Origin of the sequence: Nocardioides sp. CPCC 205120, from assembly GCF_048654585.1 — a bacterium.
In the GTDB taxonomy this organism is placed as follows: domain Bacteria; phylum Actinomycetota; class Actinomycetes; order Propionibacteriales; family Nocardioidaceae; genus Nocardioides.
In genome coordinates, this window is sequence record NZ_JBMCYY010000002.1 from 456,170 (window position 1) to 512,555 (window position 56,386).

The following is a 56,386-nucleotide window of genomic DNA, read 5'->3' on the forward strand; positions in this document are numbered from 1 at the left end:
GCGGTAGAACTCGCCGAAGACGAGCGCGAGCTCGTCGGTGGCGTCGTCGATGTCGTAGACGAGCAGGTCGGCCGCGTCGGAGGTGCGTTGCAGCCGGAGCCGTACGCCGGCCGCGTCACCGAACGTCGTACCGCTCGCGGGATCGAGGCTCGCGGCGACCACGATCCGCTCGATCTCCTGCGGCACGTCGTCGAGCTCGATGGTCACCACGTCCGAGGACCAGCCCTGGTGGGCCTCGTCCGTGCCCGGCTCCGGGCGCACCTTGTCCCGCAGGTGCACCGCGCCGTTGAGGGCCACCGGCTGGTTGTAGAAGACGAAGTCGCGGCCGGAGCGCACCTTGCCGGTGCTGTCGAGGAGCAGGACGCTCACGTCGGCGTCGACGGGCTCGTCGTCCCGGCCCCGGCTGTCGAGGAACACCGTCAGGCCGCCGAGCTCGGCACCCAGGTCGTCGAGGGCTGCGTTGGCTCCCCTGCGCAGCTCGCGGGGAGCGGGGTTCGCGTCGTTCACGGTCCGAGCCTCACACGCCCTCCCGGTCCTGCGCCGCGGAATCGACCGAACGAGAACCACGCCAATGCGCCCGGCCTGCGGCTCGCCGCGACGCCGCCAGGTCGCGGTTGCAGCGGTGGTCATCCACTACCGCTCCTACCGCGACTCACCACAAGAGGTCGCCCCCCACGACCTCGCTGTGGGCGTGGACGACCTCAACGGGGGCGCCCTCGACCGCTTGCAGCGGTCGATCCAGCTCGGCGTCGTCCCCCCGACGCTGGGCCTCCGGCGGGCCCGCGGAGGGCACCGTAGCCGGGTACGACGTGGCGCGCGCCACCCTTTTCCGCCCTCCCCGCCCCCATCCTCGTTAGGGTGAGCGCCGGGCGAACAGCGTTCGCACGCCGGGTGTCACGCCGCGCTACGCGCAGATGGCCCGGCGGTCCGCCCGCCGGAGGGACTCCTCCCTGCGGCGGTTCCGTGCACGAACCGGCCGGAAAGGGGCGTTGCCGATGGGTGAGTTCATCGCCGAGCGTCGACAACAGATCGCCTACGACATGCTCCAGCACGCGAACCTCGTGTTCCAGTGCGTCCTCGTCGCCACCCTCATCGCGGTGCTCCTGGCGGTGGTGATCAACCGCTTCCGGGTGCTCGAGCCGATCGCGAACGCCATCTCGGCCATCGGGCTGACGCTGCCGGCGTTCGCCCTCGTCGGGCTGCTGCTCCCCCTGACGAGCCTCGGCACCGTGACGGCCTTCACCTGCGTCGTCTTCTACGCCGTGCTGCCCGTGCTCCGCAACGCCGTCGTCGGCCTCGCCGGCGTCGACTCCACCCTCCTCGAGTCGGCCCGCGGCATGGGCATGAGCCCCGTCGGCGTGCTCGTGAAGGTGCAGCTCCCGCTCGCCTGGCCCGTGATCCTGGCCGGCGTCCGCACCTCCATGCAGATGTCGATGGGCATCGCGGCGATCGCCGCGTACGTCCTCGGCCCCGGCCTCGGCTCCTACATCTGGCGCGGCCTCACCCAGACGGGCGGCGCGAACGCCCTCAACTACGCGCTCGTGGGCACGATCGGCATCATCGTCGTCGCCCTCGTCGCCGACCTCCTGCTGCTCGTCCTCGGGCGGCTCACCATCTCGAAGGGAGTCCGGGTCGCATGACCGAGAGCATCGAGAAGCCGACCGGCACCAGCAACGGCTCGGACCGCCACATCAGCGGTGTCGAGATCGACCTGCGCGACGTCGTGAAGAAGTACCCCGGGCAGAAGACCGCCGCCGTCGAGAGCCTGTCGCTCACGGTCCCCGCCGGCGAGGTCGTCATGTTCATCGGCCCCTCGGGCTGCGGCAAGACGACGTCGCTGAAGATGATCAACCGGCTCATCGAGCCCACCTCCGGCACCATCACGATCGGCGGCGAGGACGTGCGCGGCCGCGACGCCGACGAGCTGCGGCGCACCATCGGCTACGTCATCCAGGGCGGCAGCCTGTTCCCGCACCTGACGGTGGCCGACAACATCGCGGTCGTGCCCAAGCTGCTGAAGTGGTCCAAGCAGCGCACCGCCGACCGCGTCGAGGAGCTGCTCGACCTCGTCGGCCTGGAGCCCGGGCGCTACCGCGACCGCTACCCCCGCGAGCTCTCCGGCGGCCAGCAGCAGCGGGTCGGCGTGGCCCGCGGGCTCGCGGCGGACCCGCCGGTCGTGCTGATGGACGAGCCGTTCGGCGCGGTCGACCCCATCACCCGGCAGCGGCTGCAGGACGAGATGCTCGGCATCCAGCGCGAGCTCGGCAAGACCATCGTCTGCGTCACCCACGACATCGACGAGGCCATCAAGCTGGGTGACCGCATCCTCATCCTGTCCGAGGGCGCGCACGTGGAGCAGTACGACACCCCCGAGAACGTGCTGGCCGCCCCGGCCAACGACTTCGTGGCCGACTTCGTGGGCGCGGGATCCACGCTCAAGCAGCTCAGCCTGTCCCGCGTGGACGAGCTGCAGATGCTGCCGTGGACGACCGCGCGGGTGGGTGACGACGCCGCCGAGGCCGTCCGCCGCGCCGAGGCCGCCGGCCACGACTGCGTCGTGGTGCTCGACGCCCGCAACCGCCCCATCGCGTGGCCCTGGCTGCGCAACCTGCGCCGCGGCGGGGCGATCGACATCGCCCGCCGCGACGAGCTCATCACCCTCGACCAGCGGGCCACCCTCAACGACGCCCTCGACACCATGCTCAGCTCGTCGCACGCCGGCGCGATCGTCACCGACGCCCGCGACAACTACGTCGGCGTCGTCGACTTCGAGTCGGTCACCACGCACATCCGCTCCCAGGAGGCCTCCGCCAAGGAGGCCCAGCAGGCGCGCGCCGACGGGACGGCCTCGTGACGGCGACGACCGGCACGGCCCTCGACGGGCGCGACACCGCCGCCACGCCCCCCACGGGCCTGCGCGGCTGGATGGCCAGCAAGACGGTGACGCGCGAGGCCGTGACGATGCTCATCCTGCCCCCGCTGCTCATCGCCATCGCGTTCGGCGGCTTCGTCGTCTGGCGCCAGACCGCCGAGCTCGACTCCGTCGAGGCCCAGCAGCTGCGGTGGAGCACGCTCACCCGCCTGCTGGTCGACCACGTCCAGCTCACCGTCGTCGCGGCCGTGATCGTGGTGGCCGTCGCCCTCCCGCTGGGCATCGCGCTCACCCGCGGCCGGGCACGGCGCGCCGCACCGCTGGTGGTCGGCATCGCCAACGGCGGCCAGGCGGCCCCGGCCGTCGGCCTGATCGTGCTGCTGTTCCTGTGGCTCGGCGGCGGCTTCTGGACCGCCATCCTGGGTCTCAGCCTCTACGGCCTCCTGCCGGTGCTGCGCAACACCATCACCGGCATCCAGGCCGTCGACCCGACGCTGGTCGAGGCCGCGCGCGGCGTCGGCATGACGTCGTTCGAGACGCTGCGCAAGATCGAGCTGCCGCTCGCGGTCCCGGTGATCATGGCCGGCGTCCGCACCGCGCTCGTGCTCATCGCGGGCACCGCCTCGCTGGCGTGCTTCATCAACGCCGGCGGCCTGGGCGAGGTGCTGCAGACGGGCATCTCGCTGTTCCGGTTCTCCCTGATGATCACGGGGGCGCTGCTCATCGCGCTGCTGGCCCTGCTCATCGAGTGGGTCGGCCGCCTGCTCGAGCTCGCCTACCGACCGAAGGGGCTCTGACATGGCTCGCACGACCGACGCACGACGGCGGGGCGCACGACGTACCGGCGTGGCCGCCACGGCGCTGGCCGCGGTCGGCGCGCTGCTGTCCGGCTGCGGGCTCGGGACGGCCGGCGGCTACGTGCCCGAGGGCCGGCTCGCCGGCGACCTGGAAGGGGTCGCCTCGCTGGAGGGGGCCTCCATCGCGGTGGGCTCCAAGAACTTCAACGAGAACGTGATCCTCGGCAAGATGGCGATCATCCTGCTGCGCGCGGCGGGCGCCGACGTGGCGGACCTGACCAACGTGCCCGGCAGCGCCGCGGCCCGCCAGGCCCACCTCGTCGGGCAGATCGACGCGATGTGGGAGTACACGGGCACGGGGTGGATCACCTACCTCGGCGAGAGCGAGCCCATCCCCGACGAGCAGGAGCAGTACGAGGCCGTCCGCGACGCCGACCTCGAGCAGAACCAGCTCGTCTGGCTCCCGCCGGCGCCGATGAACAACACCTACGCGTTCGCGATGAACCCCGAGGTGACGCAGCGGCTCGGCATCACGAGCATGTCCCAGCTCGCCGAGCTCCCCGTCGAGGAGCGCACGTTCTGCGTCGAGTCGGAGTTCACCAACCGCCCCGACGGGCTGCCCGGGATGCTCGAGACCTACGGCATCCCGCTCGGCGACCCGCAGGGCACGCCGGAGTCGAACCTGCGCACCTACCAGACCGGCGCGATCTACGACGCGACGGCGCGGGGCGAGTGCAACTTCGGCGAGGTGTTCACGACGGACGGTCGCATCCTGGCCCTCGACCTGACGGTGCTGGAGGACGACCAGCAGTACTTCCCGAAGTACAACGTCTCCCTGGTGGTGCGCCAGGAGGTCGCGGAGGAGCACCCCGAGATCGAGGACCTCATGGCCCCGGTCACCGAGGCGCTCACCGACGAGGTGCTCATCGAGCTGAACGCCCGGGTCGACGTCGACGGCGAGGAGCCGGCCGACGTGGCCTACGACTGGCTCCTCGAGGAGGGCTTCATCTCCTGACCCCGCTCGTGCTGCGCGGCCTCCCGCGCAGCACGACGGGTCGCTCCCAGCGCGGTGCCGACCGTCTCCCTATGCTCCCCGCATGGCCGAGACCACCGCCGACCGCCTGCTGGACGCGCACACCCGCTGGGTCGTGGACCGCCTCACCACCGGCGGGCCCGTCGGCACGCGGGACGAGGCGATCGCCGAGGACGTCGACCTGCTGCTCGACCTCGGGTCCGAGCTGACCCTGTGGGACGTGCTGAGCCCCGACGAGGTCTCCGACGCCCTCGAGCGCGTGCTGGTGACCGTGCCGCCGAGCGAGGGAGCGGCGCGCTTCGCGGCGGCCGTGGCCGACGCCCTGCTCGACGGGAACATCGAGCGCTTCGCGCTCTCCGACGTGGTCGGCCGCGACCTCGTCGAGGCGTGGGTGCGCCGCGTGCTCGACGGGGTGGACGGGATCGAGGCGGCGCTCGACCGCCTCACCAGCAGCCCCCGGGTCGCGACCCTCGCCGGCGGCTTCGTCGGGCGCATCGTCAGCGAGGTCGTGCAGGCGAACCGGGCCGCGGCGGAGAAGATCCCCGGCGTCGGCTCGCTGGTCTCGTTCGGCGCGAACGCCGCCGGACGGGTCAGCGGCGCCGCCAACAAGCAGCTGGAGGGCCTCCTGGGCGACACGGCCGGCAAGGGTGCCGTGTTCGCGATGCGCCGCCTCAACAAGGTGCTCGTCGACACCCTGCGCGACCCCTCCATGCCGGACGCCCTCATGGAGGTCTTCGACCTGTACGGCGACGAGCCGCTCCCCCGCGTCGGCGACGTCGCTTCCCGCGAGGGGGTGCACGAGGTCGCCGCGCTCGTCCACGAGGTCGTCGCCGGCGCCGCGCCGTCGCTCCCGGTGCACCAGATCGCCACCGCGGTCGTGACGCAGGTGTGGGCCGACCACGGCGACCGACCCGTCACCACCCTGCTCGAGGAGCTGGGCCTGACCCGCGACGAGCTGGTCGTGCACGCCATCTCGCTGGCGCCGCGGCTCCTCGACGCCGCCCACGCGGACGGCCGTCTCGAGGCCCTGGTGCGCAGCCGGCTCGCCCCGTTCTACGCCTCTGACGAGGTCGCGGGGATCCTCGAGGGCTGAGCCCCGACGGGCCGACGCCCCGTTCCGCCGAGGTGCCGACGCGCCGACGGGCCCGGTCCCCGTGGTCGCGGGGGCCGGGCCCGTCGGGCCTGCCGTGCAGGTGGTTCAGGCGGTCCCGCCGAGGACCGACTGCGCGTCGACCTCGCCGTGCTCGTCCTGGATGGCGTCGGCCAGCTTGGCGCGGTCGGCCTCGCTCACCTCGACACCGACCTCCTCGAACCCCTTGTGGAGCTCGGTGTCGACGGTGCTCTCGGTCGCGCCGTCCTGCCAGGAGGTGACGCGGTCGACGACGGCCTGGATGGCTTCGAACTGCTCGGAGGTGTAGTCGCTCATGCTGTGACGGTACCCACGCGGTGATGACGCGACCGCTGCGCGAGCGGCGGGCCGAGGAGCGCGGCGTGGGTACCGTCACGGCATGGACGTGGACCTGACCCTGACCGTCGACGGCACGGAGCGGACCGTCGCCGTCGACACCCGCACGACCCTCCTCGACGCCCTCCGTGAGCGGCTCGGGGTCACGAACCCCAAGAAGGGCTGCGACCACGGCCAGTGCGGCTCCTGCACGGTCCTCCTCGACGGTCGGCGCCACCTCACCTGCCTGACCCTCGCCGTGGCCCACGAGGGCGCCGAGGTCGTCACGGCGGGCGGGCTGCGCGGCGCCGACGGCGGCCTCCACCCCGTCCAGCAGGCGTTCCTCGACCACGACGGCTTCCAGTGCGGCTACTGCACCCCGGGGCAGGTCTGCTCGGCGGTGGGCGTGCTCGACGAGGTCCGCGCCGGTCACCGCAGCCACGTCACCGAGGACCTCGAGGCCGACCCCGAGCTCACCGACGACGAGATCCGGGAGCGCATGAGCGGCAACCTGTGCCGCTGCGGCGCCTACCCCGGCATCCTCGCGGCCGTGCGCCAGGCCGGGGGCGCGGCGTGAGGGACTTCGCCTACCACCGCGCCGACGACGCCGCGGGGGCCGTCGCCCTCGTCGCGGCCGACCCCGACGCCCGCTTCCTGGGCGGCGGCACCAACCTCGTCGACCACCTCAAGCTGGGCATCACGTCCCCCGGCACCCTCGTCGACGTCAGCCGGCTCCCCCTCGACCAGGTCGAGGAGCTGCCCGACGGCGGGCTGCGGGTCGGCACGAACGTCCGCAACAGCGACCTCGCCGCCCACCCCGCGGTACGGCGGGACTTCCCCGGCGTGGCGCGTGCGCTCCTGGCCGGTGCGTCGGGCCAGATCCGCCACCAGGCCACCACCGGGGGCAACCTGCTGCAGCGCACCCGGTGCGTCTACTTCCAGGACGTCACGACGCCGTGCAACAAGCGGGAGCCCGGCTCCGGCTGCTCGGCCCTCGAGGGCTACGGCCGCTACAACGCGGTGCTGGGCCTCAGCGAGGCCTGCGTGACCACCCACCCGTCCGACCTCGCCGTCGCCCTCGCCGCGGTCGACGCCACCGTCGTCGTGCTGGGCCCCGACGGCGAGCGGCGCATCCCGCTCATCGACCTGCACCGCCTCCCGGGCCACCACCCGGAGCGCGACACGGTGCTCGAGCACGGCGACCTCATCACCGCCGTCGAGCTGCCGGCCGCCGCCGTGGCGCGGAACGCGACGTACCGCAAGGCGCGCGACCGCGCGTCGTACGCGTTCGCCCTCGTGTCCGTGGCCGCCGGGCTGGAGCTCGAGGGGGACGTCGTGACCGACGTCCGGATCGCCTGGGGCGGCGTCGCCCACAAGCCGTGGCGCGCCCTCCTCGCCGAGGAGACGCTGCGCGGGCAGGTCCTGACCGAGGACGCGGTGCGCGAGGCCGCAGCCGCCGAGCTGGCGACGGCGGCCGTCACGGCGCAGACGGCCTACAAGGTCGACATGGTGCGGAACCTGACCGCGCTGGCCCTCACCCGTCTCGCGGAAGGAACCGGCCGATGAGCGAGCAGTCCCCCGACGAGGTCGTGCCCGAGGTCGTCGCACCGCAGGTGATGGGCCGCCACCTCGACCGCCAGGACGGGGTGGAGAAGGTGACCGGGGAGGCGACGTACGCCGTCGAGCACCCCGTCGAGGGCGACCTGCTGCACGCCTGGCTCGTCACCTCGACCGTGGCCCGCGGCCGCGTGCTGCGCGTCGACGCCTCCGCGGCCCTCGCCCACCCCGGCGTCGAGGCCGTGCTGGACCACGAGAGCGCACCCCGGCTGGCCGACACCGAGGACCGCGAGCTCGCGGTGCTGCAGGACGACCGCATCGGCTTCCGCGGCCAGATCGTGGCGCTCGTCCTCGCGACCAGCTCGGAGTCGGCCCGCGAGGGCGCCGCACTGGTGCGGGTGCACCAGGACGCCGAGCCCCACGAGGCCGCGTTCACGCCGGGCAGCGCGACGTACGCGCCCGAGGAGGTCAACGCCGGCGCCGAGACCGACACCGCCGAGGGGGACCCCACCGCGGCCCTGGCCGCGGCCCCCGTCGTGGTGGACGCGGTCTACGAGACGCCCCACGAGTACAACAGCCCGATGGAGCCGCACGCGGCGACGGCGCTGTGGGACGGCGAGCGGCTCACGCTCCACGACTCCACCCAAGGCGTGCACCCGGTGCGGGCCACGCTGGCGCCCGTGCTCGGTCTCGAGCCGGAGCAGGTGCGGGTGCTCGCGCCGTACGTCGGCGGCGGCTTCGGCAGCAAGGGCCTCCCCCACGCCCCCGAGGTGGCGGTCGCGCTGGCGGCGCTCAGCGCGCCGGGACGCCCCGTGCGGCTCGCCGTGACGCGGCAGCAGATGTTCGCGCTCGCCGGCTACCGCACCGCGACCCGCTCGCGGGTGCGGCTGGGCGCGGAGCCCGACGGCCGGCTCCTCGCGCTGCGCCACGACGCCGAGTCGCAGACGTCGCGCATCAAGGAGTTCGCGGAGCAGACGGCGACCGCGGCGCGGATGATGTACGCCGCGCCCCACCGCGCCACGACGCACCGGGTGGCCGAGCTGGACGTGGCCGTGCCGTCGTGGATGCGTGCCCCGGGCGAGATGCCCGGCATGTACGCCCACGAGGTCGCCATGGACGAGCTCGCCGTCGCGACCGGCGTCGACCCGATCGACCTGCGGGTGCGCAACGAGCCGGAGATCGACCCCGAGACCAAGAACCCGTACAACGACCGCCGCCTCGTCGAGTGCCTGCACCGGGGCGCCGAGCTGTTCGGCTGGGCCGAGCGGCCCGAGGGCGTGCGGGCGCGGGCCGAGGGCGACTGGTGGGTCGGCACCGGCGTCGCGTCCGCGACGTACCCCATGCTGTGGATGCCCGGCAACGGCGCGCGGGTGCGCTCGATCGAGGGCGGTCGCTACGAGGTCGCCATCGGGGCCGTCGACATCGGCACCGGGGCGCGCACCGTGCTCCTGCAGGTCGCCAGCGACGCGCTGGGCTGCCCGCCCGAGGCGATCGACCTGCTCGTCGCCGACTCCGAGCTGCCGTTCGCGACCGTGGCGGGCGGGTCGTCGGGCACCTCGTCGTGGGGCACGGCGATCGCCGCCGCCGCGCAGCAGTTCCGCGCCGACCACGGCGAGCACCCCGACCCCGGGGTCGCCACCACCGCGACGTCGGGGCAGTACGCCGACATGTCCGGACACTCGCTGCACTCCTTCGGGGCCGTCTTCGCCGAGACCCACGTGCACCGCTGGACCGGCGAGGTGCGGGTCGAGCGGCTGCTGGGCGTCTACTCGGTGGGGCGGGTCATCAACCCGACGACGGCGCGCTCGCAGCTGCTGGGCGGGCTCGTCATGGGGCTGTCGGCGGCGCTGCACGAGGAGGGCTGGCGGGACCCGCGCTTCGGCCACACCGTGACGCAGGACCTCGCGACCTACCACGTCGCCGCCCACGCCGACGTGCGCGACCTGCGCGCCGAGTGGCTCGAGGAGGAGGACCACCTGTCCACGCCGATGGGCTCGCGCGGCATCGGCGAGATCGGCATCGTCGGCACCGCGGCCGCCATCGCCAACGCCACCCACCACGCCACGGGGGTGCGCGTGCGGTCGCTGCCCCTCACCGCCGACCACTTCCTCGACCTGCCGGCGTTCGCGTCCGAGCCCGCAGCGCAGGTCTGACGGTCGTGGTGGCGGGGCGGCGCGACCTCGTGCTCGTGCGGCACGGCAAGTCGGACTGGTCCACGTGGGTCCCCGACCGGGACCGGCCCGTCGCCCCGCGCGGCCGACGGCAGGCGACGGAGGCCGGTGCGTGGCTCGGCGCCCACGGCCCCCGCCTCGACCTCGCCGTCGTCTCCCCCGCCGTCCGCGCGGCGACGACGTGGGAGCTGGTCGCGGCCGGCCTCCCGGCGCCGCCGCCGGCGGTGCACGACGAACGGGTCTACACCTTCGACGCGGACGACCTCGTCGCCGTCGTCGCCGGGCTCGACCCGGCGCACTCCGTCGTGGCGCTCGTCGGGCACGAGCCGGGCCTCGGCGAGCTAGCGTCCTCGCTCGCGGGCACCGAGGTCGCCATGCCGACCTCCGCCGTCGCGTGGCTCGGCTGGGACGGCGCGTGGGGCGACGTCGCCGACCACGCCCGCGCCGGTACGGCGACCCTCCGCGCCGCGGGCCGTCCCCCGGCCGCGCCGGACGCGGCGGGCGTCATCGAGGGGTGAGCCGGGCGCGGCGTCGGTCGCGGTACCAGCGGTAGTCGAGGACTATCGCTCCCACCGCGACCGGGGCGGCACCGGTGGTTGAGGTGGCCGCGCCAGCGGCCCTCGAGACCCGCCCGGATCCTCGTCAGCGGTCGAACCGGTTCGGCCGCTGACGAGATGCACGGATCGCGGCGATCCGTCCCGGAGAACGCTCCGGGGCGGGGACAGCTCGACGTTCGCCGCGATCCGGGCCGGCACGCCCACGGCGGATCACCCTCACGGGCGCAGCACACGCTCCCGGGTGGCCTCGAACTTGGCGATGGTGCGCAGGTGCACCTCGTCGGGGCCGTCGAAGATGCGCATGGCGCGGTGCCAGCCGTACATCAGGGTCAGGGGCACGTCGTCGCTCACACCGGCCCCGCCGTGCACCTGGATGGCGCGGTCGATGACCTCCAACGTCACGCGCGGCACCGACACCTTCGCCATCGACACCAGCGACGCCGCCGCCTTGTTGCCGTGCGCGTCGATGACTGCGGCGGCGTGGCGGCACAGCAGCCGGGCCTGCTCGATGGCGAGGCGGGACTCGGCGATGTCGCGCTGCACCATGCCCTGCTCGGCCAGGGGCTTGCCGAACGCGATGCGGCTGCCGGCCCGTCGTACCAGCAGGTCCATGGCCCGCTCGGCCGCACCCAGCGCCCGCATGCAGTGGTGGATGCGGCCCGGGCCGAGCCGCGCCTGGGCCAGCGCGAAGCCGGCGCCCTCCTCCCCCAGCACGTTCGTGACGGGCACGCGCACGTCGGTGAGCAGCACCTCGCAGTGGCCGTGCTGGTCGTGACGGCCGAAGACGGGCAGGTCGCGCACGACCTCGACGCCCGGCGTGTCCATCGGCACCAGCACCATCGACTGCTGCCGGTGCTTCGCCGCGCCGGGGTCGGTCTTGCCCATGACGATGAGCAGCCGGCAACGCGGGTCGGCGGCGCCCGAGGTCCACCACTTGCGGCCGTTGATGACGTACTCGTCGCCGTCGCGCACGATCGAGGTCTCGATGTTGGTGGCGTCGCTGCTGGCCACCGCCATCTCCGTCATCGCGAACGCGGAGCGGATCTCCCCGTCCAGCAGCGGCCGCAGCCAGGTCTCCTGCTGCTCGGGGGTGCCGAACAGGTGCAGCAGCTCCATGTTCCCGGTGTCGGGCGCCTGTCCGTTCATGGCCTCCGGCGCCAGCTCGAGGCTCCAGCCGGTGATCTCGGCGAGCCCCGCGTAGTCGAGCTGGCTGATGCCGCCGACGTCGGGCATGAACAGGTTCCACAGCCCGCGTCGCCGGGCCTCCGCCTTGAGGGTCTCGACCACGGGCGGCAGCGTGTGGTCGTCCGGACCGGCCGCCGCGCGGTACGCCGTGTACTCCGCCTCGGCGGGGAACACGTGCTCGTTCATGAACTCCACCAGCGTGGCCCGCAGCTCCCGCGCCCGCGGCGAGGGCGTGAGGTCGAGCCCCGCCACGTCGAAGGGGTCGTCGGTGGGGGTCAGCTCGGTCATCGGGTCTCCTCGGCGGTGGGGCGGCGGTCGACGACGGTCAGGACGTCGGCCACCGGGGCTCGGTCGGTGCGGAAGGCGTTCGCCGGGTGCTCCGGGTCGGCGTGGCCGAGCGCGACGGCGCAGACGACGAGCCGGTCCTCGGGCAGGGCGAGGAACTCGTGCACCGCGCCGGAGTACATGGCGATCGCCGCCTGGGGGCACGACGCCACGCCGTGGGCGGCGGCCGCGTTGAGCAGGTTCGCGACGTACCCGCCGCAGTCGATCGCGCCGTACACGCCCTGCTGGCGGTCGGTGGTGACGACGGCGACGTGGGGCGCGCCGAAGAAGGAGAAGTTGCGGAACATCTGGAGACCCCGGGCCTCCTTGTCCTCCCGGGCGATGCCGAGGCTCTCGTAGAGCGCGAACCCCGAGGCGCGGCGGCGATCGGCGTACACCCCCGCGTAGCCCTCGGGCATCGGCAGGTCCGACACCCCGGGCCCGGTCAGCACCGCGGTCTCGAGGTGCTGCGCGAAGGCCGGCACGGCCTCACCGGTGACGAGGTGCACCTGCCACGGCTGGGTGTTGCACCACGAGGCGGTGCGCTGCGCCAGGCCGAGCACGGCGGCGATGGTCTCCGGCGCGACCGGGTCCGGCAGGAACCCGCGACAGCTGTGGCGCTGCCGGAGCAGCTCGTCGAGGGCGGCGGCTGCGGCCCCGTCCGGTCCCCCGCCGGCCCCTGCGGGTCCGCCCTCGTCCACGCGCTGCACCATGCGCCCCTCCCCGTCCGCACCCGGGCCGATCGTTCGATCGGTCCGGGGGCGAGCGTACGACAGCGCCCGGTCAGCCGGTCGTCGCGCCGTCGCGGTCCTCGGGCGGCGGGGGCCGCAGCTGCACCGGCACGAACCGCTCGAAGCCCCAGAAGGCGTCCCGGTCGACCTCCTCGTCGGGACGCTGCACGACCTCGCCGAGCGCGTCGTACGCCGACCCGCCCAGCTCGGGTCCGATGAGGACGAGCGAGCAGCCCCGGACACCGCTCGGCACCCCCGGCGTGATGCGCACGTGGCGCCCGACCCGGTGCACGGTCCAGCGCGCCGGCACGCCGGGCACGTCGATGGTCACGAAGCCCTTGACCCGGAACGCCTCGGGCACGCCCGAGCCCAGCAGGGTCGCGAGCCGGCCGGGGTGCAGCGGGCCCGGATGGGTCCAGCTCACCGACCGGTACGGCGTGTGCAGGTGTGCGTGCTCGTCGGCCCGGATGTCGCCCAGCGTCAGCTGCCGGTGCGGGTCGTGGCGCAGGTCGAAGAGCAGGGAGGGGTCGAGGGCGCCCTGGCGGGCGACGGTGACGGGACGGTCGGGGACGAGCACCCGCAGCCGCGCCCGCAGGCGGGCGAGGTGCCCGGCGTCCACGCGGTCGGCCTTGGTCAGCACGACGAGGTCGGCCGCGGCGAGCCGGCGGTGCAGGTCGCCGCCCTCCTCGACGGTGGGCGTGTGCTCGGCGTCGAGGAGGAGCACGAGGCCCCCGAAGCGCGCCCGGCGGCCGAGGTCGCCCACGACGCGCTGCACGAGCACCCCGGGGTCGGCGACACCGCTGGCCTCGACGACCACGACGTCGATGCCGGCGCGCGGGGCGGTGAGGCGGGTGATGAAGTCGGCGATCGCGCCGTCGTCGGTGGCGCAGCACAGGCAGCCACCGGTGGCGGAGAACATCATGTCGGCCTGGCCGGCGACCAGCAGACCGTCGACGTCGACGTCACCGAAGTCGTTGACGATCACGCCCACCCGCGTGTCGGCGCTGTGGCGCAGCAAGTGGTTGACGACCGTCGTCTTGCCGGCGCCGAGGCTGCCCGCCACGACGACGACCGGTACGGGCTCCACCACGAGGGGCGAGCCTACTCAGGCGGCGCGAAGCCGCCTCAGACGGCCGCGCGCTTCTTCAGCTTGCGGCGCTCGCGCTCCGACAGACCGCCCCAGATGCCGAAGCGCTCGTCGTTGAGGAGCGCGTACTCCAGGCACTCGTCCTTGACCTCGCACGTCAGGCAGACCTTCTTGGCCTCCCGCGTGGAGCCGCCCTTCTCCGGGAAGAACGACTCGGGATCGGTCTGGGCGCACAGAGCACGCTCCTGCCACCCCAGCTCCGCCGAGTCCTCGTCCACGAGATCCAGTTCGTTCACCGCACCCGACCTTTCGACCCGACTCCGACCCAGCTGACCCTGCTGCCGCACGCGACCCCCACCACGACGTCCGGGGGGTCCGCGACCAGCACTCGTGGCGTCCGGGGGTACTGCTCCACCAGCAGGTCACACCGTAACGACACTGTGGGAATTACATGCCTGTCGTACCCCGAAGTCAAGCCCGTCATCTGGTAGAGGGCCACCCGGAGGGGTGGGGCGGGACCCAGGTCCCGGGTCCGCCGGTCGGCCCCGGCGCCGGGCTGGGGTCGATCATCGGGCAGGGTGGTTCCATGAGCGCTCCCGGCACCCCCGTGCGGCGCGTCACCGTGCTCTCGGGCGGCATGGGCGGCGCACGCTTCCTCCAGGGCCTGCGGCACGGCCTCGCGAACGGGCTCGTGCCCGGCGCGTCGGCCGACACCGAGGTCACCGTCGTGGCCAACACCGCCGACGACATCTGGGTCCACGGCCTCAAGGTCTGCCCCGACCTCGACACCGTGATGTACACCCTCGGCGACGGCATCGACCTCGAGCGCGGCTGGGGCCGGCGCGACGAGACGTGGAGCGTGAAGGAGGAGCTCGCGGCGTACGGCGTGGAGCCGACGTGGTTCGGCCTCGGCGACCGCGACGTGGCCACCCACCTGGTCCGCACGCAGCTCATCGAGGCGGGCTACCCGCTCTCCGACATCACCGCGGCCCTGTGCCGGCGCTGGCAGCCCGGCGTGCGGCTGCTGCCGATGACCGACGACCGCGTCGAGACGCACGTGGCGATCGCCGACCCCGAGGCCCCCAGCGGCCGCCGCGTCGTGCACTTCCAGGAGTACTGGGTGCGCCTGCGCGCCGAGGTGCCCGCCGAGGCGCTCGTCTTCGTCGGCCTCGACGAGGCCGAGCCCGCCCCGGGCGTGGTGGAGGCCCTCACCGAGACCGACGTCGTGCTCCTGCCGCCCTCCAACCCCGTCGTCTCGGTCGGCACCATCCTCGGCGTCCCCGGGGTGCGGGCGGCGCTCGCCGCCTCCGACGCCCCGGTCGTCGGGCTCTCCCCCATCGTCGGCGGCGCCCCCGTGCGCGGCATGGCCCGGCAGGTGCTGGAGGCCGTGGGCGTCGAGGTCACCGCCGGAGCCGTGGGCGCCCACTACGGCGCCCGCTCCGCCGGCGGCGTGCTCGACGGCTGGCTGGTCGACGAGCGCGACGCGGACCAGGTCGCCGTCGCCGAGGCCGCCGGGGTGCCCACCCGCGCCGTGCCGCTCATGATGAGCGACCACGACGCGACGGCCGCCATGGCCGCGGCCGCCGTCGAGATGGCGCTGGAGCTGCGCACCGGTCGTGCCGACCGCACCGACCGGGAGGCCTGAGGTGGTCGGACGCGTCGACCTCGTCGCCCCCGACGGGGTCGGCGAGGTCGCACCGGGCACGGACCTGGCAGCCCTGGTCGCGGACCTGCTCGCCCCGGTCGACGGCGACGTCGTCGTGGTGACGAGCAAGGTGGTCGCGAAGGCCGAGGGCCGCGTGCGCACCGGCGACCGCGAGGCCCTCGTCGACGCCGAGACCGTCCGCGTCGTGGCGCGCCGCGGCCCCACCCGGATCTCGCGCACGCGCCACGGCCTGACCCTCGCGGCGGCCGGCGTGGACGCCTCCAACGTGGCGCGGGGCTCCGTCGTACCGCTCCCCCACGACCCCGACGCCTCCGCCCGCGCCCTGCGGGCCGCGCTCCACGAGCGCACCGGGGTCAACGTCGGCGTCGTCGTCACCGACACCGCCGGGCGCGCCTGGCGCGAGGGCCAGACCGACATCGCCGTGGGCGCCGCGGGCCTGCGGGTGCTCGACGACCACGCGGGCCGCGTCGACGGCTACGGCAACGAGCTCGCCGTCACCGCCCCCGCCGTCGCCGACGAGATCGCCGGCGCGGCCGAGCTGGCGCAGGGCAAGCTCTCCGGCCGCCCCCTGGTGCTGGTGCGGGGACGCGCCGACCTGGTGCTGCCCCCGGGCGAGGACGGGCCGGGCGCCCGCGGGCTGGTGCGCGACCCCGCCCGCGACATGTTCGGGTACGGCGCGCGCGAGGCCGTGGTCGCCGCGCTCGCCGCGGAGGTCGACGCCGCCGAGCTCGCCGACGGCTTCGGTGCCCCGGCGAGCGCCGGGGACCTCGCGGACGCACTGGCGCGGGTGCTCGCCGTACCCGTGCTGGTCGTCGAGGAGGAGGCCCCACAGGCCCGGGACGGCTGTGCCGGTACCCCGTTCCACCTGTCCCTGCACCTGCCCGCGGCCACCGGTCTCGAGCGCACGCTCGACGCCCTCGGCCGCGCGTTCGCGTGGCGCTGGGAGCGCACGGGCCCGGCGGAGGTCCGCTTCGTCCCGGGCACTCCGTAGACTCTCCCCTCGTGCGCCCGCCCGTGGTGCCCGTGCACGCCTGCGCGCACACCCTCCTGACCGCCGTCCACCCGTGAGGAAAGCCTGACCGTGGCGAAGACCCCCAGCAACGACCGTGCCGCCAAGGCGAAGAAGCAGCTCAAGGCGCACCAGCGCGCCGAGCGACGCGGAAGCTTCATGATCGTCGGCGTCTGCGGCGTGGTCGCGCTCCTCATCGTCGCCGCCGCGGCGTACCGCCCGGTGATGAACTGGTGGGAGCTGCGGCAGTTCAACGACATCGACCTGGCGAGCATCGGCGAGCCCGCGACCACGTGCGGCCCCGAGCAGGTGCTCGCCGCGACGGGCAACCAGGACCACCAGGACGAGGGCGACATCGCCTACGAGACCTCTCCCGCCATCTTCGGCCCGCACCGCAGCGTGCCCGCCCCGATGGAGCGGAAGTTCTACGGCTGGGACGAGGCCCCCGAGGTGGAGCAGCTGGTCCACAACCTCGAGCACGGCTACACGTTCCTCTGGTACGACCAGACGGCGTGGGAGGACGACGAGATGATGGACGAGATCCGCGGCATCGCCAGCAAGCTCAAGGGCACCGACAACTTCCGCCTGAAGTTCAAGGCCGCGCCGTGGAAGGGCGAGGAGGACGGCGGCACCGCCTTCCCCGAGGGCCAGCACATCGCCATCGCCCACTGGGCGTCCTCGGCCGAGCCCGCCGTGGGCGATGCCCCCGACGAGCTGCCCGAGGAGGGTGACAGCGGCTTCGGCGTCGTGCAGTACTGCTCCGCCCCGAGCGGCGAGGCGCTGGAGGACTTCATGCTCCGCTGGCCCTACACCAACTCGTGGGAGCCGAACGCCATGTGAGGCACCCCCCTCCACGTCGGAGGGGGCACGACGAAGGGCCCCGGTCACCGCGACCGGGGCCCTTCGTCGTGCTCGGGGGTCGTGCCCCGTCGTGCTCGGGTGTCAGTCCCCGGCGGGCACGGTGGTGCCGACGTCGACCCGCTCGTCGGTGACGTGCGCACCGGCGCTGACGACGACCTCGTCGCCGAGCGTCGCGCCCTGCAGGACGGCGTCGCGCCCGACGCGGGCCCACGGCCCGACGACCGAGTCCGTGACCCGGGCGCCCTCCTCGACGACGGCGCCGGTCATGACGATGCTGCCCTCGACGACGGCCCCCTGCTCGACGGTGGCCTCCTTCATGACGACCGATCCCCCGCCGACCTGGTCGCTGTGCACGCTCGCGCCGTCGGCGACCCGTGCGCCGGCCTCGGCCGCGCCGATGGCCGGGGTGGGCGCCACGCCGAGCACGACGTCGCGCGACGCGCCGACCAGGGCGGCCGGCGTGCCCACGTCGCGCCAGTAGGCGGTCTCGACGAAGCCGACGACGAGGCGGCCCTCGGCCACGAGGCCGGGGAACGTCTCGCGCTCGACCGAGACGACCTGGCCGGCGGGGATCGTGTCGATGACGTCGCGGCGGAAGACGTAGCACCCGGCGTTGACCTGGTTCGTGACCGGGGCGTCCGACTTCTCGACGAACGCGGTGACCCGGCCGGCCCCGTCGGTGGGCACGCAGCCGAACGCGCGGGCGTCCTCGACCTCCACGAGGTGGAGGCTCACGTCGACGCGCTGCCCGTCGCGCGGGGTGCGGAAGTCCTCGAGCTGCGCGGGCAGGTCGTGGCCCGACAGCACGTCGCCGTTGAGGATGACGACCGCGCCGTCGGGGTCGTCGCCCAGCGCGTCCGCGACGTTGCGGATGGCGCCGCCGGTGCCGAGCGGCTCCTCCTCCAGCACGTAGTCGATGCGCACCCCCCAGCGGCTGCCGTCGCCGAGCACCGGGCGGAACTGGTCGGCGTGGTACGACGTGGCGAGCACGACGTGGTCCACGCCCGCCTCGGCGAGCCGCGCGATCTGGTGCTCCAGGAAGGGCACGCCGCCGACGTCGAGCAGGTGCTTGGGACGACGAGCCGTCAGCGGGAGGAGCCGGGAGCCGAACCCACCCGCGACGATCACCGCCTCGACAGAGGATTGAGTCATGTCGGGCATCGTAGAGAAGGCTGGGAGGATGGCGGACGTGACCCACGCCGCCACGCCCGCCCGTCGCCGTCCCGCCACCTTCGCGTCGCTGCTCGCCGACCTGCTGCGCGCCGACCCGGGGCGCCCGCTGCTCACCTGGTACGGCCACGACGCCGACGGCCAGGTGGTCGACCGCACCGAGCTGTCGGTGACGACCTATGCCAACTGGGTCGCCAAGACCGCCGGCCTGCTCACCGACGCCCTCGACCTCGAGCGCGGCGACCGCCTGCTCGTCGACCTGCCGACCCACTGGCTCGGGCCCGTCGTCGCCGGGGCCGCGTGGACCGCCGGCCTCGTCGTGCTGCTGCCGGACCACCCCGGCGCGGACGACGCCGACGCGGTGGTCTGCGGGCCCGACCGCCTGGAGCGCTGGGCCCCCGAGGCCGACCGGCGCGTCGTCGTCGCCGCCGCCCTGACCCCGCTGGCCCGGCCCTTCGCCGACGGCGTGCCCGCCGGGGTCCACGACCTCGGCGTCGAGGTGTGGGGCCAGCCCGACGCGTACGTCGCGCTCGACCCGCCGACCCCCGAGGACCCGGCGCTCGGCGCGCGCACCCACGCCGAGCTCTTCGGCGCCACGGGCTCGGCACCCGCACGGGTGCTGGCGCACGCGCTGACCGACGAGGGCGCGGTCGCGACCGCCTGGTCGGTGCTGGTCGCCGGGGGCTCGCTGGTGCTCGTGGACGACGAAGCGCCGCTCTCGCCGTGGTGGCGGGAGCGGCGCCTCGTCCTCGAGCGCGACGAGCGGATCAGCCCAGCAGGTTGACCCGCACCGACGCCTGCGCCAGCACGCGGTTCGTGATCACGCGACCGGAGGCGTCCCACTGGATGAGCCGCAGGATGCCGGTCGCCTTGTGGCGGATGACCAGGTCGGGCCGGCCCGCCCCGGTGAGCGACGCGACGGTCGTCACCAGGTCGTAGCCCCGCAGGTCCAGCCCGCCGTAGGAGTACCAGTCGGCGAGGCGCTGGGAGGCCGAGATCCCCGGCTTGAACCCGTTGACACCGTTGCCCGGGAAGATCCGCAGCGTGCCCTCGGCGGAACGACCGAAGAAGTCGGGCATCCCGTCGCTCGTCACGTCGCCCACGAACCGCAGGTCGGTGACGCCCTCGACGCCGGAGCCGAGCGGGACGCCGGCCGCGAACGTGCCGTTGCCGTTGCCGCGCCACAGGGTCAGCCCGCCGCCGGGGGCGCGGGTGACGAGGTCGCCCTTGCCGTCCTTGTCCCAGTCGCCGACGTTGAACATCTCCGTCGCCGTCGGCACCACGATGTTCGTCGCGACGGCCGGCAGGTGGTCGATCCTGCCGGAGTGCGGCAGCAGGTACACGTCGTCGCCGATGCGCGTGAGCAGGTCGGGCGAGCTCCCCCCGATCACGTTGCCGCCGCCGGAGATGCTCCGGTAGGCGCCCTTGGTCGCGACGGGGCCGCGGGCGGGGCCGAGGCGGGCCGCCCCGTTGCCCGGCATGATGTAGACGGTGCCGCTGGACAGGCGCACGACCAGGTCGGCCTTGCGGTCGGCCGTGACGTCGCCCCACCCGCCCATGGCGGTGATGGAGGCGAAGTCGCCGGGCACCTGGATGCGCGGGCCCATGGCCACGACGCGACCCCTCACGGTGCCGGCCACGCCGCCCGGGACGATCCACAGCTTGCCGGCCGTGTCGCGCATGACGAGGTCGGGCTTGCCGTCGTCGTCGAGGTCCCCGACGCTCGTGATGAGCTCGTAGGAGCGCCAGTCGCGGGCGACCTTGACGGGCGTGAAGCCCCCGCGGCCGTTGCCGAGGTAGACGAAGGTCTCCCCGCTGGAGGGGAACCGGGCGAGCAGGTCGTTGTTGCCGTCGCCGTCGATGTCGCCGACGGGCGTGAGGTTGTCCGTGCCGCGGAACATCGACGCGCTCGCGAGCTTCGTCGTGGCGAACCCGCCGCCGCCGGTGCCCGGGCGGATCCACGCCGCCCCACCGCGGTCGACGATCACCATGTCGGGACGGCCGTCGCCCGTCAGGTCCGGCGACAGCGCGATGCCCTGGGCGCCGCTGAAGCTGCCGGTGAGCTTGACCGGGGCGTTGTAGGAGGTGAGGCCGCCGGTGGGCAGGAGCCACACGCGACCGTCGTTCATGCGGAACGGCACGTCGGGATAGCTGTTGCCGATCAGGTTCGAGCCCGTGATCGCCGGCTTGCTCACGGTGCTGCCCGGCGCGGGGGTGGGCGCGGGCGCCGGGGCGGTGGCCCCGTTCTGGATGCGCTTGGCCTCGGTGCGGATGGCCGGGATCTTGGCGTAGAGGTACTTGCCCGGGCACGCCGTCTGGCCGCCGTCGCGGTGGCCGATGATCGCCGGGAAGCGCTTGCCGCCGAAGCTCTGGTTGGTGGAGGCCGCGTCGACGCCGTGGATCGCGAGCTTCCAGGCGATGAGGTTCGAGATCGCCTGCACCATCGCGGTGCTGGGCTGCGCGGTCTCGTAGTTGCCGATGGCCGAGATGCCGAAGGCGTAGTCGTTGTACGCCGAGATGTGGGCGCCGCGGACCGCCTTGGTGATGCCGCCGTAGCGGCCCTCCCACAGCCGGCCGAACTTGTCGACGAGGAAGTTGTAGCCGACGTCGGCCCAGCCCTGCGACTTGGTGTGGTACGCGTAGATGCTGCGGATGATGCCCGGCACCTGCGCGGCGGTGTAGTCGTTCGCGTTCACCGTGTGGTGGATGACCGCGCCGCGCACGGCGGCGTAGCGCGGCGCGCTGTCGCGCATCGACTCGTCGGCACCCCACTGGGCGCGGGAGTAGATGGCGGGCTGCCGGACCGAGGCCGCGGCGGCGAGCTGGAGCCCGCCGTCGGCCGACGTGTCGGCCGCGGCGGTGGTCGTCCCGGTGGTCGCGGTGGTCGCGGTGGTCGTCGTGGTCGTCGTGGCGGCGCTGCCCGCGTCGTACGACGCCGTGGTCGCCGCGGTCGGGTCGGCGGCGGTGGTGCCGTCGTACTCGGGCGCCTCCTCCACGACCTCGGTCTCCCCCGGGTCGATGACCGAGACGGTGAGGTCGGCCGGCACGCCGCCGGGGGCGAGCACCTCGACCTGCACCTCGTCGACCTCGCCCACGAAGACGAGCTCGGTGCCCGGGCGGGCGTCGGCCTCGGACCCGGCGCCCTCGTCGGCGGCGGTCCCGTCGGCGGCGTCGGTGCCGTCGACGGCCTCCGCCTCGTAGGGCAGCTCCTCCCACGCGGACCACTCGCCCGCGGTGGCGGTGCGGACGCGGAAGTCGATGTCGTCGCCGGTCACCTGCACCTGCGGGTCCCAGGTGACGCCCACGGCACCGAAGCCGGTCACCGGCTGCGGCTCGCTGGTCAGCTCGGTCACGGGCTCGACCGTGGCCGGCTCGGTGGCCGGCTCGGTGGCCGGCTCGGTGGCCGGCTCCGTGGCCGGCTCCGTGGTGGCCGGCTCGGCGGGAGCGGTCGGCTCCGCGGCCGTCGTCGCCCCGTCGGCCGTGGTCGGCTCGGCGGGGGCGAGCGGCACGTCGACGGACGGGGCGGTCGTCGTGTCCTCCTCCACCGCGCCGTCGACGTCGGTCAGCGGCACCTCGGCGACGGTGGGCTCGACCGGGGCCGTCGCCACCGGCGCCTCGTCCCCGGCCGCCGCGGCGGCCGGGAGGGTCGCCGCGGCCTCGGGGGCGTGGGTGACGTCGAGCGAGATGGTGTTGGCCGCGGGGGCCAGGACCGCGAGGACGGCGAACAGCGCCAAGAGCTGCTGGCAGGCGGTGATGAAACGGGCCTTGCTGGGTGGCATGAGTGACTCTGCTCCTGCGCGCGAGGGGGGAAGTTTTCACACGAGACAGCAGTAATCACACACGTCACTTCCGTTACCGGCAAGCGAATGCCCGAACTACACCGATGTAATTAGCAAGGCGACACGCCGAGCACATATCCGATTTAACCGTCAAATCGGTCGTCGCGCGGCGCAACACGCCGGGAAACAGCTGCAGCGCCGCCCCCGAGGACCGGGGGCGACGCTGCTGGGGCGTGGTGAGGGTCTCAGCAGGAGGAGCCGAGGTCCGTCGTCTCGTTGGCCGTGTAGCCGTCGTCGCGCGAGCCCAGGGAGCCGCCGGTGACGACCGGCTCCGCGTCGGCCGCGGGCTCCGTCGCGGCGTCGCTCGCCGCCGCGTCCGCCTCCGCCTCGGCCTCGGCCTCCGCCTGGGCCTCCGCCTCGGCCCCCGCCGACGCCGCGCTCCGGCCGAGGGCGTCGTCGATCATGCGGTGGACGACCGCCATGTCCGGGTTCGCCGTGTCGACGGCCGGCGGCACGATCGAGACCGTGGCGATCGGCTCGTGGCGCGCCTTGAGGGCGAGGTCCACGAAGGTGTCGAGCTCGCTGCGCGGGATGCTCGTCTCCAGCATCGCGGAGCCGGCGGCGGCGATCTCCCCGAAGCGCGAGACCAGCGTCGTCGGGTCGAGCTGCTGCAGCATCGCGCTCATCACGCACTTCTGGCGGGCCATGCGCGAGTAGTCGTCGGAGTCCTCGCGCGAGCGGGAGAACCACAACGCCTCGTAGCCGTCGAGCTGCTGGACGCCCGGCTCGATGTAGCCGTACACCGGCGAGCCCACGCCGCCGATCGGGATGCGGCTGCGGACGTTCATCTCGACCCCGCCCACGGCGTCGACGAGCCGCTCGAAGCCGCCCATGTCGACCATGGCCCAGTAGTTCACCTCGAGGTCGGTGACCCCCTCGACCGCGGAGAGCGTCGCGTCCATGCCGATCTCGAACAGCTCGTCCTCGCTCGCCGAGCGCGACGCCCCGAAGAGGTCCGGGTGGTCGGTGGCCCAGGTCGTGACGCCGTTGAGGTAGCAGCCCTCGCAGTCGAACCCGTCGGGGAACTGCTCGTCCATGACCGAGCCCGGCGCGAAGGGGAAGTTGGCCAGGTTGCGCGGGAGGGACACCAGCACCGTCTCGCCGGTCTCCTCGTCGATGCTCGCCAGCGTCATCGAGTCGGTGCGCAGCCCGATGCGCCCGTCGCCGGCGTCGGCGCCGAGCAGCAGCACGTTGTAGCGTCCCGCCGTCGCCTCGGTGGCCTCGCCCTCGCCGAAGACGGTCTGGATGGCACCCTGGCCCGCGCCGACGATGTGGGCCCCGAACAGCAGCGACCCGACGACGGAGAAGCAGAGGACGCCGTTGACGCCCACCGCGACGAGCCGCCGGTTGCGCTGCAGCGTCATCGGCTCGCCGAGCCGCCACGCATCCACGAACAGGGCGGCCCACCCGAGGGCGAGCACGATGAGCAGCAGGCGCAGCACGCCGAGCACGTCGGTGTTGAGCGCCAGCGAGAACGCGAAGCCGTCCCACACGAGGCTGACGAGCGCCAGCAGCGCGACGACGCCGACCAGGCCGAGCCACACCCGCAGGACGACCCGGCCCACGCGCCGGTTGCCGGCCACGAGCTGCGCCGAGCCCGGCAGCACGAGGGTCATCAGCATCAGCGTCAGCGCGCGCCGGAAGCGCACCCCCGCGGCACGACGCTCCGGGTCGCTCGGACGGGGACGGGGAGCCCGCACGGCGGGAGGCGCCGGACGGGGCTTGCGCGCACCGGAGGGCGACGGGCCCGACGGGCCACCCACGCGGTCGCGTGTGGGCAGGTCGGTAGGCGGCATCGGGCAGGCCTTTCTCGCCGGGGAAGGAGCGCCAGGGCTTGCGCGGCTCATCTCACCAGCCCCACGCGCACCAGCGGTGACGCCACGCCGGGGCCCCGGGCGGTAGCGTCCCCCCCATGGCAGACGGTCAGCGGCGGGGAGGACGGCCCGAGGAGGGCACCCCCGAGTACGAGTGGCTCTACGGCTCCTCCGGCGGCGCACCCCGCCCCGACCAGACCCAGCCCACGCGCCGTCGTCCGCGTCCCGGGCCGGACGAGGAGAGCACCCAGCTGCTCCCCGGGGCCGGCAGCGCCGCCGGCGGTGCCGGTGCCCAGCCGGGGCCGACCGACGCGGACCTCTACCCCGCAGGGCGCCCCTCGCGCCGCTCGACGGCCCGGCCGACGCCCCAGCCGGCCCCCTCGCCGCGCCGGCAGCCCCCGCCCCCGCGGGGCCCGGCCGACCGTCGTCCCCCGGGTCCCCCACCGGGGCCTCCCCCGCAGGGCCCGCCGCGCACCCGCCGTCGGCGCCCGCGCGTCGGCCGCGTGCTGCTCGTGCTGCTCGCCCTGTGGCTGGTCTTCCTCGTCGCGACGCCGATCTGGGCGTGGACGCAGGTCGGCCGCGTCGACGCCATGCCGAGCGGCGAGCGTCCCGACGACCAGCCGGGCACGACGTACCTCGTCGTCGGCAGCGACTCCCGTGCCGGCCTCAGCGACGAGGAGCGGCGCCGCCTCGGCACCGGCAGCAACGAGGGCGACCGCACCGACACGATCATGCTGCTCCACACGGGCAGCGGGTCGCCGGTGGTCGTGTCGTTCCCCCGCGACAGCAACGTCGAGCTGCCCGACGGCAGCACCACGAAGATCAACGCCGTCTACTCCCGCGGCGGCGGGGGTGACGAGGGCGCGCGCCTGCTGGTCGAGACCGTCGAGCGCAACACCGGGGTCCGCATCGACCACTACGCCGAGATCGGCATGGGCGGCGTCGCCGGCGTCGTGGACGCCGTCGGCGGCATCGAGGTGTGCCCGGACGACCCGATCAAGGACGACGCGGCGCACATCGACCTCGAGGCCGGCTGCCAGGAGGTCGACGGGGTCACCGCGCTCGGCTACTCCCGGTCGCGCTGCTCCAAGAACGGCCCGCCCGAGTGCCCCTTCACCGCCTCCGACCTCGACCGCGTGCAGAACCAGCGGGAGGTCGTCGCGGCGGTCGGGTCGAAGGCCGCCTCGCCGTGGAACGTGGCGCTCCCCTGGCGCTACGTCGCTCTCAACGTCGCCGCGACCTCCTTCGTCGCCGTCGACGAGCAGACCAACGTCGTCGAGGCCGGCCGCATGGCCCTCGCCCTGCGGGCCATCGGCGGCGGCGCCGACAACTGCACCGTGCCCCTGACGAGCAGCTCCGCCGAGTCGTGGGACACCGAGCGCGCCGACCTCCTCTTCTCCGCCATCGCCTCCGACGACCCCGACCAGATCACCGACGACATCTGCACCCAGAACGGACTGCGCCCATGACGACCTCGGTCCCCTCGTACTCCACCCTCGACTGGCAGGTCGACGACGGCGTCCTCACGCTGACGCTGGACCGGCCCGACGCGCTCAACTCCTTCACCGTCACGATGGCCGAGGAGCTGGAGGACGCGTTCCGCCGCGTCAACGACCACGACGAGGTCGCCGCGGTCGTCGTCACCGGCGCCGGGCGCGCGTTCTGCGCCGGCATGGACCTGACCCGTGAGGGCAACGTGTTCGGGCTCGACGAGAGCCTGACCCCCACCCCGGACGACATGCGCGAGCGCCTCGACGCCCCCGAGATCCAGGCCGGCGTCCGCGACACCGGGGGCCGGGTCACCCTCGCGATCTACGACTGCACCAAGCCCGTGATCGGCGCGATCAACGGTGCGGCGGTCGGGATCGGCGCCACCATGACGCTGCCCATGGACGTGCGCCTGGTCTCCACGAAGGCCCGCATCGGGTTCGTCTTCGGCAAGATCGGCATCGTGCCCGAGGCGTGCTCCTCGTGGTTCCTGCCCCGCCTCGTGGGCATCTCGCGGGCGCTGGAGTGGATCTACTCCGCCGACATCCTCGGTCCCGACGAGCTGCTCGAGGGCGGCCTCGTCCGCTCGGTCCACGAGCCCGACGACCTGCTGCCCGCCGCGCAGGAGCTGGCGCGCCGCTTCACGCGCAACCGCTCGCCGTACGCCGTCGCGCTGGCCCGGCAGCTCGTCTACCGCAACGTGGGGGTCCCGCACCCGCTCGACGCCCACCGCGCCGACTCGCTGGCGATGTTCTACGCCTCCCAGGCCGACGGCAAGGAGGGCGTCGCGGCCTTCCTCGAGAAGCGCGACCCCGACTTCTCCGCGCCGGCCTCCCGCGTGCCCGACGTCTTCGGCGACCGGTGAGCGGCGTGGCCTCCGACTGGCAGGACCCCGCCGCGGTCTCCCTCATGCTCGACGAGCTCGAGACCTGGGCCGTGGTCGGGCTGTCCGACGACCCGAGCCGCACGGCGTACCGCATCGCGGCGCTGCTGCAGGAGCGCGGCAAGCGGATCGTCCCCGTGCACCCGGCGGCGCCCGTGGTGCACGGCGAGCAGGGCTACGCCTCGCTCGCCGAGGTGCCGTTCCCGATCGACGTCGTCGACGTCTTCCGCCGTTCCGAGGCGGCCGGCGGGGTCGTCGACGAGGCGATCGCGGTGGGCGCGAAGGCCGTGTGGCTGCAGCTCGGCGTCGTCGACGAGGCGGCGTTCGAGCGGGCCCGCGCCGCGGGCCTGGCGGCCGTCATGGACACGTGCCCGGCGATCGAGTGGCGCCGCCGCGGCGAGTGAGCCGCTAGAAGCCGGCGCGGGTGCGCCCCGCCACGGCGGTGCGCACGACCTCGCCCTTGGCGTGGGCCGCGTCGCGCAGCGACTCCTGGAAGCGCACCATCCGCTCCCGCAGCGCCGGGTCGCCCGCCGCGAGGATCCGCACGGCCAGCAGCCCCGCGTTCCGCGCGTTGCCGATGGACACCGTGGCCACCGGCACGCCGGCGGGCATCTGCACGATGGAGAGCAGCGAGTCCATGCCGTCCAGGTGGCGCAGCGGCACGGGCACGCCGATGACGGGCAGCGGGGTCACCGCGGCGAGCATGCCCGGCAGGTGGGCCGCTCCCCCGGCGCCCGCGACCAGGACCGACAGGCCCCGGTCGGCGGCGTCGCGGCCGTAGGCCAGCATCTCGTCGGGCATCCGGTGCGCCGAGACGACGTCGGCCTCGAAGGCGACGTCGAACTCCGCCAGGGCGGTCGCGGCGGCCTCCATCACGGGCCAGTCCGAGTCCGATCCCATGACGATGCCCACGCGGGCTGCTCCGGCGGGGGTGGGGGTGCTCATCTCACTCGCTCTCGTCGCCGAGGTCGCCCGCGAACCAGGCCGCCGCGTGGCGGGCCCGCTCCCGGCAGTCCTCGAGGTCGTCGCCGTACGTGTTGACGTGGCCGACCTTGCGCCCGGGGCGCAGGTCCTTGCCGTAGAGGTGCACCCGCAGGTGCGGGTCGCGCGCCATCGCGTGGGGGTAGCCGTCGTACAGCCGCCCCGTCTCCGACGCCGAGCCCAGGACGTTGACCATCACGCTCCACCGGGCCCGCGGCGCCGGGGAGCCCAGCGGCAGGTCGAGCACGGCGCGCAGGTGGTTCTCGAACTGCGAGGTCACCGCCCCGTCCTGCGTCCAGTGGCCCGTGTTGTGCGGCCGCATGGCCAGCTCGTTGACCAGCAGGCGGCCGTCGGCCGTCTCGAACAGCTCGACCGCCAGGATGCCGACGACGCCGAGCTCGCCGGCGACCCGCAGCGCGATCTCCTGCGCCTGCATCGCCCGGTCCTCGGGCAGGTCCGGCGCCGGCGCCGTCACCTCGTGGCAGATGCCGTCGCGCTGCACCGTCTCCACGACGGGGTACGCCGCGGCCTGCCCGCTGGGCGAGCGGGCCACGATCGCGGAGAGCTCGCGGGCGAAGTCGACGAGCTCCTCGGCCAGCACCTCGACGCCCGCGGCGGCCGCGGCGGCGAACGCCTGGTCGGCGTCGGGCAGGGTGCGGACCACCCAGACGCCCTTGCCGTCGTACCCGCCCCGGGTCGTCTTGAGCACGCACGGCAGGCCGAACGCCTCGACGTCCGCGGGGGTGGCCACGACGGTGTTGCGGGGGCACGGCACGCCGAGCTCGGCGAGCCGGCGCCGCATGACCGCCTTGTCCTGGGCGTGCACGAGCGCGTCGGGCCCGGGCCGCACCGCGACGCCCGCGGCCTCGAGGGCCCGCAGGTGCTCGGTCGGGACGTGCTCGTGGTCGAACGTGACGGCGACGCACCCGGCCGTGACCGCCTCGAGGTCCGCCAGCTCGCGGTGGTCACCGACGAGGTGGTCGGGCACGACCTGGGCCGCGGAGACGTCCGGTCCCTCGGCGAGCAGCCGCAGCGGCACGCCGAGGGCAGCGGCCGGCTCGGCCATCATGCGGGCGAGCTGGCCACCGCCGACGACGGCCAGCCGGGGTGCGCGCTCAGCCATCGAGCCCGGCGACGACGGCGGCGAACTCCTGCGCCATCCGCGACGGTGAGCGCTCGGCGGCGAGGGCATGGGCCGCCGTACGGGCCCGGGCCGCGCCCTCGGGGTCCACCACCAGCTCCTCGAGCGCCGCCGAGATCGCCCGGCGCAGCCCCGCGTCGTCGCCCGTGTCGAACAGGCGCACCTGCGGCTGGTCGTCGAACGCCCGCAGCGCGCCGGCCCGCGGTGCCACCACGGGCAGGCCGAAGGTCTGCGACAGCAGGAAGGAGCCCGAGTTGAGGATGTTGCGGTAGTTGAGGACCGCGAGGTCCGCCGCCTTCATCCACACCTGCAGCTGGTCGTCCGGCACGAAGTCGAAGAACGCGATGATCCGCGGGTCCGCCAGGCAGTCCGACTCGAACTTCGCCGAGCGGGCCAGCTTGCCGGGACGCCCCGCGATGAGCAGGCGCAGCGACGGGTCGTCGCGGTGCAGCTCGTCGAAGACCGCCACCAGCTTGTCGAGGCCCTTGTAGGGACGCACGCCGCCGAGCGCGATGATCGCCTTCTCGTGGGGCTCGAGGCCGAGGCGCTCGCGCGCACCCTCCCGCGAGATCCACGTCGGGTAGCGCCCGTCGTAGCTCGAGTGCTCGATGACGACGGCCTTGGCCGGGTCGATCCGGTAGTACGGCGCCGCCTGCTCGATCGTCTCCGCGGAGAGCAGGTGGACGACGTCCGACTCGTCGGCCAGCAGCTGGCCGAGCTCGATCTCCGCCCACTGGAACTTCGCCTCGTGGGGCAGCACGTTGTGCACCGTCCACACCAGGTGGCCGCCGCGCTCCTTGAACGCGGCGAGGGCGGCGGCGAACTCATCGAGCGCCAGGCGCGCCGAGAACGGACCGCGGCTGGGCTGCAGGATCGGGTCGGGCCACTGGATGTTGAGCACCCCGGGGTGGCCCGGCGCCTCGGCCCGCGTGCGCAGGTGCTCGGTCGCGTCCGGCACCGGCACGGCGTAGGAGCCGACCGACGGCAGCGCCGAGAACAGCATCGGCTGGTACGGGTTCGTCCAGTAGTCCGGGAAGTAGTGGACCGGGCGCGGCGCCGGCGGGGCGTCGTGCTCCTGCCCGGCGGCCAGCGCGGTGAGGAACTCCCCGGCCCGCACCTTCCACGTGTGGCGCTCGAGCACCGTGGCGCGGGTCAGGTCGGCCAGGCGCGCGGTCTCGGCCGGGTCCTCGCGCAGGCGCCGCAGGATCCGCGACAGCTCACCGGCGTCGCGGTACGTCGGGAGGTGGCCGAAGCCCTGGTCGGCCAGGCCCAGGCGCGTGTTGAGCAGCGGCAGCGCACCGCAGGCGGCGCTCTCGTAGAGCCGGCTGTTGAGCGCGCCGAAGCCCACGTTCGAGCGGTTGACGTCGTCGATGACGAAGGCGCTCTGCCCGTAGACCTCGGGCAGGTCGAAGTAGGAGCGCGCGCCGCGGTGCCAGCGCCGCAGCTTCGGCGGGGCGTTGCGGGCCGCGCCGTACATGACGACGTCGGCGTCCACGGGCAGCCGCACGAGCACCTTGTGCACGTCGCGCAGCGAGCCCCAGTAGTTGGCGGTCGTGACCGCGGTGGTGCTCCGCACGCCCGCGGGGGGCAGCACGAAGAGGTCGTCGTCGGCCGCGATCGGCAGCGGCTCGGGCCACACACGGTCGGTCTCGCGCTGCAGGCGCGCGACCGCGAGCGCGGAGGAGGCGAAGACCTGGTGGTAGCCGCTCAGCGAGCCCATGCGGCACCAGCGCTCGACCTCGTTGCGCACCCAGGCGACCTTGCGGACACCGGGTCGCAGCAGGGAGGGGTCGAGGTCGGGGAGCATCGCGACGACGACGTCGACGTCGTCGATCTCCGCCCAGGCCCAGCGCGGCACGAGGCGCACGCCGTGGCCCCGGCGGGCGAGCTCGAGCGCCATGCCGGCGGCGACGTAGATGTCGCCGCGGCCCTCGTCGAGGTCGTCGGTGTAGACGCAGAAGGCGAAGGACGTGCCCTCCCCCTGGGCGTACTCGCCCGCGCAGAGCGCGTCGTACGCCGCGCGACGCTCCAGCGACATCAGCGGGCCCGCACGCGGTCGAGCACGCGACGGGCAGCGCGCTCCAGCCGCGGGTCGGAGCGCACGACCTCGGCGGCACGCCGTCGGGCGCGCCGGTAGGCGACCTTGGCCGCCAGCGGCTTGCCGTCGACGCTGACGAGGCGCTCGTACTCGCGCTGCCACTTGTCGAGCTGCTTCTGGATCGCGACGCGGCTCTCGTGCGTGCGCTCGATCTCGGCACGCATGTCGGCCACCTCGGAGGCGCCCAGGCGCAGCTCGGACCCGAAGTGCGCCCGCTCCGCGGCGAGCAGCTCGCGCAGGGTGGAGACCTCGCGCTCGAGCTGGTCGACCCGGCTGCGTAGAAGCTCGCGGGAGTCGAACAGCTGCTGCCACTCGGTCTCGTCGCGGGGTCCCGACGTCTGCGCGGGTGTCGCGGACGTCACCGACTCCCCGGTCGTCTCGTCGTCGGACAGCTCAGGCATCTCGCCTCGGATCCTCTCCTCGTCGGTCGCGGACAGGGCCGGCGCGCGGTCGGGTCGGGCGACCCGCCGCTCGTCCACCCGCACGAGCCCGCTTCGTTCCAGCACACGCCCCACCTGGGGAGACGTGCAGCTCCGTGCACCGTGGTCGTCGACCACGGACGTCTCGGTGTACGACGCCGTGCGCCGCAGCAGCCCGGCCCGCACCCCGGGACCGGTGGCCGCGGAGACGCAGAGCACGAGGGTACCGTCCGGCGCGAGCGCCTCGGACCTCAGGCGCGCCAGCAGCCCCACCAGTCCGCGGGCCGCGTCACCGGCCCCGACCGCGTCGATGACGACGGCGTCGTGGCGGTGGCCCCCGGTAGGTGTGCCGACAGGTGTGCGGGTGGAGGTGCGGGTGGGCAGGTGGGCGGCCCCGGTGACCTCGACCCCCGGCAGCGCCTCGCGCAGCGCGGCGGCGAGCTCCGTCGTACGACGCTCCCCCACCCCGGACGTCCCCGCACCGTCGTCGCCGGCCGCGGGCAGTGCCAGCACCAGGACGTCGCCCGGCGGGCGGGCGACGAGGAGCTCGGCCACCGCGGCGGCGCGCTCGACCACCGGTCGTCGCCCGGACCCGTCGACGGACCCCTCGACGGCCGCGTCGTCAGCGCCCGGCAAGCGACTCCTCCGCGCGCGGGAAGTGCGTCACGAGGTCGTTGCGACCGAAGCGCCCGGCGCGGGCGTCCTCGACCGCCATGGTCACGAGCTCGTCGAAGCGCTCCAGCCACGCCGGGGCGCCGTCCTCGACCTTCTTGCGCCAGGCCTTGAGGAACGTCTCCTGCAGGTGGGCGACCGAGGCGTCGGGGTCGATGCCGAGGGCGTCGCGCGCGAAGCCGTAGCGGTTCCGCGTCATGTAGTAGATGTAGTACGGCTGCGGCAGCGAGCCGCTGGACCGCTTGAGGTGCACCATCGACGCCGTGCGGTTGACCATCGTGCGCCAGCCCGCGTCCTGCAGGCGCACGCACCAGTCGGTCTCCTCGAAGTAGAGGAAGTAGTGCTCCGGCATGAGGCCCACGTGGTCGAGGGCGGCCCGGCGGATGAGCGGCGCCGCGCCGGTCACGTAGTCGACGTCGACGACCTTGCGCCCACCGACGGCGGCCGGGGCCTTGCCGTTGTTGACGTGCGAGGTCGCGCCCGTCGTGCGGTCGATCGTCGCCCCGTCGAACCAGATGCGGGGCTCCTTGCCGCCGTACAGGATGCGGGAGCCGACGACGCCGCAGTCGGGGTAGGCCTGCAGGTGCTCGATGAGGGTGCCGAGCGTGCGCGGACCGACGCGGGTGTCGGGGTTGAGGATCCAGACGTACTGCACGTCCGTCTCCAGCGCCTTGCGCACCCCGACGTTGTTGCCGCCCGCGTAGCCGAGGTTCTCCCCCGTCGCCAGCACGGTGCCGCGCTCGCCGATCGCGTCGCGCAGGGCGGCGTGCTTCTCGTCGTCGGGACCGTTGTCCACGACGTAGAGGTCGAAGTCGAGATCCTCCGAACGCTCCAGGCTCGCGACGCACTCGAGAGTGTCGTCGGGATCGCCGTAGTTGAGCACCACGACGGCTGTGCGCATCGGGTTCCACCTTCCCTCGTCCACGCGACCCCGGCCGGGACGCACCCGCCCTACGCTGCCACACCGACCAGGGCCCGCCCAACACGGCTCACCGGTGGCGGACGGGCCGGAACGGTCGGGGCGGCGGGACGGGGCGCGGGGTCCGCGACGGGTCGGCTGCGGGGACGGCTGCGGGGACGGCTGCGGGATCTGGTCAGGCGGGCCGGGACGCCCGCACGGGCGGCTCGACCTCGAAGCGCAGGCCCTTGCCGCGGATGGTCGTGATGAGGTGCGGGGCGCGCGTGTCGTCGCCGATCTTGCGCCGCAGCCAGCCGAGGTGGACGTCGATGGTCTTCGACGACGTCCAGAACGTCGTGTTCCACACGGTGCGCATGAGCTCCTCGCGCGTCACGACCTCGCCGGCGCGCGCGATGAGGGCGTGCAGCAGGTCGAACTCCTTGCGGGAGAGCACGATCTCGCGCTCACCGGCCCAGGCGCGGCGGGCCGCCGGGTCGAGTCGCACGCATTGCACCTGGAACACGCCCCACACGGTAGGAAGCCGTGGGATCCCGTGCGGGCGAACCGACGAAATTTTGCCTAGATCCACAGGCGACCCGTCGGCCGGGCCCCGACGCGGGTCGCTCCGCCGTCCGCGTCAGGTACGGCGGACGGTCACCGGCTCCAGCAGCCCGAAGCCGCGCACGGGGCGGGCGGGCAGCAGGCGGGTCTCGAAGTCGCTGCGGGGCAGCAGCCGGGCGGTCTCGTGGTCGATGATCACGCGGTTGCGCCGGGCGATGTTGGTGAGCCGCGAGGCGAGGTTGACCGGTGGGCCGAAGACGTCGCCGAGCCGGGTGACGACGTGCCCGGTGGCCATGCCCACCCGCACGTCGGGCATGCGGGCGTCGCGGCCGATCACGGTGATGATCCCCTCGGCGATCTCGAGCGCGCGGACGGGGTCGTCGTTGACGAACAGCACCGAGTCGCCCAGCGACTTGATGAGCCGGCCCTGGTGCGCCTGGATCACGTCGTGGCAGCGGGACTCGAAGACCTCGACGAGGTCGCCGATGCGCGACTCCTCCAGCTGGTTCGACAGCGCGGTGAAGCTCACGAGGTCGGCGAACCCGACGGTGGTGTGGGCGGTCTCCTCGTCGAGCTCGTCGAGGCCCTCGACCCGGCTGACCGCGGCGGCGAGGTGGCGGCGCCACGCGTTGAGCGTCAGCTGCTCGAACACGTCGCGGAAGTCCTCCACCAGGCGCACGGCGGCACCGATGCGGCTGCCCGTGGCCGCCGGGCCGGACTCGCGCTGGTCGATGACCGGGATCAGCGCCGAGATCTCCCAGTCCGCGAGCCGCGCCATCGTCTGGCCCACGGCCCGGGTCAGGTTGACCGCCGTGTCGATGTCGAGCCCGCCGCGCTCGACGGTCTCCACGAGGGCGGCGAGCGCCGTGGTGTCGGAGCCGGTGAACGTCACGTCCGCCTCGTTGAGCGGCAGGCCGAGGGCACGCCACAGGCGCCGGACGTCGGCGACCGGGATGCCGGCCTCGTCCAGGTCCTGCGCCGTGAAGACCGGCACCTCGCCGAGGATGGCGCGCTCCAGGTCGGTGCGGGTGGGGCGGCTGTCCTCGCCGTCCTCGCCGCCCGTGGGGTCGGGCCGCGGGTCAGGTGCCGTCGTCACCGCGGGCCCCGGAGAGTCGGTGGAGCTCCTCGGACACGAGCAGCTGGACCTGCTCGACGCGCGGGATGTCGCGCAGCTCGACGCGGCCCTGCTGGCTCGCGTCGGACACCACGAGCGTGCCGCAGCCGAAGATCCGGTCGACGACCCCGATGTCGAAGTCGACGCCGCTGATGCGGTTGAGCGGGATCGTGCGCCCCTCCTTCGCGATGAAGCCGGAACGGGCGATGAACCGACGGGTGGTGAACGTGTACGTCGTGGTCAGCCACCGCACGAACGGGCGCACGACGAACCAGACCAGCGCCGCGGCGGCGACCACGCCGGTGGCGATCCGGCCCACGTCGCCCGCCCGTCCGTCGGGCAGCACGGCCAGGAGGGTCACCACCGCCGCGACCACGAGGAGCAGCACGAGCAGCGCGCCGAAGAGCTCCTTGACGTGGGTGCGGGTGCTGACGACGACGTGCTCGCCGGGGTTCAGGAGCCGCTGCGGGAAGGACACGGCGGCGATTGTGTCACCTCCGACGGGTCGGTCTCAGGCGTCGGCGCGTCGGACGTGCACGACGTCGCCCGCCCCGACGACGGTGCGGCCGCCGGGGCCCTCCACCACCAGGCCGCCGCCGGGGTCGACGTCGACGGCGGTGCCGTGCAGCGTCCGGTCCTGCGGCAGCTCGACGCGCACCGCGCGCCCGACGGTGTCGCAGACCGACGTGTAGTCGGCCCGCAGGCCGGTGAGGTCGCCGGCCTCCCAGCGCTCCAGGCCCCGGTCGAGCTCGTCGAGGACCGCGACGAGGAGGGCGGTGCGGTCGAGCTCGCCGGCGGGCACGCCCGCGGTCGCCAGGGACTCCGCCGTCGGCACCGGCAGCTCGGCGCGGGTCGTGGAGACGTTGAGGCCGATGCCCAGCACCGCGGCCGGGCCGTCGGCGCTCTCCACCCGCTCGGCGAGGATGCCGCAGACCTTGCCGCTGGGCGGGCCGTCCGCCGCGACGAGCACGTCGTTGGGCCACTTCAGCCCGACCCGCAGCCCCGGGTGGCGGCGGGCGACCCCGCGGCGTACCGCGATGCCCGCGAGGAGCGGCAGCCACGGCCACGCGGCGGCCGGCGCCCCGGGGCGCAGGAGGACGGAGAAGGTGAGGGCGGCGCGGTCGGGGGTCACGAACACGCGGTCGACCCGCCCCCGGCCCGCCGTCTGGTGCTCCGCGGCGAGGACGGTGCGGGCGGGGGCGCCCGCCCGGGCGCGCGCGGCCAGGTCGGCGTTGGTCGACGGCGAGGCGGCCACGACCTCGACGGCCCAACCGGGGAGGGCGGCGAGCTCGTCGGCGCGCAGCGGCGGTCGCAGCGGGGCGGGGTCGGCGGTCACGGACGCGACCCTAACCACCCGGGGCCGCCCGGCCGCCGCGGCGACCTAGACTCGCGACCCGTGCCCGCCGCCCCCGACCCGACCCGCGTCCCCGTCGTGCTGGCCACCAGCAACGGGGTCGGCATGGGCCACCTCACCCGGCAGCTGTCCGTCGCCCTGGCGGGTGCGGACGCGCTCGACGTGACGCTGCTGTCGCTCTCCGGCGCGCTGCCGACGGTGGCCCGCGCCGTGGCCGACGGGCGCCTGCCCGGCGCCGAGCACGTGCGGGTCGAGCACTGCCCCAGCCGCACCAGCCCGTGGCAGGGCTCCGGCGCGGCCAAGGTCGCCTGGCGCACCGCCTGGGACCCCTACTTCGCCGACCGCCTGCACGCGCTCGTGGCCGAGACGGGCGCCCGCGTCGTCGCCTTCGACGGGGTGGTGCCGTACGCCGGCCTGCTCGCCGCCCGGCGCAGGCTGCCCGGCACCGCGTTCGTGTGGGTGCGGCGCGGGATGTGGCGCCAGGGCGTCGGCGCGCAGTGGCTGGCGCAGGCCGAGGCGTTCGACCTCGTCGTCGAGCCCGGCGACCTCGGCGCCGCGGCCGACGCCGGCCCGACCGCCGGCGACACCGGTGCGCTGCGCACCGCCCCCGTCTCGCTCACCGCGCACGTGCCGGCGCTGGAGCGGGCCGAGGCGCGCGCCGCGCTCGGGCTCGACCTCGAGCGCCCGGTCCTGCTGCTCGCTCCCGGGTCGGGGGCCTACGCCGACGTCGGGGAGCTCGTGCGCCGCGTGCTCGACCACCTCCGCACGGTCGCGCCCGGGTGGCAGGTGGCCCTCACGCGGCAGGCGATCGCGCGCAGCGGCGCGGACGGGCCCGGCGGTTCCGGCGGGGACCTGGTCGCGCTCCGCGACACCTATCCCCTGGCCCGCTACCTCGCGGCCTTCGACGCCGCGGTGGGCGCGGCCGGCTACAACGCCGTGCACGAGCACCTCGCCGTCGGCCTGCCCACCCTGCTGGTGCCCAGCACCGCCCACGAGACCGACGACCAGGTGGCCCGCACGCGCGGGGTCGTCGCGCGGGGCGCCGCGCTGGCGAGCACCGAGGAGGCCGACCTCGCCGGCGCCCTCGACCGCCTGCTCGACCCCGCGGTACGGCGGGAGCTCACCGCCGCCTGCGCCGGCCTCGAGGCCCCCGACGGCGCGACGACGATCGCCCGGGAGCTCGGGGCGCTCGGGCGCGACCGCGCGCCCGCGGCCTGGCCGGACCGGGTCGGCCCCCCGGCCTGGCGCCGCGCGCTGACCCGACCGGTCGCGCGGCGGCGGGGCACGCCGTACCTGACGGGGACGGTGACCGACGTGGACCCGCAGGTTCCGGTGGAGCACCTGCGGGCCGGGGCGTCGCCGCACTACCGCGCGCTGCGCGAGCGCGCGGCGCGCTGGCTCTACGCCTGACCCGCTCCCCGCTCACCGCCCCCACGCCGGATGGAACGGGGTACCCGTTGTCCGGTACGCAGGACCCCTGCGTCCCGCGTCGGTGAGGGGCGCTACATTGCCGCCCATGAGCGCACAGGTGGGCGAGGGCACGGACGTGCCCGACGAGATCGACGTGACGACGACCGCCGGCAAGCTGGCCGACCTCGAGCGCCGGCTCGACGAGGCCGTGCACGCCGGCTCGGCCAAGGCGGTCGAGAAGCAGCACGCCCGCGGCCGCCAGACGGCCCGCGAGCGCATCGAGCAGCTCTTCGACGAGGGCAGCTTCGTCGAGCTCGACGAGCTGGCCCGCCACCGCTCCACCGCCTTCGGCCTCGAGAAGAAGCGCCCCTACGGCGACGGCGTCGTGACCGGCTACGGCACGATCGACGGTCGCCAGGTCTGCGTGTTCTCGCAGGACTTCACCGTCTTCGGCGGCTCGCTGGGCGAGGTCTACGGCGAGAAGATCACCAAGGTCATGGACCTGGCGATGAAGACCGGCTGCCCCATCATCGGCATCAACGAGGGCGCCGGCGCCCGCATCCAGGAGGGCGTCGTCTCCCTGGGCCTGTACGGCGAGATCTTCCGCCGCAACGTCCACGCCTCGGGCGTCATCCCGCAGATCAGCCTCATCATGGGCAACTGCGCCGGCGGTCACGTCTACTCCCCCGCCGTCACCGACTTCACGGTGATGGTCGACCAGACCTCCGCCATGTTCATCACCGGTCCCGACGTCATCAAGACGGTCACCGGCGAGGACGTGACGATCGAGGAGCTGGGCGGCGCCCGCACCCACAACACGAAGTCGGGCAACGCCCACTACATGGGGGCCGACGAGGAGGACGCGCTCGAGTTCGTCAAGACGCTGCTGTCCTACCTGCCGCAGAACAACCTCGACGAGCCGCCGGTCTACGACGACGTCGCCGACCTCGAGGTCACCGACCTCGACCGCTCGCTCGACGCGATCATCCCGGACAGCCCGAACCAGCCCTACGACATCCGCGAGGTCGTCGAGGCGGTCGTGGACGACCAGGAGTTCCTCGAGGTCCAGCCGCTCTTCGCGCCGAACCTGGTCGTCGGCTACGCCCGCGTCGAGGGCCGCAGCGTCGGCGTCGTCGCCAACCAGCCGATGCAGTTCGCCGGCACGCTGGACATCGACGCCTCCGAGAAGGCCGCGCGCTTCGTGCGCACCTGCGACGCCTTCAACATCCCGGTGCTCACCTTCGTCGACGTGCCCGGCTTCCTGCCCGGCACCGACCAGGAGTACAACGGCATCATCCGCCGCGGCGCGAAGCTGATCTACGCCTACGCCGAGGCCACGGTCCCGCTGGTCACGATCATCACCCGCAAGGCGTACGGCGGCGCCTACGACGTCATGGGCTCCAAGCACCTCGGCGCCGACATCAACCTGGCGTGGCCGACCGCCCAGATCGCGGTCATGGGCGCCCAGGGCGCGGTCAACATCCTCTACCGCAAGGAGATCGCGGCGGCCACCGAGGCCGGCAACGCCGACGAGACCCGCGCCGAGCTGGTCGACGAGTACGACAAGCACCTGGCGAACCCGTACGTCGCGGCCGAGCGCGGCTACGTCGACGCGGTCATCAGCCCCCACGAGACCCGCGGGGAGATCGTCAAGGCGCTGCGCCTGCTGCGCACCAAGCGCGAGACGCTGCCGCCCAAGAAGCACGGGAACATCCCGCTGTGAGCGCGCCGCTGCTGCGGGTCGTCAACCCGGACGCCACCCCCGAGGAGGTCGCCGCGATCGTCGCGGTGCTCTCCTCGCTGGGCGGCGCGCCGGCGCCGGCCCCGCATCGTACGCCGGAGTGGTCCGCGCCCCGCCGCCTGCTCCGGTCCACGCCGGCCGCGGGCGCGGGCGCCTGGCGCTCCTCCGGCCTGCCCCGCTGAGGCCTGCGCCCGTTGACGCAAAACTGAGCAGAAGTTCGGCGCTCACGCGGACGGACCCGAGCACCGGACGGCAGGATACGGGCGTGACCCTCCCCGGCCCCGAGCTCTCCGGACGCTCCCCCGTGCGCGGCGACACCGCGGCGAACCAGTACGTGCGCGTGCCCGACCCCGGCATGGCGGCGTACGCCGACGAGTTCCTGCACGGCGTCGAGGAGCTGCCGACGTACCGCCCGACCATCGGCGCGGTCATCCCCGCCTACAACGAGGGCGAGACCATCGGCGGCGTGCTCGACGCGCTGCTGGCGCAGACGCGGCTGCCGGACGTCATCCACGTCATCGTCAACAACACCACCGACGACACGGTCGAGGTCGCGGGCTACTACGCCGGCGAGCACGTGCGCCAGACGCGCAACGGCGAGCAGATGACCGAGATCTTCGTCCACGACATCGGCAAGAACCCGGACAAGAAGGTCGGCGCCCTCAACTACGGCTACTCGCTCGTCGAGGGCTACGACTACCTGCTCGGCGTCGACGGCGACACCACGCCCGAGCCCGACGCGGTCGAGGAGCTCGTCAACGAGATCGCGAGCGACGACCGCATCGGCGGCATCTCGGCGATCTACAGCATCGACGACTCGGCGCTCGACGGCCTGATGTCGAAGTTCCTCATCGCCGGCCAGCGCGCCCAGTTCGCGGCCTTCAACATGCAGAACCTGCTGCGCGGGCGCAACATGGCGGTGCTGGGCGGCCAGTTCTCCATCTTCTCGACCCACGCCCTGCGCGAGGTCCTCGAGGACAGCCACCAGCGCACGCCGTGGGTCAACGACTCCGAGGTCGAGGACTCCCTGCTCTCCCTGCAGATCAAGAGCGCCGGCTACCTCACGAAGATCTCGGCCGCGGCCCGCGCCCACGTGGGCGGCATGACCACCCTCCGCTCGCTCGACGCGCAGCAGGTGAAGTGGAACTTCGGGGCCATCGACCTCATGTGGCCCGGCCAGCGCGGCGACACCCCGGGCCAGCCGCTGCACCCCAACCTGCGGCTGCGCTGGTTCGAGCACATCTCGATGGTCATCAACATCACGACCCGGCTGCTCTTCCTGCTGCTGCTCCTCGGCTCGCTGTCGATCGACGCGTTCGTCTTCTCGCCGTGGTGGGTCATCCCCCCGATGGCCGCGATCCTGCTGAACTTCCGCGTGGCCCGCTCGATGCACTACGCCAACCGCCGCGACTACCTGTTCGCGCTGCTGCTGGCCCCCGCCGAGGTCTACATGTGGATCCGGATCGGGCACTTCCTGCGCGCCTGGACCAAGTTCGCCTCCCGCGCGCAGACCGACAACTGGGCCGCGCAGGCCAAGGCGGAGCGCGGCTCCGGCCAGGCCTACCTCGCGCCCCTCGCGGTGCTGGCCGTCATCGTCGCCGTCATGGCGGCCATCTGGCTGCAGCTGCCGATCGACGCCAAGTCCGACGTGCTGTCGTTCGGCTGGCCCATCCTCGGCATCATCACGATCCTGCAGACGGCCTGGATGTCGACCAAGCTCCTGCGCCGCTACAAGGGCTACAAGGCGTGAGCGCTGCACGCACCGCCCGCCCGACCCGCCCCACCCGCCGACCGGAAGAGACCATGCCCGCCTCCCGCGCCCGCCGTACCCGCCGTGCCCGCCGTGCCCTGCCCCTCCTGCTCGGCGGCCTGCTCCTCAGCCTGCTGCTGTCCTCCTGCTCCCTCGTGGAGGACCTCACCGGGAGCGACGACGACGCGCAGCCGACCGCGGCGCCCTCGGCCGCCGCGACGGAGGAGTACTACGACTCCCAGTTCACCCGGGACGGCACGTTCCAGTCGCACATCACGGTGGGCGGCAACCTCGACTTCGTCTACACGCTCTACCCGACGAAGTCGACGCCGCGGACGAACGAGTGGTACCCGCGGGGCTCGAAGTTCTTCTCCTTCACCTTCCAGGCCTACGACCTCGCGCGCGACCTGCGCGACCCGTACGAGACCAAGCGCAAGGTGTGGCTCGGCCGCATGCAGGTGACGTCGACGACGAAGCGCTCCGACGGCGGCACCGCGGAGTCGCCGTACGTCCTCGACGCGCTGGCCGAGACCCTCACGCTCGACCCGGAGCCGGTGACCTACGGCGACTACGGGATGCTCATCACCTCCCCCAAGGGCGCGTTCGAGCTGCGCAACCAGGAGATCGCGGCCACCGACCTCGCGACCGTCGGCATCGACCTGACGTTCTCCGCGACCGTCAACATCGAGACGAGCGCGGGCTCGAACCGCTACGTGCAGGAGACCATCACGCAGGTCGTGCCGATCGCGATCTTCGCCTCCGACGAGGAGACCCAGGCGCAGGAGATCCCGGTCAACGCCAACTGAGGCGAGGCCGACCACGCACCCGGCCACGAGACGACAGAGGCCCCCCGGCAGTGCCGGGGGGCCTCTTCCGCGTCGGGGCGGCGAGGGTCAGGTGCCGGGAGCCATCCGGTAGCCGACGCCACGGACGGGCTCGATCCACCGGGGGACGGCGCCGTCGTCGCCGAGCTTGCGCCGCAGGTCCTCGATGTGGGCCTCCACGGTGCGCTTGTCGGCCTCGTTGACGAAGTACGCCGTCACGTAGTCCTGGCCGCGCATCGTCAGCACGAGGTCGGCCTTCGAGCGCACCCGGCGCCCCGTGCTCATCAGGGAGGCCAGGAGGTCGAACTCGACCTTCGAGACGTCGACGCCGCGGCCGTCGACGAGCACCGCGCGCGACGTCGGGCTCAGCGCGAGCCCGTTGTGGCGCACCCAGCCGTCGCTCGCGACCACGTGGTGGTCGTTGCCGGCCGCCATCGAGGAGGCCGGCGTGAGGCCCGACGCCGGGAGGGCACCCGCCGCGTGGGCGGCGGGCTGCTGCGCGGGCTGCTGGTAAGCGGGCTGCTGCACCGGCTGCTGGTACACCGGCTGCTGCACCGGCTGCTGGTACGCCGGCTGCTGGTACGCCGGCTGCTCGTACGCCGGCTGTGCCGCCGCGGGCTGGGCCGGCTGGACGGGCTGCTGCGGCTGCGGGGCCGCGTGCCGTGGGGCCGGGACGGTCGGGACCGGGCCGATCGTGGCGCGGTTGCCCTGGCTGAACTCGCGGTGGACGTCGACCGCCCAAGCGGTGGGCTCGCGCTCGGGCTCCGCGGCGGGGGCGTCGGCGACCGGCCCGCCCGCGACGTGCTCGTCGTCGTCAGCGCCCTCGTTGCGGGCGCGCGGGCGCCGCAGCATGGACTCGGCGCGGGCGCGGAGCTCGCGGGGGCGGAACGGCTTCACCAGGTAGTCGTCCGCGCCGGCCTCGAGGCCCATGACGACGTCGATCTCGTCGCTCAGCGCGGTGATCATGATGAGGTAGGTGGAGCTGAACTCGCGGATGCGGCGGGCGACGGCGAAGCCGTCCATGCCGGGCATCGAGACGTCGAGGGTGGTCAGCACGGGGTCGTGCTCGCGCACCGCCGCCAGGCCGTCGACGCCGTTGCGGGCGAGGTGGGTGACGTACCCGCTCTGGGTCAGGACGAGGTCGAGGAGGTCACCGACGTCCGGGTCGTCCTCGACGATGACGGCGACCCGTCGCGATGCGCGCTGTTCCACCGGCTCAGGCTAGCAACGCCGGGGCCGGCGCCGCGCCGTACGAGCGAAAGCAGGGGGCAAGATCGTCGCAAGTCGGCGCCGCGGCGCGGGGGCCCGGTGCGGGGTCGTGCGGCCCGTCACCACCCGGTCGCCGCGGCCATCGACAGCGCCCGCTCGACCCAGAAGACCCCCGCGTCGGGTCCGCCGTTGCAGGTGCCGTCGCTCTCCCCCGGCGGCTTGACCCACAGGTCGGCGTCCTGCGCGGAGCCGTCGTCGACCGCGGCGGGCTCGCGGCCCAGCAACCGCGCGTCGGGGTTGCACCACTCCGACGTCGACGGGGCGCCGTTGCGCCCGGAGTCGGTCACGTAGTGCGCACCGTCCAGCAGGCCGCTCAGCTCCTCGGCGTACCGCGTCTCGTCGGTGTCCGCCTGGTAGCCCGCCACGTTCGTGGCGAAGCCCCGCGCCTCGTCGACGCCGACGCGGCGCAGCAGGTCGGCCATCTCGTCGGCCGGGCGCCAGTCGGAGTGGCCGGCGTCGACGTACGTCGGGACCCCTGCGTCCAGGAGGCTGCCCAGCGCGCCCGCGAGGAGGTCGACCCGCTGGTCGGTGTTGCCGCACTCGAAGGTCGCGGCCAGGCCGTCGGGCTCGAGCACCGCGACGGCGGCACCGTCGCCGCTGCCCAGGGCCGAGGCGATCTCCCCCACCCACGGGGCGTACTCCTCCGGCGGCAGGCCGCCGGCGGAGAGCTGGCCGGTGCAGTCGCGGTCGGTCACGCCGTACACGACGAACACCGCGACCTCGTCGGCGTCCGAGGCGTCGGCGACGATCCCCCGCACGTGGGCGCCGACCTCGCCGCGGCCGTGGGCCTCGGGGGTCAGCCAGATCGCGGTGGGCACGTCGGCGAGGCGCCGCAGGGTGGCCGCGTCGTCGGTGCGGCCCTGGGCCTCGACGGTGCCGGCCGCGGCGGCGGCCTGCGAGCCGGGCCACGTGTAGAGGTCGCGGTCGGCGAAGGGGTTCGCGCCCTGGGGGTCGCTCCACGGCAGGCTGCGGGCGATCGGGCCCTCGGTCACGCTGAACCCGACGACCACGGCGGCCACCACGGTGAGCGCGGCGCCGGCGCCCCACCAGCGACGGCGTCGGCGGCCCTGCTCGCGGGCGGCGGCCTCGACCTCGTCGGGCGACGGGCGGCGGGCGCCCCGCGGGGCGGGCACGGGCGGCACCTCCTGGCGTCGCACGTGGCCCGGGAGGTGGCGGTGGCCGCTCAGCCGCGGAGGGGTGCGTCCGTCCGGTGCCGTGCCTCGTGCGTCGTCGGCCGGGTCGTCACCCGAGGAGCCCCTGCCCATGAGGACGGATCGTAGTCGGCCCCCGGGACCTAGGCTGGGGCGCCATGAGCAGAACGGTCGACGAGCGCACCACCACCTACGTCGCGGCCTACGCGGCCCTCGATCCCGTGGCGGCCACGGAGATGGGCGTGGCTGGCCACGACCACGAGCTGACCGACTACTCGCCCGAGGGGTACGACGCGCGCCTCGAGCTCGCGCGGGCCGCCGTGCGGGACGTCGTCGCGGCCGAGCCGGTCGACGAGCGCGAGGCCGTCGCCCGGGAGGCGTTCCTGGAGCGCACCCGGCTGGCGATCGAGTACGACGAGGCCGGCTACGCCCGCAGCGAGATCAACGTCATCACCTCCCCCGTCCACGAGCTGCGCGGGGCGTTCGACCTCATGCCGACCGCGACGGCCGAGGACTGGGAGGCGGTGGGCTCGCGCCTCGCCGCCGTGCCGGGCGCGCTGGCCGGCCTGCGCGTGACCCTCGCGGAGGAGGCCGCGCGGGGCCGGGTGAGCGCTGCGCGGCAGTACGCCGCGGTGGCCACGCAGATCGAGCGGTGGACCGGCCAGACGGGCTCCGGGAGCGTCTTCGTCGACCTGGTCGCGCGGGGCGTGGCGGACGGGACGGTGCCGGGCGCGATGGCCGGCGGGCTGGAGCGGAGCGCCGCCGAGGCCACCCGGGCGATGGCCGACCTCGGCCTGTTCCTCTCCGACGAGATGGAGCCCCGGGGGCGCGCCACGGAGGCCGTCGGTCGGGAGCACTACACGCTGGCGTCGCGGATGCACCTCGGCTCCACGGTCGACCTCGAGGAGACCTACGCGTGGGGCTGGGAGGAGCTGGCCCGCATCGAGGACGACATGCGCACCACCGCCGCCCGCATCACGCCGGAGGCCACCGGGCCCGACGCCATCGACGTGGCCGTCGCCCACCTCGACGCCGACCCGGCGCGCCGCATCGAGGGCCGCGAGGAGTTCCGGGAGTGGATGCAGCAGCTCGCCGACCGCGCCGTGGCCGAGCTCGCCGACGTCCACTTCGACATCCCGGAGCCCGTGCGGCGCATCGAGTGCTGCCTGGCCCCCACCAACGACGGCGGCATCTACTACTCCGGGCCGAGCGAGGACTTCAGCCGACCCGGCCGCATGTGGTGGTCGGTGCCCGAGGGCATCGACACGTTCAGCCCGTGGCGCGAGACCACGACCGTCTTCCACGAGGGCGTTCCCGGCCACCACCTGCAGGTCGGGCAGACGGCGTACCGGGCGGAGCTGCTCAACCGCTGGCAGCGCACCATGTGCTGGGTGCCGGGTCACGGCGAGGGCTGGGCGTTGTACGCCGAGCGGCTGATGGACGAGCTGGGCTACCTCGAGGACCCGGCCGACCGCCTCGGCATGCTCGACGGGCAGGGCTTCCGGGCCGCGCGCGTCATCGTGGACATCGGCATGCACCTCGAGCTGGAGGTGCCCGCCGACAACCCGTTCGGGTTCCACCCCGGTGAGCGGTGGACGCCGCAGCTCGGCTACGAGTTCATGCGCCAGCACTCCCGCGACGACGACGCCACGCTGCGCTTCGAGGTGGACCGCTACCTCGGCTGGCCGGGGCAGGCGCCGGCGTACAAGGTCGGCGAGCGCACGTGGCTGGAGGCGCGGGCCGCGGCCCGTCGCCGCCACGGCGACGCGTTCGACCTGAAGGCGTTCCACCGCGCGGCGCTCGACCTCGGCTCGATCGGCCTCGACCCGCTCGTCGCGGCGCTCGACCGGATCTGAGCCGTGACCCCCGACGGCCCCGCCCGTCCCGACGCACCGGTGCCGGGCCCGACCAACACGATCCTGGACGTGCCCGGCATCCGGGTGGGCCACGCACAGCGCACCGACCCGGGGTGGCTCACCGGCACCACGGTGGTGCTGCCACCCGCCCACGGCGCGGTCGCGGGCGTGGACGTGCGCGGCGGCGGCCCGGGCACCCGGGAGACCGACCTGCTCGACCCCCGCAACCTCGTCGAGCGGGTGCACGCCGTGGTGCTCGGGGGCGGGTCGGCGCTGGGGCTCGCGGCCGTCGACGGGGTCGTGGCGCGGCTGCTGGACGCCGGCACGGGCTTCCCGATGGGCGCCGACGCGGCGGACGTCGTGCCGATCGTGCCCGCGGCCATCCTGTTCGACCTGGGGCGGGGCGGCGTGTTCCGCAACCACCCCGACGCCGCCCTCGGGGCCGCGGCCCACGACGCCGCCGCGACGACCGGGCCCGCCGACCTGCTCGGGTCCGTCGGTGCCGGCACGGGCGCCCGGGCCGGCGGCCTGCGGGGCGGCATCGGGAGCGCGTCGCTGGTGCTGCCCGGCGGCGTGCGGGTGGGTGCGCTCGTCGCCGTCAACGCGGTCGGCTCCTGCGTCGACCCCGCCACCGGGGAGCTGTACGGCGCGCCCCGCTGCCTCCCCGAGGACCTGCTCCCCCACGCCCCCGGCGGCCTCGTGCGCCCGGACGCCGCGGAGCTGGCCGCGGCCCACGACCTCGCCGCCGCGCTCGAGGCCGACCGGCCGGCGCCGCTGGCGACCACCATCGGCGTCGTGGCGACCGACCTGCCGCTGACCAAGGCGGCCTGCGCGAAGGTCGCGGGCGTCGCGCACGACGGGCTGGCCCGCGCGGTGCTGCCCGTGCACTCGATGTTCGACGGCGACACCCTCTTCGCGCTGTCCACCGCCCCGCCCGGTGCCGCGGCGCCCGACCCCGCGACGTACCCGCTCCAGCTCCACGCCCTCCTCGAGGCGGCCGCGGGGTGCGTCACCCGCGCCATCGTGCGGGCGATGCTCGCCGCCGAGGGCGTGACGACACCGTGGGGGACGCTGCGCTCGTACGCCGAGGCGTTCCCGTCGGCACTGCCGGGCCGCTCCGCGGGCCCCGGGCGCGGCTAGCCCCGCCGCGTAGGGTCGGAGCCGTGCCCACGACGTCCCCTTCCCCGGCCCGCACGCTGGCCCGCGCGGAGCGCGCGGCCATCGCCGACCTCGCCCCCACTCTCGGGGCGGACGCACCCACCCTGTGCGGGGAGTGGACGGTCAAGGACCTGCTGGTGCACCTCCTGATGCGCGAGCGGAGCCCGCTGGCCCAGGCCGCGGGGTTCGTGCCGCCCCTGTCCGGGCTGACGCGCCGCGCCGAGCGCAAGTGGGCCCGCGCCGACCTCCCTCTGCTCGCCGACCAGCTGCGCCGCCCGGTGCTGAGCTGGGCCGCCGTCCCCCCGCTGGACCGGCTGGCGAACACCGTCGAGCTGTTCGTCCACCACGAGGACCTCCGCCGCGCCCAGCCCGGTTGGACCCCCCGCGACCTCGGCGACGCCGCCGAGGACGAGCTGTGGCGGATGCTGCGTCCGATCGCCCTGCTCACCACCCGCAAGGTCGGCGCCCCCGTCGTCGCCGTCGACTCCCGCTCGGGCCGGCGCACGACCGTACGGCGCGGCGACGGCCCCGCCGTCGTCACCGGCCGCCCCTCCGAGCTCGTGCTGTTCCTGCTCGGCCGCGAGCAGGTCGACGACGTCGAGGTCACCGGCCCCGACCTCGCCGTGCGCCGCCTCCAGATCGCCGACCTGGGGCTGTAGCCGGGGGTGGCGCTGCGCGGTGGTTGCGGTGGCCGCGCTGCTCCGGTGGTTGAGGTGGCCGCGACAGCGGCCCTCGAAACCACGGTCACTGTTCGAGGTGGCTGCGCTGTTTCGGTGGTTGAGGTGGCCGCCCCAGCGGCCCTCGAAACCCCAGTGGTCGAGGTGGCCGCGCCATTGCCGGTGGTTGAGGTGAGAGCGTCGGCCGTTCGGTGGTTGAGGTGGCCGCCCCAGCGGCCCTCGAAACCACGGTCACTGTTCGAGGTAGCCGCGCTGCTCCGGTGGTTGAGGTGGCCGCGCCAGCGGCCCTCGAAACCACGGTCACTGTTCGGGGTGGCTGCGCTGTTTCGGTGGTTGAGGTGGCCGCGCCAGCCATTCGGTGGTTGAGGTGGCCGCCCCAGCGGCCCTCGAAACCACGATCTTGGTCCCGGCGGACGGACCCGATCCGGGCGCCCCCGAAATCCCTCAGATCTCCTTTCCCCAGGCGCTGTTCCCGGACCCGAAAAATGTCGGTGCCCACCCCTAGCGTTGTCGTCATGAACCAGCCGAGCACCGCAGTCGTCGAGGCCCCTCCGGCCATCGACACGACCGCTCTGCTCGCCACCGCCCGCGAGGCTGCTGCCGCCCAACAGGCGGCCGAGGTCGCGACCCTCGTCGCCGTCGCCGACTGGGCCGACGCGCACACCGAAGGCGTGGTGGGTGACCCCATCGGACCACTCGGCCTCTGGCACGAGGACCCCCACGCGGTTCCCGGCGGGGACCGGTTCCTCGAGCTCGGCGGCCCAGGCGCACCCCTGGTCTCGGAGTTCTGCCTCTACGAGATCTCCACCGCCCTCGGCCGCTCCGTCGCCTCCGGCCGCCCTCTGGTCGGGGATGCGATCGAGCTGCGCCACCGCTTGCCCCGTCTGTGGGCGCGGGTGCTCGCCGGCGCCGATCCCGCCCACCAGCGGCGGGCGCTGCCGGTGTGGCGGGCGCGCAAGATCGCGGCCCTCACCCGAACGCTGACGGCTGAGGGCGCGGACTTCGTCGACCGCAACCTCGCCCCCGTCGCCCACCGCGCCACCATGCCCACCGTCGAACGACTCACCGCCGAGGCCATCGCGCGGTTCGACCCCGAGAACGCCGAGCTCGACCGCGCCGACGCCGACGCGAGCCGGTACTTCACCATCGAAACCGACCCCGTCGACGCCGCATCACCGTGGACCGGCGTCGTCCCCGTCCACGGCACCCTCGACCTGGCCGACGCCCTCGATCTGCAGAACGCCGTGCAGCGGGTGGCCGCCGACCTCGGCGCCGCCGGGTGCGACGCCGACCTCGACGTCCGCCGGTCCATGGCCGTCGGCGAGCTCGCGCGCCGCCAGACCGCCCTCGACCTCTACGGCGCCGAGGCAGGCGCCGGGAAGGCAGCCGACTCGACCCGGACACCCGCCCGGCAGGTCGTGCTCTACGTCCACCTCAGCGACGCCGCCATCACCGCACACCACAGCGGCGACGGGCCCGGCATCGACCCGGCCACCAGCGCCACCGGCATCGACCTGGCCCGCCTCGAGAACACCCGCGCCCTCGTCACCGCCGACCAGGTCCGAGACTGGTGCCGCGCACCCGGCACCACGGTGATCCTGAAGCCCGTCATCGACCTGACCGAGCACGTCGCGGTCGACGCCTACGAGATCCCCGACCGGATCGCCGAACGCGTCCGCCTCGACCGCCCCACCTGCGCCTTCCCCTACTGCGGACGACCAGCACGCGGGCTCGACCTCGACCACATCGAGCCCTACCGGTCGAACGCGTCACCGGGCGCGGGCCAGACCTCGACCGACAACCTCGCCCCGCTCTGCCGTAACCACCACCGGGTCAAGACCCACCCCTCACCGACCGGGGCCAGCCCGTCAGGTTCGGACCCGCCGGACCGGCGATGGCGCTACCACCGCGATCCGCTCGGCACGTACGTCTGGACCAGCCCGCACGGGCTCCGGTACGCCGTCGACCCCACCGGCACCACACCGCTCAGCTAGCCGACCCAGCCAGCCCTCGTCACGCCGACCCCGCCACAGCACGACCGTGTCGGGGCCAGCGGCACGCCCCGGCGTCGTTTCGAGGGCCGCCGGCGCGGCCACCTCAACCACCGGCGTACCAGCGCGGCTTGCTCGACCACCCGACGTACCCGCGGACGTGCCGGGTGTCCGACCGGCATCGGGTCGCGGTGTCAGCGGTAGTGATCCACTACCGCTCCCACCGCGGCCGCTCGGACCGTCGGCGCCGGATCTCCGCAGCGCGGGGTCGCGGTGTCAGCGGTAGTCATCCACTACCGCTCCTACCGCGACCACTCGGACCGTCGCTGCTACCGCGACCCGGCAGGGACGAACCCGAAGGCCGTCAGCGGACGGGGTGGCCGGCGTCGACGAGCGCGGCCTTGACCTCGCTGATGCGCAGGGTGCCGAAGTGGAAGACGGTGGCGGCGAGCACGGCGTCGGCGCCGGCGTCGACGGCGGGCGCGAAGTGCTCGACCGCGCCGGCGCCGCCGGAGGCGATGACGGGGACGGTCACGACCTGTCGGACCGCGCGGAGCAGCTCGAGGTCGAAGCCGTCCTGCGTGCCGTCGGCGTCCATGGCGTTGAGCAGGATCTCGCCGGCGCCGAGCTCGCTGGCCCGGGCCGCCCACTCGACGGCGTCGAGGCCCGCGGAGCGCCGACCGCCGTGCGTGGTGACCTCGAAGCCCGAGTCGGTGCCGCTGGCAGCGCGCCGGGCGTCGACGGACAGCACGAGCACCTGGTTGCCGAAGCGGTCCGCGATCTCGGCGATGAGCTCGGGGCGGCGGATGGCCGCGGTGTTGACGGCGATCTTGTCGGCGCCGGCGCGCAGGAGCCGGTCCACGTCCTCGACGCTCGAGATGCCCCCGCCGACGGTGAGCGGGATGAAGACCTGCTCGGCGGTCGCCGACACGATCTCCAGCGTCGTGGCCCGGCCCTCGTGCGAGGCGGAGATGTCGAGGAACGTCAGCTCGTCGGCGCCCTCGGCGTCGTACGTGCGGGCCAGCTCGACCGGGTCACCGGCGTCGCGCAGCTCCTGGAAGTTGATGCCCTTGACCACCCGGCCGCCGTCGACGTCGAGGCACGGGATGACGCGGACGGCCAGGCTCACGCCTGCTCCCCCGCGCTACCCGCAGCCCCGGCGGCCCGCGTCAGCTCGAGGGCGTCCTCGATCGTGAACCGGCCCTCGTAGAGGGCGGTGCCGGCGATGGCGCCCTCGACGCCGAGCGGCACGAGCTCCGTCAGCGCGCGGATGTCGTCGAGCGTGGTGACGCCGCCCGAGGCGACGACCGGCTTGTCGGTCGCGGCGCACACGTCGCGCAGCAGCTGCAGGTTGGGCCCCGCGAGCATGCCGTCCTTGTTGACGTCGGTGACGACGTAGCGCGCGCAGCCCTCGCCGTCGAGACGGGCGAGCGTCTCGTAGAGGTCCCCGCCCTCGCGGGTCCAGCCGCGCGCGGCCAGGGTGCGACCCCGCACGTCGAGGCCGACGGCGACGCGGTCGCCGTACGTCGCGATCGCCCGCGCGCACCACTCCGGCTGCTCGAGCGCGGCGGTGCCGATGTTGACCCGGCGGCAGCCCGTGGCCATCGCGGCCTCGAGCGACTCGTCGTCGCGGATGCCGCCGCTCATCTCCACCTTGATGTCGAGCCGCCCGACGATCTCGGCCTGCAGCTCGCGGTTGGTGCCGACGCCGAACGCGGCGTCGAGGTCGACGAGGTGGATCCACTCGGCACCGGCCCGCTGCCACCGCAGCGCGGCCTCGACCGGGTCGCCGAACCGCTTCTCGGAGCCGTCGACCCCCTGCACCAGCTGCACGGCCTGGCCGCCCTTGATGTCGACGGCGGGGAGGAGCTCGAGGTACGACGCGGGCACGACGGCCTGCCTTTCTCGCGGGTGCGCTGGTGCGGTGGAGCGGGTGGGGGGTACGGCGGAGCGGTCGCGGCGGGCGCGCCCGTGCGGCTCAGAGCGTGGCGACCCAGTTGCGCAGCAGCGCCGCGCCGGCGTCGCCCGACTTCTCGGGGTGGAACTGGGTGGCCCACAGCGGGCCGTTCTCGACGGCGGCGACGAAGCGGTCCCCGCCGTGGGTGGCCCACGTGACGAGGGGCGCCCGGGTGCGGTCGTTGGTCTCGAGCTCCCAGCGGCGCGCGGCGTAGGAGTGCACGAAGTAGAACCGCTCGTCCTCGAGCCCGGCGAACAGCCGCGACCCCTCGGGGACCTCGACCGTGTTCCAGCCCATGTGCGGCACCACCGGCGCCTCGAGGCGCTCGATCGTGCCGGGCCACTCGTCGCAGCCGGCGGTCTCGACGCCGTGCTCGATGCCACGGCCGAACAGGATCTGCATGCCGACGCAGATGCCCATGACGGGGCGTCCGCCGGCGAGGCGGCGCCCGATGATCTCGTCACCCTTGACGGCGCGCAGGCCCTCCATGCAGGCCGCGAACGCACCGACGCCGGGGACGAGCAGGCCGTCGGCGTCGAGCGCCGCCTGCTTGTCGGAGGTCAGCTCGACCTCGGCGCCCGCACGCTCCACGGCGCGCACGGCGGAGCGCAGGTTGCCCGAGCCGTAGTCGAGGACGACGACGTGGGGCGTACCAGCACTCACAGCGTGCCCTTGGTCGACGGCACGCCGGTCTCGCGCGGGTCGAGCGCGACCGCGTCGCGGAAGGCCCGGGCGAACGCCTTGAACTGCGTCTCGACGATGTGGTGCGGCTCGCGGCCGGCGAGGACGCGCACGTGCAGCGCCAGGTGGCCGTGGAACGCGATCGTCTCGAAGACGTGCTTCGTCAGGGACCCGAGGTAGGAGACCCCGGAGCCGCCGAGCTGCACGTACTGCTGGCCCTCCGGCTCGCCGGTGTGCACGCAGTAGGGGCGGCCCGAGATGTCGACGACGGCCTGCACCAGCGCCTCGTCGAGCGGCACGGTCGCGTCGCCGAAGCGCCGCGTCCCCGACTTGTCCCCCAGCGCCTGGCGGATCGCCTGTCCCAGCACGATCGCGGTGTCCTCGACCGTGTGGTGGGCGTCGATCCACGTGTCGCCCTCGGCGCGCACCGTCAGGTCGACGAGGGCGTGCCGGGCGAACGCGGTGAGCATGTGGTCGTAGAAGCCGACCCCGGTCGAGATCTCGTGGCGGCCGGTGCCGTCCACGTCGAGCTCGACGAGGATGCGCGACTCGCTGGTCGTGCGCTCGAGCCGGGCGGTGCGCGGGGCGCGGTCGGCCTGGGGGGTGCTCACTGGTCCTCCTTGGTGACGATCACGAGGGCGTCGCGGAACGCGGCCATCTCCTCCGGGGTGCCGACCGAGACCCGCAGCCAGCCCTCGGGGCCGGTCTCGCGGATCAGCACCCCGCGGTCCAGCAGACCCTGCCAGACGGCGTGCCGGTCCGCGAACCGGCCGAAGAGCACGAAGTTGGCGTCCGAGTCGGCCACCTCGTGGCCCTGCGCGCGCAGCCAGACGACGAGCGCGTCGCGCTCGGCACGCAGCGCGTCGACCTGGCCGAGCAGCTCGGGGGCGTGGCGCAGCGCGGCGAGCGCCGTGGCCTGCGTCGTGGACGACAGGTGGTAGGGCAGGCGCACCACGCGGATGGCGTCGGTGATCGCCGGGTCGGCGGCGAGGTAGCCCAGCCGCAGCCCGGCGCCGGCGAACGCCTTGCTCATGGTGCGCGTGACGACGAGGTTGCGGTGCGTCGGCAGCTGCTCGAGCGCGCTCGGCGTGCCGGCGCGGCGGAACTCGCCGTACGCCTCGTCGACCACGACGATCCCCCCGCGGCCCCCGTTGCCGTGCTCGGCGACGGCGACGCACAGGGCGTCCACGGCCTCCGGCGGCAGCGCGGTGCCCGTCGGGTTGTTGGGGCTCGGCAGCAGCACGACGCTGGGGCCGTGCTCCGCGACCAGCTCGCGGGCCGCGTCGAGGTCGAGCGAGAAGTCCTCGGCGCGGCGACCGGCCACCCACGTGGTGCCCGAGTCCCGCGCGTACTCGGGGTACATCGAGTACGTCGGCGCGAAGCTCACCGCGGTGCGCCCCGGGCCGCCGAAGGCCTGCAGCAGCTGCAGCATGACCTCGTTGGACCCGTTGGCCGCCCACACCTGCTCGGCCGCGATCGGCTCCTGGCCGGCCGCGACGTCGCGGGAGAGGTACGCCGCGAGCGCCTCGCGCAGCGCCGTGAACTCCCGGTCCGGGTAGCGGTTCAGCGTGCGTGCCGCCTCGGCGACGCCCGCCGCGATGTCCGCGACGCACGCCTCCGAGGGCCCGTACGGGTTCTCGTTGACGTTGAGCTGCACGGGTACGTCGAGCTGGGGCGCGCCGTACGGCTCGATGCCCCGCAGCTCGTCGCGCAGCGGGAGCCAGCCCGCGTCGGTGCCCGCGCTCACGAGAAGCGCACCCGGACGGCGGCACCGTGGCCCGGGAGGTCCTCGGCCTCGGCGAGCGTCACGACGTGGTCGGCCACCTCGGCCAGGCCCTCGCGCGTGTACTCCACGACGTGCACCGACTTCGTGAACGCCCGCACCGACAGCCCCGAGGAGTGGCAGGCGCAGCCGCCCGTGGGCAGCACGTGGTTCGACCCGGCGCAGTAGTCGCCCAGGCTGACCGGGGCGTGCGGGCCGACGAAGATCGCGCCGGCGTTGCGCACCCGCGCCGCCACGGCGGCGGCGTCGGCGGTGTGGATCTCGAGGTGCTCCGCGGCGTAGGCGTCCACCACGTCGATGCCCTGCGCGACGTCGTCGACGAGCACGATCCCGGACTGGCGCCCGGCCAGGCTGGTGCGCACGCGGTCGACGTGGCGGGTCGCGGCGACCTGCTTCTCCAGCTCGGCGTCCACGTCGTCCGCCAGGGTCCCGCTCGACGTGACCAGCACCGCGCCGGCGAGCGGGTCGTGCTCGGCCTGGCTCAGCAGGTCGGCCGCGACGTACGCCGGGTCCGCGGTCTCGTCGGCGAGGATCGCGATCTCGGTCGGACCGGCCTCGGAGTCGATGCCGACCAGCCCGCGCACGAGCCGCTTCGCGGCCGCGACGTAGATGTTGCCGGGACCGGCGACCATGTCGACGCGCGCGCAGGGACCCGCGCCGTGGGCGAACATCGCGATCGCCTGGGCGCCGCCCACCGCGTAGACCTCCTCGACACCGAGCAGCGCGCAGGCCGCCAGGATCGTGGGGTGCACCGAGCCGCCGAACGCCTTCTGCGGCGGGCTGGCCAGGGCGATGGAGCCGACGCCGGCGACCTGGGCCGGCACCACGTTCATCAGCACGCTCGACACGAGCGGCGCGAGGCCGCCGGGCACGTAGAGACCGACGCGGCCCACGGGCACCTTGCGGTGCGTCACGCGGGCGCCCGGCGCGAGGTCGGTCACCGCGTCGCGCTCCAGCTCGGCGGCGCAGGTGGTGCGCAGCCGCCGGATCGACTCCTCCAGCCCGGCGCGGATCGCGGGGTCCAGCGCCTCCAGGGCCGCCTGCGCCGCCCCCTCGGGCACACGAACGTCGGTCAGCTCGACGCCGTCGAAGCGGGCACCGAGCTCGAGGATCGCGTCGACGCCGCGCTCGCGCACGGCCTCGACGATCGCGTGCACCGCCGGCACGGCCGCCTCGACGTCGAAGTCGGCACGCGGCACGACCGCCCGGTAGTCGAGGGATCCGGGGGTCGCTCCGCGCAGGTCGGTGCGGCGCAGCCGCGGGGCCGGAGCGGGGGTGGTCATGGGCCCGATTCTAGGCCGGGCGCCGGGGTGGCCCGGCATCGTGGCCGCCACGCGGGCGCTAGGGTCGAGGACGTGGCCGACGCGCACGACGACCAGCCCGAGGGCGGGGGGACGACGCGCCTGCCCATGTTCCCTCTGGGCTCCGTCCTGTTCCCCGGTCTCACCGTCCCGCTGCGCGTCTTCGAGGACCGCTACCGCGCGCTGGTGCACCACCTGCTGCGCGAGCCCGACCCGGCCCGCCGCCTCTTCGGGTCCGTCGCGATCCGCGAGGGCTACGAGGTCGGGGACCGCGGCAGCCAGTCGTTGCACCGGGTCGGGTGCCGCCTCCAGCTGACCCAGGTCGAGGCCCACGAGGACGGCACCTTCGACGTCGTCGCCGTGTGCCGCGACCGCCTGCGGCTCGACCGTCTCGACACCAGCGACACCTTCCCCGTCGGGGAGGTGCAGGTGCTCCCCGAGCCCGAGCGAGCGCCGGCCGTGGACCCCGCCGTCGTCGAGCGCACCGGCGCCCTCTTCGCCGCCCACCAGGCCGTCGTCTCCGAGCTCGGCGGCAACGTGGTCGCCGGGGTGCTGCCCAACGACGTCGTCTTCCGCTCGTGGGCGATGTCAGCGGTGGCGCCGCTCCCCCTGTCGGACCGCCAGCGCCTGCTGGAGACCGACGACCCGGAGGAGCGCTACCTGCTCCTCGCCGAGCTGTTCGCCGCCGAGCTGCGGGCCATCAACGTCATCCCGTCGCTGCCGGCCCTGCAGCTCAACCGCACCGGCTTCTCGCCGAACTGAGCCCGTGGCCAGGAAGCGCGACGCCCGCGACCGGCAGGCGGCGGCCACCCCGGCGATCGCCGCCCTCGTCGCCGCCGGCGCCTGGCACGTCGTGCACCCCTACGAGCACGACCCCACGAGCACGTCGTACGGCGAGGAGGCCGCGGCCGCGCTGGGCCTGTCCCCCGACCGGGTGCTCAAGACCCTCGTGCTGGACGTCGACGGCGAGCTGTGCGTCGGCGTCGTGCCGGTCGCCGGCATGCTCGACCTCAAGGCGGCCGCCGCGGCCCTCGGCGGGCGCCGGGCGCGCATGGCGGACGTCGCCGCCGCGCAGCGGGCCACCGGCTACGTCGTCGGGGGCATCTCGCCG

53 protein-coding genes (2 of these 53 cut by a window edge) are annotated in these 56,386 nt (G+C 74.3%); 27 read left to right on the plus strand and 26 right to left on the minus strand.

The genetic code is table 11. The features are described from left to right. Nucleotides 1-507: the 5' portion of a TerD family protein gene (locus ACOACO_RS13205; protein WP_420296734.1), read on the minus strand. The gene continues 1,665 nt to the left of window position 1, outside the view; the window shows 507 of its 2,172 coding nt (coding positions 1-507); its start codon is at nucleotides 505-507; the stop codon falls past the left edge of the window. A 488-nt stretch (nucleotides 508-995) separates the two neighbouring features. Here ACOACO_RS13205 and ACOACO_RS13210 point away from each other — a divergent pair, with 488 nt between their 5' ends. From ACOACO_RS13210 to ACOACO_RS13230, 5 genes are all read left to right on the plus strand, one after another. Beyond that, complete coding sequence (locus tag ACOACO_RS13210; protein WP_420296735.1) at nucleotides 996-1,640, plus strand: ABC transporter permease; 645 nt, start codon at nucleotides 996-998, stop codon at nucleotides 1,638-1,640. Further along, a complete protein-coding gene (locus ACOACO_RS13215) occupies nucleotides 1,637-2,854 on the plus strand; it encodes an ATP-binding cassette domain-containing protein (RefSeq protein WP_420296736.1) in 1,218 nt (405 codons plus the stop codon). The genes ACOACO_RS13210 and ACOACO_RS13215 overlap by 4 nt, the downstream gene beginning before the upstream one ends. Then, nucleotides 2,851-3,669: an ABC transporter permease gene (locus tag ACOACO_RS13220; protein ID WP_420296737.1), complete on the plus strand. Its 819-nt coding sequence runs from the start codon at nucleotides 2,851-2,853 to the stop codon at nucleotides 3,667-3,669. The genes ACOACO_RS13215 and ACOACO_RS13220 overlap by 4 nt, the downstream gene beginning before the upstream one ends. A gap of 1 nt (nucleotide 3,670) precedes the next feature. Further along, on the plus strand, nucleotides 3,671-4,684 hold the full coding sequence (locus ACOACO_RS13225; RefSeq protein ID WP_420296738.1) for a glycine betaine ABC transporter substrate-binding protein: 1,014 nt from the start codon (nucleotides 3,671-3,673) through the stop codon (nucleotides 4,682-4,684). Between the two features lie 82 nt (nucleotides 4,685-4,766). Beyond that, the gene (locus ACOACO_RS13230) at nucleotides 4,767-5,795 is read left to right on the plus strand and encodes a hypothetical protein (RefSeq protein WP_420296739.1); all 1,029 of its coding nucleotides are present in this window, start codon (nucleotides 4,767-4,769) and stop codon (nucleotides 5,793-5,795) included. A gap of 105 nt (nucleotides 5,796-5,900) precedes the next feature. Here the strand turns inward: ACOACO_RS13230 and ACOACO_RS13235 are convergent, their stop codons facing one another. After that, nucleotides 5,901-6,128, minus strand: a complete 228-nt coding sequence (locus ACOACO_RS13235; RefSeq protein WP_420296740.1) for a hypothetical protein — start codon at nucleotides 6,126-6,128, stop codon at nucleotides 5,901-5,903. 82 nt (nucleotides 6,129-6,210) lie between these two features. On the opposite strand from ACOACO_RS13235, the gene ACOACO_RS13240 reads away from it, so the two are divergent. Genes ACOACO_RS13240 through ACOACO_RS13255 form a run of 4 tightly spaced genes read left to right on the plus strand, consistent with a single transcriptional unit; the run spans nucleotide 6,211 to nucleotide 10,392 of the window. Then, nucleotides 6,211-6,723, plus strand: a complete 513-nt coding sequence (locus ACOACO_RS13240; RefSeq protein ID WP_420296741.1) for a 2Fe-2S iron-sulfur cluster-binding protein — start codon at nucleotides 6,211-6,213, stop codon at nucleotides 6,721-6,723. Next, the gene (locus ACOACO_RS13245; protein WP_420296742.1) at nucleotides 6,720-7,712 is read left to right on the plus strand and encodes an FAD binding domain-containing protein; all 993 of its coding nucleotides are present in this window, start codon (nucleotides 6,720-6,722) and stop codon (nucleotides 7,710-7,712) included. Before ACOACO_RS13240 ends, ACOACO_RS13245 begins: the two co-directional genes overlap by 4 nt. Next, the gene (locus ACOACO_RS13250) at nucleotides 7,709-9,856 is read left to right on the plus strand and encodes a xanthine dehydrogenase family protein molybdopterin-binding subunit (protein WP_420296743.1); all 2,148 of its coding nucleotides are present in this window, start codon (nucleotides 7,709-7,711) and stop codon (nucleotides 9,854-9,856) included. The genes ACOACO_RS13245 and ACOACO_RS13250 overlap by 4 nt, the downstream gene beginning before the upstream one ends. A 5-nt stretch (nucleotides 9,857-9,861) precedes the next feature. Further along, nucleotides 9,862-10,392, plus strand: coding sequence for a SixA phosphatase family protein (locus ACOACO_RS13255; protein WP_420296744.1), 531 nt, complete (start codon nucleotides 9,862-9,864; stop codon nucleotides 10,390-10,392). A gap of 255 nt (nucleotides 10,393-10,647) precedes the next feature. Here ACOACO_RS13255 and ACOACO_RS13260 read toward each other — a convergent pair whose 3' ends face one another. The 4 genes from ACOACO_RS13260 to ACOACO_RS13275 form a co-directional block, all read right to left on the minus strand. Next, nucleotides 10,648-11,904, minus strand: a complete 1,257-nt coding sequence (locus tag ACOACO_RS13260) for an acyl-CoA dehydrogenase family protein (protein WP_420296745.1) — start codon at nucleotides 11,902-11,904, stop codon at nucleotides 10,648-10,650. Further along, nucleotides 11,901-12,653: a nitroreductase gene (locus ACOACO_RS13265; protein WP_420296746.1), complete on the minus strand. Its 753-nt coding sequence runs from the start codon at nucleotides 12,651-12,653 to the stop codon at nucleotides 11,901-11,903. The genes ACOACO_RS13260 and ACOACO_RS13265 overlap by 4 nt, the downstream gene beginning before the upstream one ends. A gap of 70 nt (nucleotides 12,654-12,723) precedes the next feature. Beyond that, entirely contained in the window at nucleotides 12,724-13,761 is a 1,038-nt protein-coding gene (locus ACOACO_RS13270) for a CobW family GTP-binding protein (RefSeq protein WP_420296747.1), read from the minus strand. Between the two features lie 35 nt (nucleotides 13,762-13,796). Next, nucleotides 13,797-14,054 carry a WhiB family transcriptional regulator gene (locus tag ACOACO_RS13275; RefSeq protein ID WP_277498662.1) on the minus strand — a complete coding sequence of 86 codons (258 nt, stop codon included), beginning with the start codon at nucleotides 14,052-14,054 and terminating at the stop codon, nucleotides 13,797-13,799. A 290-nt stretch (nucleotides 14,055-14,344) separates the two neighbouring features. Here ACOACO_RS13275 and cofD point away from each other — a divergent pair, with 290 nt between their 5' ends. The 3 genes from cofD (at nucleotide 14,345) to ACOACO_RS13290 (ending at nucleotide 17,273) form a co-directional block, all read left to right on the plus strand. Further along, nucleotides 14,345-15,403 carry a 2-phospho-L-lactate transferase gene (cofD, locus tag ACOACO_RS13280; RefSeq protein WP_420296748.1) on the plus strand — a complete coding sequence of 353 codons (1,059 nt, stop codon included), beginning with the start codon at nucleotides 14,345-14,347 and terminating at the stop codon, nucleotides 15,401-15,403. A 1-nt stretch (nucleotide 15,404) separates the two neighbouring features. After that, entirely contained in the window at nucleotides 15,405-16,415 is a 1,011-nt protein-coding gene (cofE, locus tag ACOACO_RS13285) for a coenzyme F420-0:L-glutamate ligase (RefSeq protein ID WP_420296749.1), read from the plus strand. A 90-nt stretch (nucleotides 16,416-16,505) separates the two neighbouring features. Continuing rightward, nucleotides 16,506-17,273, plus strand: coding sequence for a DUF3105 domain-containing protein (locus tag ACOACO_RS13290; protein WP_420296750.1), 768 nt, complete (start codon nucleotides 16,506-16,508; stop codon nucleotides 17,271-17,273). Nucleotides 17,274-17,375: 102 nt separating this feature from the next. Here ACOACO_RS13290 and ACOACO_RS13295 read toward each other — a convergent pair whose 3' ends face one another. After that, on the minus strand, nucleotides 17,376-18,446 hold the full coding sequence (locus ACOACO_RS13295; protein WP_420296751.1) for a sugar phosphate nucleotidyltransferase: 1,071 nt from the start codon (nucleotides 18,444-18,446) through the stop codon (nucleotides 17,376-17,378). Between ACOACO_RS13295 and ACOACO_RS13300 the strand changes: the two genes are divergently transcribed. After that, entirely contained in the window at nucleotides 18,445-19,248 is an 804-nt protein-coding gene (locus tag ACOACO_RS13300) for a TIGR03089 family protein (RefSeq protein WP_420296752.1), read from the plus strand. The genes ACOACO_RS13295 and ACOACO_RS13300 overlap by 2 nt on opposite strands. Here ACOACO_RS13300 and ACOACO_RS13305 read toward each other — a convergent pair. Next, nucleotides 19,232-22,243, minus strand: coding sequence for an FG-GAP-like repeat-containing protein (locus ACOACO_RS13305; RefSeq protein ID WP_420296753.1), 3,012 nt, complete (start codon nucleotides 22,241-22,243; stop codon nucleotides 19,232-19,234). The two genes, ACOACO_RS13300 and ACOACO_RS13305, sit on opposite strands and share 17 nt — an antisense overlap. 245 nt (nucleotides 22,244-22,488) lie before the next feature. Continuing rightward, the gene (locus ACOACO_RS13310; RefSeq protein ID WP_420296754.1) at nucleotides 22,489-23,919 is read right to left on the minus strand and encodes an LCP family protein; all 1,431 of its coding nucleotides are present in this window, start codon (nucleotides 23,917-23,919) and stop codon (nucleotides 22,489-22,491) included. A gap of 296 nt (nucleotides 23,920-24,215) precedes the next feature. On the opposite strand from ACOACO_RS13310, the gene ACOACO_RS13315 reads away from it, so the two are divergent. Genes ACOACO_RS13315 through ACOACO_RS13325 form a run of 3 tightly spaced genes read left to right on the plus strand, consistent with a single transcriptional unit; the run spans nucleotide 24,216 to nucleotide 26,892 of the window. Next, nucleotides 24,216-25,586, plus strand: a complete 1,371-nt coding sequence (locus tag ACOACO_RS13315; RefSeq protein WP_420296755.1) for an LCP family protein — start codon at nucleotides 24,216-24,218, stop codon at nucleotides 25,584-25,586. Continuing rightward, entirely contained in the window at nucleotides 25,583-26,470 is an 888-nt protein-coding gene (locus ACOACO_RS13320) for a crotonase/enoyl-CoA hydratase family protein (RefSeq protein WP_420296756.1), read from the plus strand. Before ACOACO_RS13315 ends, ACOACO_RS13320 begins: the two co-directional genes overlap by 4 nt. A gap of 44 nt (nucleotides 26,471-26,514) precedes the next feature. Beyond that, nucleotides 26,515-26,892 carry a CoA-binding protein gene (locus ACOACO_RS13325; protein WP_420297237.1) on the plus strand — a complete coding sequence of 126 codons (378 nt, stop codon included), beginning with the start codon at nucleotides 26,515-26,517 and terminating at the stop codon, nucleotides 26,890-26,892. Between the two features lie 4 nt (nucleotides 26,893-26,896). Here ACOACO_RS13325 and purE read toward each other — a convergent pair whose 3' ends face one another. The 9 genes from purE to ACOACO_RS13370 all read right to left on the minus strand — a co-directional run bounded on the left by purE (nucleotide 26,897) and on the right by ACOACO_RS13370 (nucleotide 35,708). Beyond that, nucleotides 26,897-27,433 (minus strand): 5-(carboxyamino)imidazole ribonucleotide mutase, encoded by a 537-nt coding sequence (gene purE, locus ACOACO_RS13330; protein WP_420296757.1) that lies wholly within the window; start codon nucleotides 27,431-27,433, stop codon nucleotides 26,897-26,899. A 1-nt stretch (nucleotide 27,434) separates the two neighbouring features. Beyond that, nucleotides 27,435-28,592, minus strand: a complete 1,158-nt coding sequence (locus ACOACO_RS13335) for a 5-(carboxyamino)imidazole ribonucleotide synthase (RefSeq protein ID WP_420296758.1) — start codon at nucleotides 28,590-28,592, stop codon at nucleotides 27,435-27,437. Continuing rightward, complete coding sequence (locus ACOACO_RS13340; RefSeq protein ID WP_420296759.1) at nucleotides 28,585-30,648, minus strand: glycosyltransferase family protein; 2,064 nt, start codon at nucleotides 30,646-30,648, stop codon at nucleotides 28,585-28,587. Before ACOACO_RS13340 ends, ACOACO_RS13335 begins: the two co-directional genes overlap by 8 nt. Continuing rightward, entirely contained in the window at nucleotides 30,648-31,763 is a 1,116-nt protein-coding gene (locus ACOACO_RS13345) for a hypothetical protein (protein ID WP_420296760.1), read from the minus strand. The genes ACOACO_RS13340 and ACOACO_RS13345 overlap by 1 nt, the downstream gene beginning before the upstream one ends. Next, nucleotides 31,750-32,700, minus strand: coding sequence for a glycosyltransferase family 2 protein (locus tag ACOACO_RS13350; protein ID WP_420296761.1), 951 nt, complete (start codon nucleotides 32,698-32,700; stop codon nucleotides 31,750-31,752). Before ACOACO_RS13350 ends, ACOACO_RS13345 begins: the two co-directional genes overlap by 14 nt. A gap of 193 nt (nucleotides 32,701-32,893) precedes the next feature. Further along, nucleotides 32,894-33,220, minus strand: a complete 327-nt coding sequence (locus tag ACOACO_RS13355) for a winged helix-turn-helix domain-containing protein (protein WP_420296762.1) — start codon at nucleotides 33,218-33,220, stop codon at nucleotides 32,894-32,896. A 114-nt stretch (nucleotides 33,221-33,334) separates the two neighbouring features. Further along, nucleotides 33,335-34,354 carry an adenylate/guanylate cyclase domain-containing protein gene (locus ACOACO_RS13360; RefSeq protein WP_420296763.1) on the minus strand — a complete coding sequence of 340 codons (1,020 nt, stop codon included), beginning with the start codon at nucleotides 34,352-34,354 and terminating at the stop codon, nucleotides 33,335-33,337. Beyond that, on the minus strand, nucleotides 34,338-34,850 hold the full coding sequence (locus ACOACO_RS13365; protein WP_420296764.1) for a PH domain-containing protein: 513 nt from the start codon (nucleotides 34,848-34,850) through the stop codon (nucleotides 34,338-34,340). Before ACOACO_RS13365 ends, ACOACO_RS13360 begins: the two co-directional genes overlap by 17 nt. Before the next feature lie 33 nt (nucleotides 34,851-34,883). Beyond that, a complete protein-coding gene (locus ACOACO_RS13370) occupies nucleotides 34,884-35,708 on the minus strand; it encodes a biotin--[acetyl-CoA-carboxylase] ligase (RefSeq protein WP_420296765.1) in 825 nt (274 codons plus the stop codon). A gap of 60 nt (nucleotides 35,709-35,768) precedes the next feature. Between ACOACO_RS13370 and ACOACO_RS13375 the strand changes: the two genes are divergently transcribed. From ACOACO_RS13375 to ACOACO_RS13395, 5 genes are all read left to right on the plus strand, one after another. Further along, complete coding sequence (locus ACOACO_RS13375; protein WP_420296766.1) at nucleotides 35,769-37,136, plus strand: glycosyltransferase; 1,368 nt, start codon at nucleotides 35,769-35,771, stop codon at nucleotides 37,134-37,136. Nucleotides 37,137-37,242: 106 nt separating this feature from the next. After that, nucleotides 37,243-38,859: an acyl-CoA carboxylase subunit beta gene (locus ACOACO_RS13380; protein WP_420296767.1), complete on the plus strand. Its 1,617-nt coding sequence runs from the start codon at nucleotides 37,243-37,245 to the stop codon at nucleotides 38,857-38,859. Next, nucleotides 38,856-39,059, plus strand: coding sequence for an acyl-CoA carboxylase subunit epsilon (locus ACOACO_RS13385; RefSeq protein ID WP_420296768.1), 204 nt, complete (start codon nucleotides 38,856-38,858; stop codon nucleotides 39,057-39,059). Before ACOACO_RS13380 ends, ACOACO_RS13385 begins: the two co-directional genes overlap by 4 nt. A gap of 83 nt (nucleotides 39,060-39,142) precedes the next feature. Further along, on the plus strand, nucleotides 39,143-40,627 hold the full coding sequence (locus ACOACO_RS13390) for a glycosyltransferase family 2 protein (RefSeq protein ID WP_420296769.1): 1,485 nt from the start codon (nucleotides 39,143-39,145) through the stop codon (nucleotides 40,625-40,627). Nucleotides 40,628-40,680: 53 nt separating this feature from the next. Further along, nucleotides 40,681-41,433 carry a hypothetical protein gene (locus ACOACO_RS13395; protein ID WP_420296770.1) on the plus strand — a complete coding sequence of 251 codons (753 nt, stop codon included), beginning with the start codon at nucleotides 40,681-40,683 and terminating at the stop codon, nucleotides 41,431-41,433. Between the two features lie 87 nt (nucleotides 41,434-41,520). Here the strand turns inward: ACOACO_RS13395 and ACOACO_RS13400 are convergent, their stop codons facing one another. Continuing rightward, nucleotides 41,521-42,663: a winged helix-turn-helix transcriptional regulator gene (locus tag ACOACO_RS13400; RefSeq protein WP_420296771.1), complete on the minus strand. Its 1,143-nt coding sequence runs from the start codon at nucleotides 42,661-42,663 to the stop codon at nucleotides 41,521-41,523. Nucleotides 42,664-42,779: 116 nt separating this feature from the next. After that, nucleotides 42,780-43,853: a glycoside hydrolase family 6 protein gene (locus ACOACO_RS13405; RefSeq protein ID WP_420296772.1), complete on the minus strand. Its 1,074-nt coding sequence runs from the start codon at nucleotides 43,851-43,853 to the stop codon at nucleotides 42,780-42,782. A gap of 176 nt (nucleotides 43,854-44,029) precedes the next feature. Between ACOACO_RS13405 and ACOACO_RS13410 the strand changes: the two genes are divergently transcribed. The 4 genes from ACOACO_RS13410 (at nucleotide 44,030) to ACOACO_RS13425 (ending at nucleotide 49,556) form a co-directional block, all read left to right on the plus strand. After that, nucleotides 44,030-45,727: a DUF885 domain-containing protein gene (locus tag ACOACO_RS13410; protein ID WP_420296773.1), complete on the plus strand. Its 1,698-nt coding sequence runs from the start codon at nucleotides 44,030-44,032 to the stop codon at nucleotides 45,725-45,727. Between the two features lie 3 nt (nucleotides 45,728-45,730). After that, nucleotides 45,731-46,867, plus strand: a complete 1,137-nt coding sequence (locus ACOACO_RS13415; protein WP_420296774.1) for a P1 family peptidase — start codon at nucleotides 45,731-45,733, stop codon at nucleotides 46,865-46,867. 23 nt (nucleotides 46,868-46,890) lie between these two features. After that, complete coding sequence (locus ACOACO_RS13420; protein ID WP_420296775.1) at nucleotides 46,891-47,544, plus strand: TIGR03085 family metal-binding protein; 654 nt, start codon at nucleotides 46,891-46,893, stop codon at nucleotides 47,542-47,544. 533 nt (nucleotides 47,545-48,077) lie between these two features. Next, nucleotides 48,078-49,556, plus strand: a complete 1,479-nt coding sequence (locus ACOACO_RS13425) for an HNH endonuclease (RefSeq protein ID WP_420296776.1) — start codon at nucleotides 48,078-48,080, stop codon at nucleotides 49,554-49,556. Nucleotides 49,557-49,917: 361 nt separating this feature from the next. Here ACOACO_RS13425 and hisF read toward each other — a convergent pair whose 3' ends face one another. From hisF to hisD, 6 genes are all read right to left on the minus strand, one after another. Then, nucleotides 49,918-50,682 (minus strand): imidazole glycerol phosphate synthase subunit HisF, encoded by a 765-nt coding sequence (hisF, locus tag ACOACO_RS13430; protein ID WP_420296777.1) that lies wholly within the window; start codon nucleotides 50,680-50,682, stop codon nucleotides 49,918-49,920. Then, nucleotides 50,679-51,443, minus strand: a complete 765-nt coding sequence (gene priA, locus ACOACO_RS13435; RefSeq protein WP_420296778.1) for a bifunctional 1-(5-phosphoribosyl)-5-((5-phosphoribosylamino)methylideneamino)imidazole-4-carboxamide isomerase/phosphoribosylanthranilate isomerase PriA — start codon at nucleotides 51,441-51,443, stop codon at nucleotides 50,679-50,681. The genes hisF and priA overlap by 4 nt, the downstream gene beginning before the upstream one ends. A gap of 88 nt (nucleotides 51,444-51,531) precedes the next feature. Beyond that, a complete protein-coding gene (gene hisH, locus ACOACO_RS13440; RefSeq protein WP_420296779.1) occupies nucleotides 51,532-52,173 on the minus strand; it encodes an imidazole glycerol phosphate synthase subunit HisH in 642 nt (213 codons plus the stop codon). After that, complete coding sequence (gene hisB, locus ACOACO_RS13445; RefSeq protein WP_420296780.1) at nucleotides 52,170-52,802, minus strand: imidazoleglycerol-phosphate dehydratase HisB; 633 nt, start codon at nucleotides 52,800-52,802, stop codon at nucleotides 52,170-52,172. The genes hisH and hisB overlap by 4 nt, the downstream gene beginning before the upstream one ends. After that, nucleotides 52,799-53,938 (minus strand): histidinol-phosphate transaminase, encoded by a 1,140-nt coding sequence (locus ACOACO_RS13450; RefSeq protein WP_420296781.1) that lies wholly within the window; start codon nucleotides 53,936-53,938, stop codon nucleotides 52,799-52,801. The genes hisB and ACOACO_RS13450 overlap by 4 nt, the downstream gene beginning before the upstream one ends. After that, nucleotides 53,935-55,257 carry a histidinol dehydrogenase gene (gene hisD / locus ACOACO_RS13455; protein ID WP_420296782.1) on the minus strand — a complete coding sequence of 441 codons (1,323 nt, stop codon included), beginning with the start codon at nucleotides 55,255-55,257 and terminating at the stop codon, nucleotides 53,935-53,937. Before hisD ends, ACOACO_RS13450 begins: the two co-directional genes overlap by 4 nt. 72 nt (nucleotides 55,258-55,329) lie before the next feature. Here hisD and ACOACO_RS13460 point away from each other — a divergent pair, with 72 nt between their 5' ends. Further along, nucleotides 55,330-56,037 carry an LON peptidase substrate-binding domain-containing protein gene (locus ACOACO_RS13460; RefSeq protein ID WP_420296783.1) on the plus strand — a complete coding sequence of 236 codons (708 nt, stop codon included), beginning with the start codon at nucleotides 55,330-55,332 and terminating at the stop codon, nucleotides 56,035-56,037. 4 nt (nucleotides 56,038-56,041) lie between these two features. Beyond that, a protein-coding gene (gene ybaK / locus ACOACO_RS13465) for a Cys-tRNA(Pro) deacylase (protein WP_420296784.1) crosses the window boundary here: on the plus strand, nucleotides 56,042-56,386 show its 5' portion. 165 nt of this gene lie beyond the right edge of the window; only the first 345 of its 510 coding nucleotides appear in the window; the start codon lies at nucleotides 56,042-56,044; its stop codon lies off the right edge, out of view.

Coding starts and splice junctions, on each gene's coding strand:
- ACOACO_RS13210 (WP_420296735.1), top strand. CDS start 996: ATGGGTGAGTTCATCGCCGAGCGTCGACAACAGATCGCCTACGACATG.
- ACOACO_RS13215 (WP_420296736.1), top strand. CDS start 1,637: ATGACCGAGAGCATCGAGAAGCCGACCGGCACCAGCAACGGCTCGGAC.
- ACOACO_RS13225 (WP_420296738.1), top strand. CDS start 3,671: ATGGCTCGCACGACCGACGCACGACGGCGGGGCGCACGACGTACCGGC.
- ACOACO_RS13230 (WP_420296739.1), top strand. CDS start 4,767: ATGGCCGAGACCACCGCCGACCGCCTGCTGGACGCGCACACCCGCTGG.
- ACOACO_RS13235 (WP_420296740.1), bottom strand. CDS start 6,128: ATGAGCGACTACACCTCCGAGCAGTTCGAAGCCATCCAGGCCGTCGTC.
- ACOACO_RS13240 (WP_420296741.1), top strand. CDS start 6,211: ATGGACGTGGACCTGACCCTGACCGTCGACGGCACGGAGCGGACCGTC.
- ACOACO_RS13250 (WP_420296743.1), top strand. CDS start 7,709: ATGAGCGAGCAGTCCCCCGACGAGGTCGTGCCCGAGGTCGTCGCACCG.
- ACOACO_RS13260 (WP_420296745.1), bottom strand. CDS start 11,904: ATGACCGAGCTGACCCCCACCGACGACCCCTTCGACGTGGCGGGGCTC.
- ACOACO_RS13265 (WP_420296746.1), bottom strand. CDS start 12,653: ATGGTGCAGCGCGTGGACGAGGGCGGACCCGCAGGGGCCGGCGGGGGA.
- cofD (WP_420296748.1), top strand. CDS start 14,345: ATGAGCGCTCCCGGCACCCCCGTGCGGCGCGTCACCGTGCTCTCGGGC.
- ACOACO_RS13300 (WP_420296752.1), top strand. CDS start 18,445: ATGTCGGGCATCGTAGAGAAGGCTGGGAGGATGGCGGACGTGACCCAC.
- ACOACO_RS13295 (WP_420296751.1), bottom strand. CDS start 18,446: ATGACTCAATCCTCTGTCGAGGCGGTGATCGTCGCGGGTGGGTTCGGC.
- ACOACO_RS13305 (WP_420296753.1), bottom strand. CDS start 22,243: ATGCCACCCAGCAAGGCCCGTTTCATCACCGCCTGCCAGCAGCTCTTG.
- ACOACO_RS13310 (WP_420296754.1), bottom strand. CDS start 23,919: ATGACCCTCGTGCTGCCGGGCTCGGCGCAGCTCGTGGCCGGCAACCGG.
- ACOACO_RS13315 (WP_420296755.1), top strand. CDS start 24,216: ATGGCAGACGGTCAGCGGCGGGGAGGACGGCCCGAGGAGGGCACCCCC.
- ACOACO_RS13320 (WP_420296756.1), top strand. CDS start 25,583: ATGACGACCTCGGTCCCCTCGTACTCCACCCTCGACTGGCAGGTCGAC.
- ACOACO_RS13325 (WP_420297237.1), top strand. CDS start 26,515: ATGCTCGACGAGCTCGAGACCTGGGCCGTGGTCGGGCTGTCCGACGAC.
- purE (WP_420296757.1), bottom strand. CDS start 27,433: ATGAGCACCCCCACCCCCGCCGGAGCAGCCCGCGTGGGCATCGTCATG.
- ACOACO_RS13335 (WP_420296758.1), bottom strand. CDS start 28,592: ATGGCTGAGCGCGCACCCCGGCTGGCCGTCGTCGGCGGTGGCCAGCTC.
- ACOACO_RS13340 (WP_420296759.1), bottom strand. CDS start 30,648: ATGTCGCTGGAGCGTCGCGCGGCGTACGACGCGCTCTGCGCGGGCGAG.
- ACOACO_RS13350 (WP_420296761.1), bottom strand. CDS start 32,700: ATGCGCACAGCCGTCGTGGTGCTCAACTACGGCGATCCCGACGACACT.
- ACOACO_RS13380 (WP_420296767.1), top strand. CDS start 37,243: ATGAGCGCACAGGTGGGCGAGGGCACGGACGTGCCCGACGAGATCGAC.
- ACOACO_RS13395 (WP_420296770.1), top strand. CDS start 40,681: ATGCCCGCCTCCCGCGCCCGCCGTACCCGCCGTGCCCGCCGTGCCCTG.
- ACOACO_RS13410 (WP_420296773.1), top strand. CDS start 44,030: ATGAGCAGAACGGTCGACGAGCGCACCACCACCTACGTCGCGGCCTAC.
- ACOACO_RS13425 (WP_420296776.1), top strand. CDS start 48,078: ATGAACCAGCCGAGCACCGCAGTCGTCGAGGCCCCTCCGGCCATCGAC.
- hisD (WP_420296782.1), bottom strand. CDS start 55,257: ATGACCACCCCCGCTCCGGCCCCGCGGCTGCGCCGCACCGACCTGCGC.